Below are 57,671 nucleotides of genomic sequence, written 5' to 3' on the forward strand. Positions count from 1 at the left end.
GTAAGGTGAAACACCCTGAAACCCGAAGACAAGAAGGCACTATTTAATTCCTGTTTTCTACTCTACCGTGGAAAGCGAAGTATCTTGCCGAAGCGATTCTTTGCACTTAGCTTCGGAAGAGTGGTAGAAAGCCATGCTACAGTTATTGCGTCGTATATGGATATGGTGCAAAAGAGTATTTTTAAAAAAGCCAATCTTTTGGAAAACAGCCTAACGATTATTTGGAAGAGAGATTGCCAGATGACAATTACTTGAACTTTTGGTACATTATATAAACAGGTGTTAGGACTTAAGTTTCAAAAGCTTCTCTGCAAGTTAATCAAGCATTAAAGGACGTTCCTATTTATGTATAAAATTATATCCTGGATGTTGGTTGTGGTTTGGATGGTATTTATTTTTTACCTTTCTCATCAGCCAGCTGTTGACTCTAATCAATTAAGTACAAATGTTACAGAGGAAATTATCGAAAAGGTCGAAAAAGTGAGACAAGATAATAATTGGAATATACCTGAAATGAATCATATTGTAAGGAAGTATGCACATTTTCTCGTTTATTTCGTATTAGGAATATTAGTGATGCATGCTTATAATAGCAGTGGATTTTCCAAAAGGAAAGCTACTGTTGCAGCTTTTATTACTTGTTTGGGATATGCTATATCAGATGAATTTCACCAGCGTTTTATTGATGGAAGAGGATCGCAAGTAATGGATGTGATTATTGATAGTGGTGGAGCTATTATCGGAATCATAGTATGGTTTTTCTTATATAAAATAATAAAACGATCTGGCAGAATTCCTGATTAATAGTCATCTATTATTTTTATTGTATCCTGTAACATAATGGAAATGGCAGTAAATAGAATGATATAATAATAGAATAGTTTCATGGCAGAAGGATGGGGTGTATGGATTTACTTTATAACTTGTTTCAAATTTCTTTGAAATCAGGCGAAGAAATAATGTCGGTATATGACAAAGAATTTGAGGTAGAATTGAAACCAGATAATTCTCCAGTAACAGCAGCAGATAAACGAGCACATCAGATAATTACGAAGGGGCTTGAAGAACGAGATAAATCTATCCCCATAATCAGTGAGGAAGGGGAGATTTCCCCTTATCAGGAACGGAAAGATTGGGGACAATTTTGGCTAGTCGATCCACTAGATGGGACAAAAAATTTTGTGAAAAGAAATGGAGAATTTACAGTTAACATTGCACTAATTAATGACTGTTATCCAATATTAGGTGCTATCTATGCTCCAGCTTTTGATATATTTTATTTTGGACAAGAGGGAAAAGGAGCTTATAAATTGGAGAATGCTTCTCAATATAGTGAGTCCATAAAAAGTACAGAAGAATTAATCGAAAAAAGTATTTGTTTACCAGAAAAAAATAATCGAACAAAAATGAGAGTAGTCGCGAGTCGTTCCTATCTATCTCCTGAAACCAAGGCATTTATGAATCGTTTTGAAAAGGAAGTGGAAGTTGTATCCTCAGGCAGCTCTTTGAAATTTTGCTTAGTAGCGGAAGGACAAGCAGATTATTATCCTCGTTATGCCCCTACAATGGAATGGGATACAGGAGCTGGACAAGCGATTGTGGAAGCGGCAGGGGGTAAAGTTACAAAGCATTCCAACGGCCAAAGGTTTCGTTACAATCGTGAAAATATGAAAAATGAATGGTTTTTAGTTGAAAGACTATAAAGGAAGACAAGTATACGAAAAAGCCTATCCTCAATACTATAAAGGATAGGCTTTTAAATTTTTCTTTATATTATCCTATTTTTTTTAAAAATAGTTCTTCGCTTTTTTCGTTTGATGTTAGGCCGCTTATGATTCCCATTATGACGAAAGCAGCTAATGAACTAAAGAACATTGCTATAAAAATATTTTCGATGACGTTTAGAGATGTAAAGACAACATATAAGGTAGCGCCTGTGACTAGTGCTGCGATTGCGCCGTAGTTATTAGCACGTTTCCAGAAATAACCCAATGTAATCGGTGCGATAATTCCAGAGATAATTGCTGAAAAGCTGAATTGAATTAAGAATGCTAAAGACTCTGGTCTTTCTAATGAGAAATATAGAGACAATAGACCAACAACGATAAGAGAGCCTTTTGCAACTTTTAACGATTGACGTTCTAGTTGCTTTTCTCCTATTTTTTTGGAAGAAACAATAGGTGCTAGAACACGATAAAAGTCATTTCCGATACTTGTTGTGATCCCTAGGTATAGACTGTCTGTACTAGATAGAATCGCTGAGATAATCCCTACAATCATGATCGCTGCGATGAAGCTTGGGAACGCATCGATAATATAAGCAGGAATAGCAGCGTCAGCACTTTCTAATGTTGGGAATAATACACGTGCTGCAAGTCCGCCAAGTACCATTAATGTAGCAATGACAAAAAGTACTAATCCTGCAGATAAAGTAAATGGTGCAAGATCTTCTTCTGTTTCAATCGATAATACTTTATTTAATAAGTGCGGCATTAAGATAAAACTAAACAGTAAAAATTGTACAGCCATAATGGCTAGGACACTATTATATGGACCACTGTCAGCTACTGCAGCCGTTAAATTTGGATCAATCGCAGCTAACTTGTCTGTTAACTCACCAAATACATTGAAGCCACCGCCGATTGTCCAAAAGAAAGAGACAACAATAAAGATAGAAGTAATTGCCATAAGAATCCCTTGGATCCCATCTGTAATCATTTGGGCGAATGCGCCGCCAAGTCCAATGTAAAGAATGGTAATCGTAACACCGATGATAATACCCCAAACATATGGAATGTTAAGCACTGTTTCAAAGATAGTAGCTAGTCCAACATTTTGACCAACAATATAATAAACATTAAATAAGATCAATAAAGAAACGAGTACTTGAAGTGCTTTAGAGTTATATCTTCTTCCAAGCCATTCTGGTAACGTAGAAACGCGGCCAAATTTTTTCCCATAACGCCAAAAGGTTTTTGCAAAAAGTAACAGTCCAACCCATGAAACACCAAAGCATCCAAGCGTGTACCATAGTACAGCTGTTCCATATTCATAAGCTAAACCTGGTACCCCGATAAATAAATTCGCACTGGCATAGGAAGCGGCAAAACTTGCGCCGACAAGCCATGGGCTAACCTTTCCACGTGCTGTCGCAAATCCATTCATAGATTGACTATGAGCTCTTCCTTTCTTTCCAATCCAAGTAACTACCCCAAAATAGATGGCTAATAATATAATAACGGTCCAAAGTAATACACCAGAACTAGTAATCATGATTTATTGTTCCCCTTTCTTCTTTTTGTATATATTGACCCATAAAGTCAGTCCAACCAACCAAAATAAAGCAATCGCGAGAAAATAAGTAAGAATCATTGCGTTTCCTCCTTTGTGAAAAATGGTAATGTATGGTTCTCAATAACCTCAAATGACACTTTTACTTTCATCTTGTAAGCTAAATCTTCTTCCTTCACCAATAAATGTGTTAAGAGAGATGGCCCCTCTTCCAACTCGACGATTCCCACAACGTAAGGTGTTCGATCTTGCCAAGCTGGATGCCCTGCCCGATGAATCACACTCCAAGTTTTTAATGATCCACTACCAGATGCTTCTTTCCAAGTTAAATCATCAGAAAGGCAGTGAGGACAGTGTTCTCGGGGATAAAAGACCCACTCTTGACAACTATTACATTGTTGAATCGATAACTTTCCAGCTGCGACACTGTCCCAAAATGGTTTGCTCACAGGTGTTATCGTTGGTCCTGGTAAAGAAATGTTCTGTAAGGAACTCATCTTTCACCTCCTAACACAAGCGCCGTTGTTTCACTTAACGTAGCTCCGTTTCCGGTAACAAGTGCTTGTTTTGCATTTGGTATTTGTCGGTTTCCGCCGTCACCACGTAACTGAACAACCGCTTCAACGACATGAGACATCCCGCCAGCTAAGTCAGCTTGCCCAAAGCCTAATTGACCTCCGTGTGTGTTTAAAGGATAGTCTCCATCATGGCCAAAGCTGTGGTTTTTCACAAATTCCCCGAATTCGCCAGGCTTACAAAGACCTGTACTTTCAAGAGTTGTGGCAACAACACTTGTATAACAGTCATATAAAGACAGCAGATCGATGTCCTCGATATAAGTTTCAGCCTGTTTCAACGCATGAGGGATTGAGTAGCTAAACGGAAGTGCGTCGATGTCCGGCGCTTGGCTGACTGCACGGTGTGTGATTTTTTCACCAGCACCTTTTAGGTATACGGGTTTCTTGTTTGATTTTTTGGCTTTTTCTTCTGATGTCACGACAACGGCTGCTCCTCCAGCAACAGGCATGACGATTTCTAGCAAATGAAGCGGATCTGATATGACCGGTGATTGCAAAATATCTTTCACTTCTAATGGCTTGCCGTAAAAGATTGCATTTGGATTTAACTGAGCATTTTTTCTTGCCCAATAAGCAATTTCTGCAAATTCTTCTTGTGTCGATCCGTGTTTTTCCATATGCTGTCGTTTTAATAGAGCATAGGAGGTGTTGGCTCCCGAAGCTCCGAATGGAACATCAAACTCACGGATCGGGTTACGGTTTGGCGAACGTAACGCTTCTCCTTTTTCATTTTTGTTTGCTAGTACACAAACAACCGTTTCACACATTCCTGCTTGAATTGCTGCAGCTGCTCTCCAAATCATCCCAGGCCCAGTCGCTCCTCCAAGATCAACTGTATTGGACATGGTTGGATTTATGCCTAAGTATTCAGAAACCGTTGCTGGTACATGCTGCGGTGTTTCCCCAACTTGAGGACCGACAAGAAGGCCATCAATTTCTTCTTTAGAAATCCCAGCATCTTGAATTGCTAATCGAGTAGCTTCAGCAATTAAACCTAATGTTGTTTTTCCTTCTGAATAGCGTACAGGTTTTAATTCACCGATACCAATAATGGCACCTTGTAATCTATTACTCATTAAAAATACTCCTTTTCTGACAGGCGAGAGAATGATTGTAAGCTAGATGGATTCTTCAAGGAAGCTTTATTTTTCACTTCATCTCCTAAAGCTGCCGTTTTCGCAGCACCTTCTACTTTTTTATCATTAATCGTATGCGGAATATCTTCCACCTGATAGATTCTCTTAGGCACATGTCTTGGAGACGCTTTTGAACGAATTTGCTTTCGGATGTACGCTGCTAATTCTTCATTAAGATCATCTGTCACCAGACATAACACAATTTCTTCGTCGTTATCCTTTGGCAGACCAAATACGATGGAATCTTTAATTTTTTCTATTTGTTCGATAATTCTGTAAATTTCGGCTGTACCAATTCGAACACCACCAGGATTTAATGTTGTATCTGCACGTCCATAAATAATAAAGGCTTCATCAATTGTTTGTTCAGCAAAATCGCCGTGTGTCCAAATTCCCGGTCTTTTGGAAAAGTAGTTATTTCTATATCGTTGATCTCCACCTTCTCCAAAAAAGGTGAGAGGCATGCTTGGGAATGGCTGGGTACACACTAAGTCTCCTTTTTCCTCATAGACAGATGCACCTCGTTCGTCTAATACATCAACAGCCATTCCTAATGCCTTACAAGCAATTTCTCCACTTTTGACTGGATGTACTGGAGATCCCATGACAAAGCAACCAATAATTTCGGTTCCACCCGAAATGGAAGCTAGGTGCAGATCTTTTTTCACCGTTTGATAAATCCAATTGTACTGTTCTGGTACAAGTGGTGCACCACAAGATAAAATACTCTTTAACGATGATAGATCATGTGATTTTTGTAATTCGACACCTGCTTTCATTAATGTCTCCAAATATTTAGGACTCGTGCCAAAGTGAGTAAGTCCAATTTCGTCAGCAATATCCCAAAGATGAGTTAAAGAATCTGAGCGAACAGGAGAACCATCATACAATAGAATGGCTGCTTCACTAGCTAAGCCTGATACAAGCCAAGGATACATCATCCACGCAGTGTTGGTGTACCAAAATAGTACATCATCTTTGTGGACATCACTATGCAGTTGATGTTCTTTTACGTGCTGTAGTAGTGTTCCTCCGACAGAATGCACAATTGCTTTTGGTAATCCCGTTGTTCCAGATGTGTATAAAATATATAAAGGATGATTAAAAGATACTGGTTGAAAATCTGGTTCCAACGCTTCATTGTCACAAAGTGTTTCCCAACTACATGTTTTGACCTGTACGTCTGCTAATTCCCCTGATAATGTCACAACTGCTGATAGACTATCAATCGCCTCGGTTGTTTCTTTAATTTTGTCCGCAATATTGAATGGCTTTTCTTTATACTGATAGGACAATTGTGAAATTAATACTTTTGGTTTTACTTGCCCGATTCGATCAATGATTCCTTTTGCTCCGAAGTCAGGAGAGCATGAAGTCCATACTGCACCTAAGGAAACTGTTGCAATTAAAGCAACTAATCCATCTACACTATTGATCGTAACGCCAGCAACACGGTCTCCTTCTTTTAAGCCTAGACTTTTTAGACCTGCCTGAGCCTTTGCTACTAATATCTTTAGCTCCCTTAAGGTGATCGAACGTCTAACACCATTTTCATCAGCTTCATATGCAACGATACGGTCAAGGGACCCTCGTAATAGATTTTCTGCAAAATTCAACTTAGCTTCCGGAAACCATGTAGCATCAGGCATGGATGAGCCAGGGGTGAAGATACGTTCTCCTTTTTCCCCGATAATTCCGGCATAGTCCCATACTGCTGACCAAAATTCAGGTAGATGTGAAATCGACCATCGATGTAACCGTTCATATGGAAATAACGGCTGGTTATTGAAATCAGCAAAAGCTTTTATATGAGATTGTTGAATCTGTTTTTCGGTAGGTTCCCAAAGGTATGGAGAACGCTTGGTTATCGTTTGTGCACTCATCAAAAACTCATCCTTTCATTATGTCTTCGGAACTTCAAGTAGGATAGCTATTCCTTGGCCGCCACCGCCACATAAACTAGCAATCCCTTTGCCGCCTCCACGTCTTCTTAATTCATGGGCGAGCGTTAATACGAGACGGAAGCCAGTTCCACCTAATGGATGACCGATAGCGATCGCACCTCCATTAACGTTCACTCGACTGTAATCTATATCTAAATCTCTGCAGCTAGCTATGGCCACACTGGCAAAGGCTTCATTTATCTCAAATAAATCGATATCTTCTATTGATAAGTTGTGTTTTTTTAGTAGACGCTTGATTGCTTGGGAAGGTTTGGTTTGCAAACTAGCATCTGGTCCTGCTACCTCTGACCAATCAATAATTTCTGCTAACGGTAATTGTCCAATTTCTTTTGCTTTTTCTTCCGTAGTGACAATACCCACACTAGCTCCATCTGTCATTTGTGATGCATTCCCTGCTGTGATTGTTCCATTATTACCAAAGGCAGGGGAGAGACTAGCTAATTTTTCTTCGGTTGTACTACTTCGAATGCCCTCGTCTTGATCTAAAAAGTTTGCAATCGGTGCAATTTCTGAATCGAATCGTCCATTGGCTTGCGCTTGTGCTGCTCTCTGTTGAGAAAGTGCGGCGTATTGATCTTGATCTTGGCGACTGATATCAAATGTACGGTTTTTTTCATCAGTCAGCTCTCCCATGGATTGATCAGTAAGGGAACACCATAAACCGTCGTGTAATAAGGTATCCGTTAATGGAGAATGACCAATCCCACTATTCATCCGAACATTTGCAACATGCGGTGCATTAGTCATAGAATCAAATCCACCGACAATATATAAGTCTCCTTCTTTTAACAGAAGACGGCGAGAAGCATCTGTAATGGTTGCAATACCGCCCAAGCAAACATTATTTAATGTAATCGCAGGAATAGATGTATCGACTCCAGCTTGGAAAGCTGCTTGTCTTGCTGGGTTCTGACCTGATCCTGCTTGAATAACTTGTGCAAGAAGAACTCCATCTGCATTTTTAGCTTGCGGATTTCTTTCTAGTAATGCTGTTAGAGCTTTAGTACCAAGCTCTGTCGCAGACAACTTCGCTAATGCTCCTTTCCATTTTCCGAAAGGAGTTCTTATTCCGTCTAACAGAACTATTTTCATCATTAAGTCCCCTTTTATCATGTAAAAAATCCCTCTTCCAGTAAGAAGAGGGATTTAAATTTATTTCACTCTTCTTATCATTCAGGAAGACCTCCTGCAGGAATTAGCACCTTATTAAGCAAAACTGCTTAATGGTTGCCGGGCATCATTGGGCCAGTCCCTCCGCCTCTCTGGATAAGATAATCATTATTTCTAATATTTAATTGTCTACAATCATAGCAAGCTATTAACCTTATGTCAATAGACTTAAAGAAAAATCCGACCATATTCGACAGTTTTAGAACTGTTCGTTCGGCTAATTGGAATATCGGTATCTTTTGTTATACTTTTTATTCTCTATTATCACATTATACTCAGAATTATGACAGCGATTATATTGTGGTAACATTTAACTATTCGCATATAGATATAATTGAATTTTATCTTCTTATTCTTTGATGTTAATGGCTTGCTTTATTTGGCTTTTTCTTCCTATGATAAATATATAGTTAGAAAGGGAGGCTGATTGGATGAAAGGGGTTATAGCAAAAGAACCTGGTGGAGCAGAACAATTGGTGTATACAGATATGCCTCATCCTGAACTCCAACATGGCGATTTGTTAATCAAAGTACATGCTGCTGCGGTGAACCGCACAGACATTTTGAATCGAGAAGGTAAAGTCGGGTATGTAGAGAATCCGATTATTGGAGTTGAAATTTCTGGAGAAGTTATAGATCCAAATGGGAATGATGATTTCAAAACAGGAGATCGAGTAATGGGGCTTGTTAATGGGGGAGCATACGCGGAATATGCTGTCATGCCTGCAAACCGTGCGATGCATATACCGGATTCTCTGTCATATACAGATGCTGCTGCAATTCCGGAAGTATTTTTAACAGCATACCAAACTTTAAATTGGATTGGAAAGCTTCAAAAAAATGAAACAGTATTAATACATGCTGGCGCCAGTGGTGTTGGAACGGCAGCCATACAATTAGCCAAAAGATTGAGTGATGCCAAAGTTATAGTAACGGCAGGATCCGAACGAAAATTAGAATTTTGTCGTCAACTAGGAGCAGATATTGCGATTAATTATAAGAAAGTATCGTTTGATCAAGAAGTTTTAAAAGCAACTGATCAAAAAGGTGTGAATGTTATCTTAGACTTTGTAGGATCAGCCTATTGGGATAAGAATTATGCAAGCATTGCAATAGACGGACGTTGGGTATTAATTGGTGTTCTCGGTGGAAGTACAGTTAAAAAGGTTCGTTTAATGGATTTGATGAAGAAACGTGTCCAATTAACAGGTACATTATTGACTCCGAGAAGTGATGATTACAAATCTGAGTTAACCAAGGACCTGATAAGCCAAACGAATCAAATGTTTGAAAATGGAACAATAAAGCCAATAGTGGATACTATTTTTTCAATTGAGGAAGCCTACAAAGCCCATCAATGGATGGAACAAAATAAAAATATTGGAAAAATTGTATTAACGATCAATTAATGAGACTATCGGCAAAATTCAGACTACCGTAGAGACCGTTCTGAATTTTGTCGATTTTAAAAAAAAAGACTTGAAATATGCAAAATAAGAGATTATAATGAAATCGTTAACAAATTAATTTGTTTACCAAACAAACCAAAGATTATAACAAACATTAGTAGGGGGTAATTTTTTTGAGTAAAATGAAAACGTTGTTATTAGGATTTATGGTGGTCAGCTTGGCTATATTATTAATAGCTTGTGGAGGCGAAGATGATAACGATACTGCAAATGGATCTTCAGATTCAGGCGCAGAAAATGAAAGCAGTAACACAGAAGAGAATCAAGAAACGGTTACGTTAAAACTAGCGGAAAATCAACCTGAAGATTATCCAACAACGATTGGGGATAAAGAATTTGCAAGATTAGTAGAAGAAAAAACAGATGGACGTTACGAGATAGAAGTTTATGCAGGTGGACAGCTTGGAGATGAAGTAAGCGTTATCGAACAAGTACAATTAGGTTCTATTGATTTAGCACGTGTAAATGCAACACCTTTAACACAATTTGTTGATGAAATTGGTGTTCTTTCCATGCCGTTCCTATTTGAAAGTGAAGAAGAAAAATGGGAAGTATTAAATGGAGAAAAAGGACAAGAGCTGTTAGATACATTTGATGGAAGTAATTTAGTTGGTCTTGCTTATTACGATTCAGGTGAAAGAAGTTTTTATAACACAGAAAGACCAGTTAAATCACCTGAAGATTTAGAAGGCTTAAAAATCCGTGTTCAACAATCAGATTTAGCCATTTCAGTTGTAGAAGCGTTAGGTGCGTCAGCTACACCAATGGAATATGGAGAAGTGTATTCATCCTTACAAACGGGAGTTATTCAAGGAGCTGAAAATAATTTCCCAAGCTACTATACAAGTAACCATTATGAAGTAGCTCCATATTATACGGTTAATGGTTATTCAGGTACACCAGAAGTTGTAATCGGTTCTCAAAAGCTATGGGATTCTCTAAGTGAAGAGGACAAGCAAGCATTTAAAGAAGCAGCTCAGGAATCTGTATCCGTACAACGTGAGGCGTGGGCTGAACTGGAAGAAGAATCTCGAGAAGCAGTTGTGGAAGCAGGAAGTGAATTGACTGAAGTAGACGATATTTCTGAATGGAGAGACGCAGTACAAGAAGTTTATGATGAATACGAAGATCAGTATGGTGAATGGATTGAAAAGTTAACAGAATAGAATGAAGGGGGAGCCCCCTTCATTCCTATTTCTAGGAGGAACATATATGAAAGCAATGAGCGGAATTAAAGCAGTCATTGACAAGCTATTAGTTGTAACAGCTTTAACTATGTTAGCAGTGATGGTAGTAGTGATTGTAGTGCAAGTTTTTTCACGGCAATTATTTGACTACACACCATCTTGGTCAGAGGAGCTATCTAAATTGTTACTTGTTTGGATCAGCTTTTTAGGAATTGCATATGGGGTAAAGGAAAAGCTTCATATTGCACTTGGCCTCTTTGTTAATAAGATGCCAAAAAGTATTCAACATACATTGGATTATTTCGCAAAGGTACTCATTATCGGGTTTGGCGGCATAATGGTCTATTATGGTTACATCTTTATGGATTTAATGGGAAATTCAACGATGCCAGGTACTGGCCTGCCATCTAGTTTTCTATATGCATGTATTCCTGTTACAGGGGTGTATGTTGTTATTTATGGTGTGGAATTGTTATTCAAAAAAGGGTTACACCAAGAATTTAATGAGATAAGCGAGGAATGAAATCATGGAAATAGCAATCTTACTCGGAAGTTTCGCAATATTGTTAATTTTAAGAGTCCCTATTGCCTTAACATTAATTATTTCTTCCTTATTAACAGGAATATATATGGAATTAGATCCAGCTGCCATTATGCAACGTATGGTAGGAGGGTTGAATTCTTTTTCCTTGCTAGCTATTCCGTTTTTTATTTTAGCTGGTGAGATTATGAATGAAGGCGGAATTTCGCGTCGTTTAATTAATTTCGCAAATGTTATTATCGGCAAGATTCGTGGTGGGGTAGCTATGGTAAATGTCCTTGCTAGTACCTTTTTTGGAGGTATTTCCGGTTCTGCACTTGCTGATACATCTTCATTAGGTTCTGTACTCATTCCAATGATGAAAAAGAATGGATACGATTCTGATTATTCCGTATCTGTTACAATATCAAGTGCAGCACAAGGGGTATTAATTCCTCCAAGTCATAATATGATTATTTACTCAACAGCAGCTGGTGGTGTCTCTGTTGGTGCTCTGTTTATGGGTGGATTAGGTCCAGGATTATTGCTTGGTTTAGCTATTATGGTATTAACCTATGCTATCGCTGTTAAACGTAAATATCCAAAAGGAGAAGTAATAAAAAAAGAAGAGATTCCTAGAATCGTATGGGAAGGCTTACTAGGATTATTAACGGTTGTTATTATTATGGGTGGTATTCTTAGTGGGATCTTTACAGCAACGGAATCTGCTGCAATAGGTACACTTTATGCATTTATCATTACTTTCTTTGTGTATAGAGAAATCCCTTTTGCTAGAATGGGATTAATACTATATAGAACGTTTAAAACACTAGCAATGGTTATGTTCCTTATTGCAACCTCTTCATCGTTTGGATGGCTTTTAGCGTTATTAAAAGTTCCAGCAATGGTTGCTGACGGCCTTATAGGTATTTCGCCAAATCATTATGTGACTATCTTTTTGATAGTTGTTATTCTCTTGTTACTAGGAATGGTTATGGATATGGCGCCATTAATTTTGATCGCTACTCCTATTTTATTACCTGTTGCTATGCAAGTAGGGATTGACCCAGTACACTTCGGCGTTTTATTAATCTTATGCTTGGCAGTTGGATTAGTGACTCCGCCAGTAGGATCGGTACTATTTGTTGGTTCCGCTATAGGAAGGATACCGATAGAGAAAGCATCAAAAGGAATGGTACCATTCTATGCTGCAATGATTGTTGTATTATTACTCGTTGCTTATGTTCCAGAAATTTCGCTTTATCTTCCTTCGCTATTTGAATAATTTTATAAAGAAAACTCGTCGATTGTCGAGCCTTTGGCGAAGTTAGAGACGTAGTTGCCCCAATCTATCTTCCTAATAGTGGTATCTACGTTAAATTTAATTCATCTGTAACACGGTATAAATTCTGATAAGGTAAAGTTACTAGATTCATATAACCCCCTGCTCGATAAGAAGAGCAGGGGGTTTGTTTGTTTGCAGGATTCTAATATAATAAGCGTATGAATAATTCGTTAGAACTAGTGAAAAAAGCCTATTATTATATTTCCTGGGAAATTAAAATGATGTGAGACTCCTGTAAGTATTAAAATTACCGTGTACAGGGAGCTAACTTTTTGGTTAGCTCTTTGTTGTGTCATCTTATTGAAAAGAACCAATAGAAGTGCTAATGTATAAATTAATACAAGCAATATCTTGTTTTGGAAGCGATTACAATAAGGTGGTAGAATACGTGAAGAAGATAATTAGAAAAATAAAATGGTTTATGCAGTCTTTAAGTTTAAAAAGTCGTATTGCTGTTGTACTAGCTATTGGTACTTTGATACCGGTATTGTTTACTGTCTTATTCGCATATCATTCTATGTCCACCATATTAACTAATAAATTACACGATAGTGTTTATAGTAACCTTCATCAAATTCGGCTATCACTGGAAAATACGATAGATGATTTGAATTATGTCTCCCAGCAAATTGCTTACTCGGAAGATATATTATTTAAATTAAGTGGCTATCTTGAATTAGAACAATCTTATGATCGAACAAAGTATTATGAAGATATAAGAAAAGAACTAAACTTAATTACCTTTAGTAATCCAAGTATTGGTTTATCGCTTATTTATTTAGAAGAGAACCAAAACTATTTATTTAATAGTCATGGTGTGAAACAAGGATTTCAAATACATAACCCGCCACTGTTAGATGGAGGATTTCAATTACATAATTATGGGCCGCATATAACAAATGAAAGATTTAAAGATCATTATGTTCTTTCTACTATAAGAAAGTTGGATTTAGCAATAAACAATTCTATTTATATTTATTTAGAATCTAGTTTGAATTTAACGGAGGATATTTTACAAACGGAACAAGTCGTCAACCAAGCTGAATACTTACTGCTAGACTCATCTAATCAAATTATCTACAGCGAAAATAATGATTTTCCAGTCCACTCTCGCTTTTCCAGTAATCTACAACAAACAAACGGAACTCATAATGGATATTATTGGTTTCAAGAAAAGTCCAACAAAGACTGGAGTATCATTGCACTTATACCAATAGCAAAATACCAGGAAGAAATGAATCAATGGGTAATTATGATGGGTTACATTGCTGTTTTATTTGTATGTGTCAGCCTTATTATTGCTTTATTACTTTGGAAAAATGTATACAAACCTCTTAATCAATTTAATCGAGAAATTCAATTAATGGAACACAGTAATTTTCATTCAAGGGTTGTGGAAACAAGAATACCAGAGTTTGTGTCATTAATTCATCAGTTTCGTAATATGAGAAAACAAATTTCCTTATTGATTGAGGAAATTGAACAAAAAGAGCGTAAAAAAGCAGATTTAGAAGTAGAAAAACTAGTTCATCAAATTAATCCACATTTTTTAATGAATACATTAGATACTGCAAGATGGCTAGCTGTTGCTGGGGATCGTAAGCCATTAACAAAATTACTATCCTCTTTAAATAAAATTCTCTATTATAATATGGGGAAATTAGGAAAAATGTCTACTTTAAAAGAAGAGATTGATTCCATGGAGCAATATATAAATCTTCAACAATTACGATATGATTTTACATATAAATCCTGCGTAAATGTATCAGAACAGATCCTTCAATCAGAAGTGCCACGGTTTATCCTGCAACCAATTGTTGAAAATGCTATTTATCATGGGCTTGTGGATGATGGAACTATTCAACTTTGCATAATAACAGAAAAGCGGAACATAAAAATAGAGTTAAAAGACGATGGTAGAGGGATTCCTGAAGAAAAACTTCATAGCCTTATAAATGAGAAGCCTACGAATCAATCAGAACAAGGAATGGGAATTGGCTTACATTATGTAAAAAGAATTTTAGAAAGAATGTATAATGAGAAAGCAGACATACAATTGAAATCTAAAGAAGGGGAAGGAACTAGTGTCACACTCTATATTCCATTTTAAAAGGGGGTTTACGTCATTGATACGTGTATTAATTGTAGAAGATGATAAATTAGTTAGGAAAAGCTTTATTCAGGCCTTTGATTGGGAGAAGTTTGGCATGAGTGTGGTAGGAGACGCCAAAAATGGTGAAAAAGCTCTGCAATATTTAAATACGAAAGAAGTAGATTTAATAATTACGGATCTTGCCATGCCTATTATGTCCGGGATAGAGTTGATAAAACAAGTGAAAGAAAAATATCCTAATATCTTTATCGTTGTTCTATCTTTACACCAAGACTTTGAATATATACAGGAAGCTATGCGGTTAGGCGCCATTGATTATATTGCGAAGGTAGAACTGGATGATGAACACATGGATGCGACACTTCACCGTATCCAAAATCGTATTAAAGCAGAAAAAAAGAAGGTGCACCAGGTAGAAGCAGCGCCATCCATAAATATCAGAAAGGGTTTCTTATTTTTGGCGGAACAACAATTAGATGCGTATATGGAGCAATTATCTGATTTGATGGATCAAGAGATATATGACATTGCGGCAGATGCTGTTTTTATTCCAACCGATCATAAACAAAGAATAGAACAAGAAATAGAACAGATTCAAGCATTTGATCACTCGCTTTTTATTTTTTGGGTGGATAATTATGAAAGCAGAGAAACGTTGAAAAAGCAAGTTCTTCAGTATAAAGATCATTTTATTTTTTATGAAACAACAAGAGATCATTATATAGAAATGAAGGACTATAAGCAGTTATTGATCCCGCAACAAAGGGTAGAGTTGTCGGAGATAGAGGAACGTTTAGTATCTTTGCAATGGGTTAAGGATAATATGACGTTATATGCCTTGTTAGAGGATGTACGTCAAATAAGATTACCAAAGCATAAAATAAATGAATTAATTTTAATGACGATGTATGAATGTAGAAAAATATATGAAGATTTGCTGCCTAGTGATTTAGCATTACCAGCTTCTTTTTCTTATTGGATAGATATAGAAAATTGGTTTTTACAGGCAAAATCAGTCATTCATCAAAACGTTTTCAGCCAGTCTTTTTCTAACGAGACCAATCAGTCCATTCTTCAAGCTGTTCATATAGTGGAACAAGAATTAGCACAGCCCATTACAGCTGGTGATGTGGCAGAGAGGGTCTATATGAGTAGAAGTTACTTTTCCATTTGTTTTAAGGAAATCGTCGGCTATACTTTTCATGAGTATTTGCGGATTGCACGTATTAACAAGGCAAAGAAATATCTTAAACACACAAGAGAAAAGGTGGCTGTCATTGCAGAAAAGGTGGGCTATACGGATATAAAGTATTTTAGTAAAATGTTTAAACAAACAACAGGTTGCTTACCTACCGAATACAGAAAAAGGAACCGAAGGGTGAAAGATGTTTTGTCAAAGTGAGATAATTGTTTGAAAGACTGGTAACAGCTATCCAATTTCCCTATTGACATACAAATATCCCCTATTTTTCAAAACAACCCTCTAATTGAATGCGCTTTCAAAAGTGGTAAGATAAATGTGTATTCCATTTAAATCAGAGGGGAAGGGTGAAGTAATGAAAAAAGCAGTGTTTCGTATTTTTGTTATGATGTTGTTTATTTTACTTATTGCCTGCTCAGAAGAAGAGCCTTCGTCTAGTGAAGAGGAAAATCAGAATGAAGAAGCAAGTCCCAAAACAGATGAACCAGCCGATCCTTTTGGGAAATATGAAGATCCTGTAACGATAGCGATCGGACAAGAAGTAGACCCTAGTGATACTAGTTTACCAGAGGGCGATACACCATTGGATAATCAATATACAAGACATGTAAAAGAGAATTTAAATATTGAAGTAGAACACGCCTTTACGGCATCACCTTCTAATTATGATCAAAAGGTAAGTCTAGCCATTGCAAGTAACGATTTGCCCGACGCCATGATTGTAGGGCCTGTTGAGCTTCGTCAAATGTATGAAGCAGACCAGCTTGCGGATTTGACAAATGTGTATGAAAATTACGCATCACCAGCAATTAAGAGAATTATTGATAGTACAGATGGCATTGCGAAGGATACAGTGACTTTTGATGGAAAAATGATGGCTATTCCAAATGTCCAATTACAAGCGGATGGGGTACACCTTTTATGGATTAGGCAGGATTGGTTAGATAACCTTGGGTTAGATGTACCAAAAACTGTAGAGGAAATAGAAGAAGTAGCGAGAGCTTTTGTCGAGCAAGATCCTGATGGAAATGGTGAAGATGATACGATTGGGCTTGCCGGACCCGATACAAGTAGTAAGCTTTATGCTAACTTTTTAGAATCTACCAATAACCTTTATGGCTTTGACGGTATTTTTTCGGCTTATCAATCATATCCAGGTTATTGGATCGAGAATGATGAAGGGGAGCCTGTTTACGGATCGATATTACCAGAAACGAAAGAGGCTCTAGCTAAATTAAGAGAGATGTATGCAGATGGTTTGATTGATAGAGAGATGGGAGTTAGAGAAGATTCTGGGGAATCCGTTGTTTCTGGAAAGACAGGTATGTTCTTTGGACCATGGTGGATGCCTTATGGACCGATTACGGATGCAGTGACAGAAGATCCTGATGCGAATTGGCAAGCATATGCATCACCACTAGATGACAATGGGGAGTATTCGCCACATATGAGTTCACCCTCTAACAATTTTGTTGTCGTAAGGAAAGGTTATGAGCATCCAGAAGCAGCAATGAAAATGTTAAATAATCTATTAGACAATGAGTCTACATTTGATCCAAGTTTAGGCGGTCCCGGGTTTTATCCATTGCGACTTGTTTTTGCTCCATCTGATGAAACGGAATATAGTGTAAAGGCATTACGTGAAGTATTAGCAGGTACCAAAACACCAGAAGATTTTGAGGATAAGCCAGAGTATAAATTACTAGTATCTGATGCAGAAACGATCAAGGATGTAAAATTAGAGCCTTATGATGATTATAATATTGAGCACTGGGATATGGAAGCAGATAAAGGACATTGGACGAGAGCTTATGCATTAATGGTAGGTGGATCACCTTTAGTAGATAATGAAGTTAAAGGCCAATACAGCCTCCTTTACTCCCAAACAGAAACGATGGAAGATCGTTGGGTGAATTTAAAAAAATTAGAAGATGAAACTTTCTTAAAAATCATTATGGGAACGGAACCATTAGACACCTTTGACCGATTCGTAGAAGACTGGAAAAAGCAAGGCGGCGACCAAATAACACAAGAAGTAGCAGAAGTAGCTGAGCCATAAAGAGAGACTTCTATCAGTGGGGGTTCTTCATCCCCCGCTGATAGTTAGCGATACTTATCAGGGTGCTAGCGTCCGTTATTCCCTACTCACAATTCTTTCATTCTTCTAAGTCATGGGGGCCTTACGGACGATTGTTCACCGTGATAAATCGGAGGCCTTTGTTCGAGGGGCACAGGCACCCCACGGATTAGGTCTAATGATGGAGGAGGTATTTATATGAGGTCGAAGGGATTTGCAAAACATTATTACTTGATGTTGCTTCCAGGTTTTATTTGGTTGTTTCTATTTAGTATTGTTCCCATGTTTGGGATCATTATTGCGTTCCAGAATTTTAATCCCGGTAAAGGTGTTTTCGGTTCAGAATTTATTGGTTTGGAAACTTTCCAGTATATGTTTCAGCTCAGTGATACGATGAATGTTTTTTTTAATACCATTTATATTGCCGTGATGAAGATCATTGGGAATTTAATCGTCCCATTAGTTTTTGCTCTTATGCTCAATGAAGTGCGCTATATGGGATTAAAACGTTCTATACAGACTATCGTGTACCTACCACACTTCTTATCTTGGGTTATTTTAGGTGGTGTGTTACTCGATATTTTTGCCTTCCAAGGACCTATCAATCAGCTTTTAGAATTCTTTGGGGTAGAACCCATTTTATTCTTCGGTCGGGCGGACCTATTCCCTTTCTTAGTTGTCGGTAGTGATGTTTGGAAAGAATTCGGTTTTAATACGATCATTTATTTGGCTGCTTTAACTGGAATTAATCCTGCTTTATATGAAGCGGCTGGCATTGACGGAGCTTCAAGACTGCGTATGCTGTGGCATGTTACATTACCTGGCATTCGTACAACCGCAGTATTACTTGCAGTATTAAGCCTAGGTAATGTTTTAAACGCAGGTTTTGATCAGATCTTTAACTTGTATAACCCATTAGTTTATTCAACAGGGGATATTATTGATACATGGGTGTATCGTGCTGGTTTATTAAACTTACAGTATGAATTAGCTACTGCTGTCGGTTTATTAAAATCGGTTGCTGGTTTTATCTTGATTAGCTTGTCGTATTACTTAGCATATAAATTTACAAACTATCGCATTTTTTAAGAAAGGGGGATTAGCCTATGATGCGCAGCAAATCGTTATCTTCTAAAATAGCAGATGTTGTACTGATCATCATTCTTGTATCGATTGCCATAACATGCATTTTGCCGCTTTGGTATACTTTATCACTTTCTCTTAGCTCGAAATCTGCAGCAGCAGCAGGTGCTGTAGCACTTTGGCCTGTAGAATTTAATTTTAGTTCCTATCAACAATTATTACAGGATGGGCAATTTTTTAAATCTTTTTGGATTTCTGTTCAAAGAGTAGTATTTGGAGCCGGACTAAATTTTATCATTGTTCCATTAATGGCATATCCATTATCCAAAACGGTCAAGGATTTTAAAGGCAGAAACGTACTCATGTGGACTTTGATTTTCACGATGCTGTTTAATGGTGGATTGATTCCACTATATTTAACAGTGAAAGGATACGGGTTAATGAACAGTATATGGGCCCTTGTGCTAGTAGGTGGTGCACAAACGATTGTGTTTAATATTATTTTAACGATTAACTTTTTCCGAAATCTCCCTAAATCTTTGGAAGAAGCGGCATTAGTCGATGGAGCTGGACCATGGTACATTTTGTTCAAAGTATTTATCCCATTATCAATTCCAGTGCTGGCAACGGTATCATTGTTTAGCATTGTCTATCATTGGAATGAATTTTTATATGGTTTAATTTTTATGACTCGGGAAGAGTTCTATCCGCTGCAAACCTACATTCAACAACTAGTGGTATCTGTTGACCCTTCTACTATGACGGAAGATCAGTATAAAAGAATGAGTGAACTCTCGAACCGAACATTGGATGCTGCCAAAATATTTATTGCTATGATTCCAGTACTAGTTGTTTATCCATTTTTACAAAAATATTTTATTCACGGCATTACGTTAGGTTCAGTGAAAGAATAATAAGGAGTGTACATCATGGAATCAAGTGGTATGGAGAGAGTTTACCAATTGGCAGATTGGATCATGAAAATTGCTTATATAAATCTATTAGCTATATTTTTTAGTATGGTTGGGTTGTTTGTTTTTGGCTTTTTTCCAGCCATAGCAGCAACTTTTGCTGTGCTACGAAAATGGTTAATAGGTTATAGTGACATTCCTATCACAAAAACCTTTTGGTGTTGCTATAAAAAGGAATTCTTTAAAAGCAATCTGATAGGATTTATTTTAGTAACGGTCGGAAGTTTACTATTTATTAACTTATCGATTGCCGAAATAATGGGGCACAAGATCATTCAATATAGTTATTATCCCATTTTAGCTGTATGGATTATCTTTCTATCTGCATGTTTGTATGTTTTTCCAGTATCCTTGCATTATCATGTATCAATCAAACAAATATTTAAAAACGCTTTTTTATTACTATTTGTCCAACCAAAGAATACAATAATCATGATTGCTTCTATTATTATTTTATATTTTCTATTGATCTCGATTCCAGGGTTAATCCCATTATTTGGTGTTAGCTTATTCGCTTGGATTGTCATGTATTTTAGTTTGCATACTTTTAATAAACTAGAAGAAAACATGGATTTAGCAGGATAGGAGGATATTGGAATGATACGCTTATTTGATAGGCATCGTGTTAGAAAATACGTGGAGCTTGATGGATTGTGGGATTTTCAACCAGTAGAGAATGATGATCATGATGTGTCCGCTTTTCGCTATCAATTACCCGTTCCAAGCTGTTGGGAGTCACATCCAGATTTAACGACTTATCGAGGAAAGGGGTTGTATCGAAAAAAAATAAATATCGCTAAACAAACGAATCTTCAGTTTGAATGTAAAGGGATTAGTCATACGGCAGAGGTTTATTTTGATGGAAAAAAAGTAAAGTCGCATTATAATGCCTATACTCCTTTTTCTTTCATTATCCCGGATGTGCAAGCGGGTGAACACGAGATTCGTATTTTAGTAGATAATCGATTTACTAGTGAATCTGCATTACACATTCCAAATGATTATTATACATATGGGGGTATTATTCGCCCTATAGTGATGGAGTATTTACCAGAGGTATCGATTGCAAATATGAAATGTGTGCCTCAATATCAAGAACAAAATTGGCATCTTCATTTGGAAGTGGATTTGCAACTATTACAACCCATGACAGATATGATTTATGTAAGCGGTAAAATATCTGAAAAGACTTTTTCTATTGTGGCTAAAATCCCGAAAACAGGAGATCGATTACAACTTCAACACCAAATTAAAAATTTAGAGGTAGAAAGCTGGTCTTCAGATAACCCGAGATTATATGAAGTGGAACTTGAATTATACACCGAATATTCTAATCAACCAGTGGATGACTATATAGAACGAATTGGTTTTCGAACAGTCTCTACAGATAACGGTAAAATTCAAATAAATGGGGACGATATCGTATTAAAAGGATGCAATCGACATGAAGACCATCCAATTGTTGGGGCATCATTTCCACTTCAATTGATGATGCAAGATTTACAGTTATTAAAAGATATGGGAGCAAATGCCGTTCGAACCAGTCATTATCCTAATGACGAAAGATTTCTTGATTTATGTGATGAATTAGGCTTCTATGTCTGGGAAGAAAATCATGCAAGAGGGTTAAGCCTTGAACGGATGCAACATCCTCAATTTCAAAACCAATGCCAACAAGTAAATCAAGAAATGGTAGAAAACCATGTGAATCACCCATGTATTATCATGTGGGGTATATTAAATGAGTGTGCAAGTCATACAGAAGAAGGCAGAGCCATGTATAGAGAACAATTGAAACAAATTCGCTCAATGGATAATAGCCGTCCGTTAACCTTTGCTAGTCATCATCGTGAAAAAGAGCTTTGTTTTGATTTAGTAGATATTGTGTCTTTTAACTTGTATCCATTGTGGTATACCGATGAAGATCCAAGTGAGCTTGTTGATCAAGCACGAAAATGGGCAGATGAGCTTGGCGGAAAAGGGAAGCCAATGATCATGAGCGAATTTGGAGCAGATGGTTTTTATGGATATCGAACGATTAGTCAAGTAAAAGGAACAGAAGAACGACAAGCACAAATTATCGATGAAAATTTGAAATCATATATGGAAACAGATTATATATCTGGAATGTTTATTTGGCAATTTGCGGACTGTCGTGTGACGGAAGAAGAATGGTTTATGAAAAGAGCGCAGACCATGAACAATAAAGGGATTGTCGATATGTATCGCAGGCCAAAGCTTGCATATGACAAAGTGAAGAATAGGTGGAGGAGAGGATAACATGAAATTTACCAATGGCAATTGGCTTGTGCGGGAAGGCTATCAAATACATTTTCCAAAATTAATTCATGAAGTCGCAGAGGATAATGATTCAATCACTTTATACGCACCCTGCAAATATTTAAATCACCGTGGGGATACTTTAGACGGGCCTTTATTAACAATGAAATTATCAGCCCCCTTGGAAAACGTAGTACGGGTGCAGACATGGCATTTTAAAGGAAAAAAAGAGAGGTATCCTAATTTCGATGTAAAAGGTGAAGCTCGTGTTATCGACTTGACTGATAGTGATAAAGAACTCACTTTTTCCAGTGGAAATTTAAAGGTAACGGTTGCGAAGAAAATGTTTCGTATGGCTTTTGAAAACGAGTTAGGATTGCTAACAGATACGGATGGTAAAGGAATTGCGTGGATTGATGGTCCACGTGACCAAACATATATGCGTGGACAGTTACGTTTAGGGGTTGGGGAACATTTATATGGATTAGGTGAGCGGTTTACTCCTTTTGTGAAAAATGGTCAATCTGTAGAGATATGGAATCGTGATGGTGGGACAAGCTCAGAACAATCATACAAAAACATCCCTTTCTTTTTAAGTAGTAAAGGGTACGGGATATTTGTCAATCACCCGGAAGAGGTTAGTTTTGAAATTGGTTCAGAAACTGTATCTCGTTCACAATTCAGTGTGGAAGGGGAATATTTAGATTATTATTTTATTAATGGTCCTACACCAAAAGATGTGGTAAGCCGTTATACAGAATTAACTGGGAAGCCAGCACTTCCGCCAGCATGGTCTTTCGGTTTATGGCTATCGACTTCCTTCACTACTGATTATAATGAAGAAACGGTGAATCATTTTGTTGATGGCATGGCAGAGCGAGGGATTCCATTAAGTGTTTTTCATTTTGACTGTTTTTGGATGAAAGAGTTTGAATGGAGTAACTTCTTATGGGACCGACGCTATTTCCCAGATCCGGAAGGTATGCTCAAGCGCCTCAAAGACAAAGGTTTAAAAGTTTGTGTCTGGATTAACCCGTATATCGCACAAAAATCGATCCTTTTTGATGAAGGAATGGAAAAAGGATATTTATTGAAAAAACAAAATGGTGACGTATGGCAATGGGATCTATGGCAGGCGGGAATGGGAATTGTTGATTTCACTAATCCGGATGCTTGTTCTTGGTTCCAAGAAAAATTAAAAGGATTATTAGATATGGGAGTCGATTCTTTTAAAACAGATTTTGGCGAGCGTATTCCAACAAATGTTGTGTATCATAATGGGTCAGATCCGTATAAAATGCACAATTATTATGCTTATCAATATAATAAAGTCGTATTTGATTTATTAAAGCGAGAAAAAGGAGAAAAAGAAGCGATTGTTTTTGCAAGGTCGGCAACTGCTGGCGGGCAGCAATTCCCCGTTCACTGGGGGGGAGATTGTGATTCGACTTATGATGCAATGGCCGAAAGTCTACGAGGTGGTTTATCTTTAACATCTTCTGGATTTGGATATTGGAGTCATGATATTGGTGGTTTCGAAAACACCGCAACACCGGATGTGTTTAAACGTTGGACAGCATTTGGCTTATTATCAAGCCACAGCCGTTTTCATGGAAGTTCTTCATATCGTGTGCCATGGCACTTTGATGAAGAAGCGGTTGAGGTAGCACGGTATTTTACGCAATGGAAAAATAGGTTAATGCCATATTTATATGGTCAGGCAGTAAAAACTAGTCAGACAGGTGTGCCGATCATGCGGTCTATGGTATTAGAATTTCCAGATGACCCTTTATGTGAGACGTTGGATCGCCAATATATGTTAGGAGATTCCTTATTAGTCGCACCAATTTTTAACGATGAAGGGATAGGTTCTTTTTACTTACCAAAGGGAACATGGACACACCTTTTTACCGGTAGGACCGTTGAAGGTGGTCGTTGGATAAAGGAGAAGTATGATTATTTGAGTCTGCCATTATTTGTTCGTGCGAATACAATTCTCCCAATTGGTTCTAAGGAAACACTGCCGAGTTACGATTATGCTGATGACGTTACGTTTAACATATATGAAATCGATGAAGGGGAGTCCATAATTCGTCATTTAGTAGATTCTCATGGAAACAATATCGGTTATTTCAGAGCTGTTCGAAAAGGAAGAAAGATTTATATGGAAACTGATTTAACCAATAAGCCGTATCATATCCATATAATTGGACATAAACGTATTTCACCAGAGGTTGGTACCAGTCATTTAGAAGTTGAATTATAATAGGAAAACTAAATGTTCGTAAGAAATGAACAACTGGAATATACGATATTTCTACGAGAATCAAGCAGGTCTGAGGAAGCAGAAACACTGCCTGTGTGGATAGGAGTATATTCCAGTTGCTTGTACAGAGATAGAACGGATAATCGGTTATTACCACATATCATGTTTCTCAAAATCGTCCTTTTGGGTACGCTCTTTTTTTGGTTCGATTTCTTCTGAGAATTCTGTTTGGTATTGTTTAGATATAACCGTGACGTTATTTTCTGTTGTCCTATGCTCTTTGATGTATTGATGAATAAATGGTTCACATAGTGCTAGAAAAAATGCCGCGAAAGCAGAAACGCCGATAATTTGAAGGTTATTCCCAAACAAAAATGCAGCGATCGCCCATAGCATGAAAAATGCTAGTGGAAAATCAGCAATCGTTGCGACCGTATTACCAAAATTCCGAAAAATAAGTAAATCGCCAATTAAATACGATACCCCTGTAATGACAACGCTTGTCCAAAATAAATTAATCAGTGAAGCATTATAAAAAATTCCAAATATAGAATAGACAACTATGGCAGTAACGATAAATTTTATCCCTAATGTTTTCCAATGAATCATTTCATCATTCAACCTTCCTTAGAATTTAAGACTTTTTACGACTAGTTAAAGTTTCAGAATTATTTGTAGCTTGAAATTGTCTTTTTGTATTTGCTCGTACATTTCTTAAATTCAGTCTTTTTTTGTCCATTTCAGTTATCTCCTTTATATCAATCGTTAACTTTATCTTTAGTAAAAAATATCAAAATATTCACATCATGAAGGAAAGGTTAAACCTTTTTTGATGAGTTGATTTTTAATAAAGTATTATTGTTTTTTATGGCTTCACATGTTAAGATACTACCACACCAGTTATGAAAACGTTTTAATTTGAAGTGAACATTCTACTACCTTTAGATATAATCACAACTATTTTAAAATAAGAGAGGAGATTTTATCGCATGAATGTAGCTATTATTGGTTCTGGAGCTATTTCTTCAGCTCATATAAAAGCATATTTACAATTCCCTGACAAATGTAACATTGCAGCAATTTGTGATATTTATACAGAGAAGGCAAAACAAAAAGTGGAAGAATTAGGGTTAGATGTTGATATTGTCTCAGACTATAAGGAATTATTAACTCGTGACGATATTTCTTTAGTTTCCGTATGTACCCCTCCATATACCCATGCAGATATTGCGGTTGATTGTCTAGACGCTGGAAAACATGTGTTAGTTGAAAAACCAATGGCTTCATCTTTAACAGAATGTGATGCAATGAATGAGGCGGCCAAACGAAATAATAGAGTGCTTTCCGTTGTAGCACAAAATCGTTTTACGAATCCAATGATGAAATTAAAGCACGTTCTAGATACAAAACTAATGGGAGATATTGTTCATACTCAAGTGGACTCTTATTGGTGGCGTGGTCATAGCTATTATGATTTATGGTGGAGAGGAACATGGGAAAAAGAAGGAGGCGGCTGTACGTTAAACCATGCCGTTCATCATATTGATATTTTCCAATGGATGAATGGCATGCCAAGCGAAGTGACAGCTGTGACAAGTAATACATCTCATGATAACGCGGAGGTTGAAGATATTTCGGTTGCTATTTGTCGTTATGACAATGGGAGTTTAGCACAAATTACCAGTTCTGTAGTACATCATGGAGAAGAACAACAGCTCATTTTTCAAGGGAAAAATGCAAGGGTATCGGCTCCTTGGAAAGTGAAAGCCTCGTCAGCCCAAGAAAACGGCTTTCCAAAACCGGATCAGACATTAGAGGAAAAACTGCAAAAAGCTTATGATGAGCAAAGTGAATTGGAGTTTGAAGGGCATGCAGGGCAAATTTCAGATGTCTTAACAGCTATTAAAGATGAGAGACAGGTATTAATTGACGGGGAACAGGGAAGACAAACATTAGAGTTGATAACGGCAATTTACGAATCGGCCAATGAAAATAAAACGGTCACTTTGCCATTAAATAAAAATAGTCGTTTTTATACAAGAGAAGGTGTTTTGCGCAATGCTAAACACTTCTATGAAAAGAAAAAAGCAGTGGAAAACTTTTCAGATAATAAGATCACAGTTGGTGGAGAGGGAAAGTAAAGAGCATTAATATGAAAAGGGATACAAAACATGTGTCATGCTTGGAGGGAATATGGTGAAAGAATGTAATGTAGGTATCATTGGATTCGGCATGCAAGGGAGAAAGTATGCAGAAATGATTGGTAAAGGTGATGTAGCAGGAATGACGCTAAAAGCCATTGCTACAAGATCTGCTGTCAAACAACAAGAAGTAGAAAATCAATTTTCGGATGTTGATTTTTATCTAGATTATCATGACTTGCTAAAAAGCAGGGTAGTGGATGCTGTTATTATCTGTGTTCCTCATTATTATCATGCAGAGGTTGCAGCAGTAGCATTAGAAGAAGATGTACATGTGTTAGTGGAAAAACCATTGGGTGTTTATGCAAAGCAAGTCAAACCATTATTGGAATTGGCTAAAACGAAACCTAATGTAACCTTTGCTATCCTTTTTAACCAAAGAGCGAAACCCGTCTATCAAAAGCTAAACCAATTATTAGCAGATGGCGAGATTGGCAATATTCGAAGCTGGTCTTGGACGATGTCCACAGTGTGGAGACCACAAGCATATTATGATCAAAGCAAGTGGAGAGCGACTTGGAGTGGCGAAGGTGGAGGTGTTATCATCAATCAAGGCTCCCACCAAATAGATCTTATTCAATGGCTGTTTGGTATGCCTGATTCTGTGTATGCTCATCTAAAATATGCTTCACAGCGAGATATCGAAGTGGATGATGATGCTACAGTCATGTTTACATATGATTCAGGTATGTCTGGGGTATTTTCAACAAAGACGCATGACTATTTTGGCTATGACTACTTAGAGGTTCATGGAGATAAAGGGAAGATTTATGTTCATGATAGTGAAAAAATTGTTTTAAGAAAACTTGCAGATAAAGAGCAGGAATGGAGTAAATCGATAGCAAATGATCAAATAACAAGGATGCATAATGATCCAAATCAATTTAAAGAAAAAGTGATCGATTTTGGTGATGATAGCAGTAATCAATATGTTACAATATTTGAAAATTTCGCGGAACATATTCAAAATGGGATTTCTTTAATCGCACCAGGTGAAGAAGGACTTCATAGTGTGGAAATGATTAATGCCATCTATTTAGCTGATTGGACAAAACAAGAAGTTCGCATTCCTGTCGATCCGGACGATTATTATCAAAGAATGCAGCAATATATAGAGCAGCATGTTTGAGAGGACTGTACCTCTCTTTTTTTTTGGCTTGAATACGAAATATTTGAAAGGCAATACAGGTTATTGTCAGGTTTTGTCGATTTTTATGGTGACTTTTGTAAAGAAAACTGATAAAATATTTCAGTGCATTTTATACTGTTGTTTTTATTGGGGGAACAGTAATAGGAGGTGTTCTATTACTGTTTTTCTGTGTGATTAGCTTTTATCACGGTGAACAATCGTCCAGAAGATCTCCACTTCAAGACTTAGAATAATAAAAAAAGTATAGGTGGGGAGACGGACGTTAGCACTCTGATAAGTTTCGCTAGCCATCAGTGGGTGATAAAGAATCCCCCACTGATGGAAGTTATTTCATATATTGGAGGTACGAAAAGATGGAAGGGACAATTTATTCCTTAATCCCTGCTGTGCTAATGTTAATACTTGTTCTTTTGACGAGGAAACTATTGCTGTCACTCGGAACGGGTATTGTGGTCGGTGCTCTTTTGATACACGAATTTAGAGTGATGGCAACATTGGAGCAGATATGGATTGTTTTTCGAGATATATTTTACGGTGAAAATGGCTGGAACCTCAGCAATCTCTACCTTTTAGCTTTCTTAATTTTATTAGGTATGATGACGGTTGTAATGACCGCTTCAGGTGGAAGTAAAGCCTTTGGTGAATGGGCGATTCAAAAAGTAAAAACGCGCCGTGGTGCACAACTCATACCCTCTTTGTTAGGTGTGTTTATTTTTATTGATGATTATTTTAATAGTTTAGCGGTTGGACAGATTGCAAGACCTGTAACGGATCGATACAAAGTATCACGTGCAAAGCTTGCCTACTTTATTGATTCCACTTCTGCACCTATCACCGTCATAACACCAATTTCCAGCTGGGGAGCTTATATTATTGGAACATTGGGATCAATATTTATTACGTTAGAAGTTACGGAGTTTCAACCACTCGAAGCCTTTGTTAAAATGGTTCCATTTAATATGTATGCATTTGCAGCTATGTTACTTGTCTTTTTAGTTGTTATGTTTAATATAGATATTGGATCTATGAAAACACATGAAAAAAGAGCTGTAAAGACAGGAGAATTACTAGATCCGAATAAGCCAAAAATGGCAAGCGATGACCAAACAGCATCTCAGGTAAACAAATATGGCAAAATATATCACTTGCTTATTCCTATTCTAGTGCTTATTTTGACCACTGTTTCAGCGATGTTTATTACTGGTTATGCAGCAACAGGTCAAGAAGCAACTATCTTAACCATGTTTGAGAACACAGATGTTAACTTTTCATTATTTATTGGTGGATTATTATCCGTAATGATTGCTTTTATTATGTATGTGATGCTACCTGGTGCGAAAACTTCCTCATGGAAAGTTATCACGGACGGGACACTTTCAATGCTTCCAGCTATTTATATTTTAATATTGGCATGGATGATTGGTTCGATCATTGATGTGATCGATACAGGAGGTTATTTGGCTTCTTTAGTAGAGCAACTTGCTTTTAATGTAAATTATTTAGCACTGTTACTATTTGTTGTGGCAGGTTTTATGGCGTTAGCAACAGGGACATCCTGGGGAACGTTCGGTATTATGCTTCCAATTGCTGCACAAATTGCTGTAGTATATGATGTGGAATTAATTTTACCTGCGATGGCAGCTGTATTAGCAGGATCTGTATTTGGAGATCATTGTTCGCCAATTTCAGATACGTCGATTCTATCTTCTACTGGTGCAGGGTCTAATCATATTGATCATGTGATGACACAACTACCATATGCCTTCATTAGTGCCTTTGCTTCTATAATGGGCTATTGGGTATTCGGTTTGACAGGTCAAGTACTATTATCGTTAATCGTCACTTTGTTTATGGTAACAGTAACGGTGATCTTGATTAAAATGATCCAAAGTAAGTCCACATAATTTAAAGCATCGGGTGGTGACAGACATCGCTCATTTACGGAAATGGTTTGACTTTTTTGTAAGATTGTTGCTAAACTTTTTTAAATGGATAAATACTCTAAGCCTAGGGGATACGTATCTCTTAGGCTTTTATACATGAAGGGGGAAAGGAGCTTTGTATGTAGAATGGTTGAAAGTATTTATAGCTGCAATTTTTGAAGTGTTGTGGGTAATTGGGTTAAAGCATTCCGATCATTTCTTAGATTGGATAGGGACAGTGGTAGCTATTTTTATTAGCTTCTATTATCTGATTATGGCAGGAAGAAAACTTTCTGTTGGCACAGTGTATGCCGTTTTTGTTGGGCTTGGAACTACTGGTACGGTTTTATCTGAAATTGTATTTTTTAAAGAGCCTGTAAGTTATATCAAGTTAATACTAATTGGAATTCTGCTGATAGGTATTATTGGATTGAAATGGACTTCTGATTTAGAGTTTAAAAAAGGTCGTGAGATATAATGGCGTGGTTTGTCTTAATAGGTGCAGGGTTGTTCGAAATGTTTGGTGTGATGATGATTAATCAATGGCATGTGTCCAAAAAAATAATTCATCTATTATCGATGTTAGGTAGTTTTTTATTAAGTTTTATTTTATTAGCCATTGCTTTAGAAACTTTACCAATGGGGACGGCATACGCTATTTGGACAGGAATTGGTGCTGCAGGTGGTGCCATAGTTGGAATGCTATTCTATCAAGAATCTACAGATTGGAAAAGAATATGTTTTATTGCTTTAATTATTAGTGCTGTAGCAGGTTTAAAATTGATAGATTAAATTTTTGTATATGACATGAATATGGGTAAAAAAATCTTTTACAAAAATTTTACTATCTCTACATGGCAGATTAATATCCATTCGTTACTATTATAGATATTATAAATAATAGGAGTGGATAAAGTGAGCAGGATTATTTATGTCTTTATCATGTTATGTTTCTTTTTATTTAGTAATCCAACTATGACATTAGCATCTGAGGAAATGACCTATTACACCACGAACGAAATTAGCTTGTCAGTAGAATTTGCGGGGAGATTTGATAGTCAAACACCTATTGATGAAGGTGGAACGGAAATTGTTGCGTATGATTCAAATACATATCATGCTTTTTCTGTAAATGGTGCAGATCAAACACTAGATATTTTGGACTTGTCTGGCTTAGAAAATGGTAATGAAAAGATTCCTCTCGTTGAGAAAATACATTTGAGTGATTTCGGTGTGGATGCTGGGGATTTAACAAGTGTTGCCATTCATCCAGATGGGGGATATATTGCTGCAACTATTCCTGCGCCAATTAAAATAGAAGCCGGAAGTGTTGTATTAATGACGACTGAAGGAGAAGTAATAACATCCATTTTGGTAGGAGCATTGCCGGATATGGTGACCTTTACACCAGATGGAAATAAAATTTTAGTTGCAAATGAAGGGGAGCCAAATGAAGACTATACGGTTAATCCTGAAGGTTCTGTAAGTATTATTGATGTGTCGAATGGAGTGGGAGAAGGTACTTCTTTAACAGCAAAAAAGGTTTCTTTTGCAGAAGACATTTTAGAAGATAATATTCGCAAAGTGCATGCTGAAAGTACGCATCCAGAAGATCTGGAGCCAGAGTATATTGTGATAGATGATAATAGCCAATTCGCATATGTAGCATTACAAGAGTCGAATGCTATAGCAAAACTAGATATTGAAAAGGAAGAGTTTACGAAAGTTAAAAATTTAGGATATAAAGATTTCTCTAAGAAGCAGAACAAGTTAGATGCTTCCAATGATGACGATGAAATCAATATTCGTAATTGGCCTGTTCTTTCTCCATATCAGCCAGATGGAATGAAGTTTATTCATATCGAAGGTCAAGACTACATTTTAACTGCAAATGAAGGGGATGCACAAGATTGGGATGGTTTTTCAGAAGAAACAGGAGTCGAAGACCTGGCTTCTGAAGATAAATATGATTTAAACGCTGATTTATTCGATGGATATACACAAGAAGAGTTGGATCAACTGATTGAAAATGGTTTGTTTGATGAAGATCAGTTAGGCGCCTTAGGAACATCTACATCACATCCAGTTACGGAAGAAGGGAAGTATGAAGCGGTATACAGTTATGGAGGACGTTCCTTTTCTATTTGGAATGCAGATACATTAGAACAAGTATATGATAGTGGTTCTGAATTTGAAGAATTAATGGCTTCTTTTGAACCTACTTATTTTAACTCAGATAATGATGCAGATACGTTTGACTCCAGAAGTGATAATAAGGGTGTGGAGCCAGAAAGTGTAACAACTGGTCATGTTAATGGTACTGACTATGCATTTATAGGTTTAGAGCGACAAGGCGGCATTATGGTTTATAATCTTTCTGACCCTTTAAACCCATCTTTTGACTCTTACTTCTCTTCACGAGTTTTTACTGATTTAGATACTGATGTGACAAAGGAAAGTGGAGATGTAGCACCAGAAGGGCTAACTTTTGTGAACGCAGACCAAAGCCCAACAAGTAAACCATTACTACTAGTAGCGCATGAGGTTAGCGGAACAATTGCAACTTACGAGTTAGGAGAGTCATCGGACTTAAACAATGCAGCAGACGATCAATCAACAACAGAAAAAGAAGGAGTCAAAGATACGCCAGAAAACTCTACAGAAGAAAATGAACTTCCAAATACTGCTACAACCTTATTTAACTGGATGTTAGCAGGATTTGTTATAATAGTGATTGGCATGGTGTTGTATGTGCTATATGGAAAGAAAAGTGCTGCTTTAACAAAGAAGAAGTAAATCTTATAATAAGCAGAGGGCATTCCATAATTAATGGAATGCTCTTTATTACCCTATCAGCATTTATCAAGGTGAACAATCGTCCGTAAGCCTCCTACTGCAAGAATTAGAATAATGAAAGAAGCATCAGTGGGGATCCACTGATGGAAGTCTCTCTTTATCTCGTGTTACAGATGAAGTGAATTCGACGTAGATACCAGGATTAGGAAGATAGATAAGGGCAGCTTCGTCTCTAACTTTGCCAAAGGCTCGTCAATAGACGAGTTTTCTTTATAAGAGAAGAAAGCATAAAAATAGTACACAAAAGCTATAAACTACGACATAACTTTTGTTTAGGCTTCCTACCTTTCTTCTTTGGAAATAGTGTTGGAATACGCTCCGACAACATACTTCGCTTTCCGCGGGCACGGCCTCAGCCTCCCGTGATGCAAAGAACGCTTCTTCCGGGGTCTTCGGACTTGTGCAGTTCCACTATGGAATAAAAAATGAATGGTACATAGTATAAGAAAACTAAGGCTTTCGCCATTCAGACTTGGCGATAAGCCAAGTTTTTCTTTATTTACTATAATCCATTTTCTTACTATAAAAAATTAATATAAGAAACCTAAGAAATTTTAAGTAAGCCCTTACTTTTCTTTATTCATGTGTAAAGGCTTACAATATAGAATAGAATTATCAAATAGGAAAGGGGTATTAAGCACATGAAGAAGTTTTACTTATTATTTATTCTTACTTTTATGATGACAGTTGTCATTGCATGCAGCTCAGATTCATCTAATGGAGAGGCTTCATCAGATGATAACACTGGTAATGAAAACACAACAGAAGGTTCAAATGAAGAAGGAAACGAAGATGCAATAACTTTACGGGTAGCATGGTGGGGTGGTCAAGAAAGACATGACCGTACCTTGGAAGTGATAGAAATGTATGAAGAGCAAAATCCAAATATTACCATTAAAGCGGAGTATTCTGGTTTTGATGGGTATTTTGACAAATTAAACACACAATTAGCAGCAGGTAATGCACCAGATATCATCCAGTTTGGTGGAAATTTAAATGACTTCGTTTACCGTGATGTTATCTTGCCATTAGATGATTATGTTGGTAATGAGCTAGACATAAGCTTACATTCTCAAAGTATGCTAGATTCTGCCACATTTGATGGGAGCCTTTATGGTGTAACGTTAGGAACAACTGCTTGGGGTATTTTATTAAATAAAACGTTATTTGAAGAAGCTGGTGTTCAAATGCCTAGTAAGGAATGGACATGGGAGGATTTCAAAGACATTACACCAGAATTAACAGAAAACCTTGATGGCACATATGGTACTGCAGATTTTAATGAAGATGGATTTGGTGTCTTTCTTGCTCAACGTGACAAATTTACTTATCTTGATGGCGAAATTGGATTTGAAGCTCAGGATGTAAAAGACTGGTTCAACCTTTGGAAGGATTTAAGGGATAGTGGTGGTGCAGCGATTCCAGAAGTACAAGTATCAGCTTCTCAAACACCAGAACAGTCATTAATTGTACAACGTGATGTAGCAATAGAATCCATTGCAAGTAACCAACTGGGAGCTTACTCAGGTGCGACAGAGGATGAATTTGAAATCTATCCATATCCTTATAATTCTGAGACTGGCAAAAATGGTGTATCACTAAGACCAAGTCAATATTTTGCAGGCTATTCAGAGACCGAACATCCAGAAGAAGTTGCTAAATTCTTAGATTTCTTTGTGAATAACAAAGAAGCAACAGAGGTCTTAGGAAATGATCGTGGAGCTCCTGTGAATTCAGAAGTTGTTAAAAATCTGATTGATCAAGCTAGTGAATTAGATCAACAAGTATATGCTTATATAGACTTAGTAAATGAAACTTCTGATGCACCATATATTCCAAACTTACCTGGATATAACGAAAACACGCAACTATTTAAAGAAACAGAAGAACTGATCTACTTTGAACAAGAAACAGTGGATGAAGCTTCAGAAGCATACTATGACGAATTGCTTCAAAATATTGAAAAATACAGAGATGAAGAGTAATAGGTAGCAAGTTGTACAAAGTGACTCTACTAGTATTAGGGTCACTTTGTGCCATCATTTGATTATGCAGGAGGGGTGACAATTGAAACATTCAGCAGCCGTTGAGCCGACAATGGTACAGAAAAAGCGGTCCAAGAAAGAATTACGTAAGCAATATATTACGGCTTATTTTTTTCTATTACCTTGGTTAATAGGGTTTTTAGGATTAATATTAGGGCCTATGATTAGTTCTTTATATTTATCTTTTACGCGTTTCGATTTATTGAATACTCCAGAATGGATTGGATTAGCTAATTATCAGGAGTTGTTTCAAGATAAGCGATTTGTAGCATCAGCGAAGGTAACGTTGACCTTTGTATTCATTGCAGTGCCAACTCAATTAATTGCAGCTTTGCTTGTTGCCGTATTATTAAATAAGAAAATGCTAGGTGTAGGATTTTATCGAACGACTTATTATCTACCGTCGTTGTTAGGTGGAAGTGTAGCTATCGCTATTTTATGGAAAAATCTATTTGAAATTGACGGTTTAGTAAACCAAGTACTAGCTTATTTCAATGTTTCAGGACAAGGATGGATTTCTCATCCGGATTATGCACTTGGTACGATTATTATCTTGGCAACGTGGCAATTTGGTGCTTCCATGGTTATTTTTCTAGCCGGTTTAAAGCAAATTCCAAAAGAACTATATGAAGCTGCCTCTGTAGACGGTGGCACTAAAATTCAAACATTTTTTCGAGTAACTTTACCATTACTGTCACCGGTAATTTTCTTTAATTTGGTGATTGAATTAATTAAATCTATTCAAATCTTTACTTCTGCTTTTATTATTAGTGAAGGTACAGGTGGTCCAATTAACTCAACATTATTTTATACTCTTTACTTATATCAGAAAGGGTTTACTCATTTTGAGATGGGATATGCATCAGCAATGGCCTGGGTATTAGTGTTTGTTTTAGGAACGATGACCTTATGTATCTTTTTCTCATCGAAATATTGGGTGCATTATGAAGACGGGGGGAAATTATAATGGATGAGCGTTCAACAACTGGGAAAATATTTACTCACCTTTTCATTATTATGTTCGGTATATTAATGCTGTATCCAGTACTATGGATGATTTCAAGTTCACTTAAACCAGAACAATTAATTTTCTCTTCGCCAAGTATTTGGTCTAAAGAGTGGACGTTGGAGAATTATATTAATGGTTGGAATACTGTACGGGATGTAAGTTTTGGGCTATTTTTCCAAAATTCATTTTTGATTAGTATCATTAGTGTAGTGGCTAACATTGTCACATGTTCTATGGCAGCTTATGCCTTTGCACGATTGCAATTTCCTTTGAAAAAGCTTTGGTTTTCTTGTATGCTGATGACTATCATGCTACCGGCACATGCGACATTAATTCCACAATATACAATCTTTCACAATTTAGATTGGGTGAATACGATTCTGCCGCTAACCGTTCCTAAAGTGTTAGCAACAGATGCTTTCTTTATTTTTCTAATGGTACAGTTTTTCCGAGGGATACCTCGTGAGTTAGATGAAAGCGCCATTATGGATGGGTGTGGGATTATACGAGTATATACACATATTATCATGCCCTTAGCAGTACCTGTATTAATTACGACATCCATCTTTACATTTATTTGGACATGGGATGATTTCTTTAGTCAAATTCTTTATTTGAACACAGTTGATCAATTTACCGTACCACTTGGTTTGCGTTTATTCTTGGATTCTCAAGGGGAATCGTCTTGGGGTTCCGTATTTGCCATGTCTGTACTATCATTAATTCCAATAACGACTGTATTCTTTATTTTTCAAAGATATATTGTGGAAGGGATTGCAACCACAGGTATTAAAGGATAAAGGGTTGCCCTTTAAGACTTTACAAGGAAGCATTACGTTTTCTATAAGGACGTTAAGTTAGAACGGTTAGTAACTAGAATAGCTACGACTGTTGCTTGTCTTGAGATCCAGAGGTATGGTAGATGAAATAAATATTACTTGCCAGGAAACGAGGGCTTCATAATGATAAGAAAATTAAAAACTATCATGGTAGTTAGCTTCGTATTTGTTAATGCTCTTTTTCTTGCGGGTGTAAGTTATGCATCGTACCAATATTTTTTCGATTTTACCTCTGAAAAAATTAGTGAAACGGAGCTTTCCTTATTAAATGAAAGTGCCAATAAACTTTCCAGCTTTATCACAAATATAAGTGAGGCAGGTACTTTTATTGCCATAGATCGTTCGGTGATGGATATATTTGATGGATCCAAATCAGACCCTTATGATGCATTGGTGGAGCGAAATGAATTAAAGAACCTTATCAATCATGTTGCCACTTTAAAGCAAGAAATTTATTCCATCGAGCTTTATACCAATCGATTTGAGGAATACCCTTATTTGTATGATGAACCCATTATGCCAGAATCTAGGCTATTAGAGAAGGATTGGTTTTCTCCATTTATTGAATCTGTAGATAATGGATGGGTGCCGAGACATACTAGCACATTAACTAATCAAGAAATGATAAGTTATGTTCATCGAATTATCAATCAGCGTAGTGATACAGTAGGATATTTAAAAGTAAATGTATTAGCGGATACTTTCATAGACCATTTGGTTGGAACGGATTTATATGAAGAAATTAATGAACCCTTTGTATTGTTAAATACAGGTGGAAGGATTATTGCGGAAACGCATTCTAGAGAGGAATTCCCAATTCTTAATGAAATCACCACTCAAGCTGATAATGCATTGTATGAACGATTAAAACCAGAATATGATCAGCTGTCGAATCATCACGAATTGATTCGTTCTGGAAATGAGTATTATTTATTACTCATTTCTAACCCTAACTATGAACAATGGCGCTTAGTACAAGTCATACCAGTTGATGATCTATATGCAGATATGCAGGGGCTAGGGATTTTTGTTTTAATTATCGGATTTGTGGCTCTTATATTATCCATCCCTATTGTGTATGGAATTGGTAAATGGATTACGACCCCTATTAGTCAAATGGTTCAAGGGATGAGAAAAGTAGAAAAAGGACAATTTGACGTAGAAATGAATAGACATTATATAGAGGAATATGACATATTGGCTAAAAATTTTAATCAAATGACTACTGAATTGTCTGATTTAATTAAGAGAGTAGATAGAGAAAATAAAAACCGAAGAGAAGCAGAAGTGAGGGCATTACAAAGTCAAATCATGCCGCATTTCCTTTATAATACATTAGATATGATTAAATGGAAATCTCTTGATCATGATGCAGCAAATGTTGATGAAATGGTTAATAAGCTGAGCAAAATGTTACGGATTGGATTAAGTGGAGGATTGAAATTCATCCAGTTACGCGACGAATTGGAGCATGCTAAGTGTTTTATCGATATACAAAAACAACGTTTGAATCAAAAAATTAATTATCGGGTCCGAGTTCCTGCTTCTATGAAAGAATTATATGTCCCGAAAATTATACTACAGCCATTTATAGAAAATAGTATGAAGCATGGCTATCATTTGCCTGAGACTAAACAGATGAATATTCAGGTGAATGCCATATTACTAGAAGAAGATCATGCCTTACAAATAACGATTATAGATGATGGAATTGGTCTACCGGAAGATTGGAGTTATGATCAAGCTACTGGAATCGGAATAAAAAATGTAAGAGAACGGATTTGGATGTATTGTGGGCAGGATTTCGATGTAGTCATCCAAAACCATTATAAACAAGGAGTTTGTGTACAAATTACACTTCCAGTAATCAAGGAAGAACCAAGGATGGGCAATTCCGAGACAGATAGATCGGAGACGGGGGATATATCATGAAATCGATCTTAATTATCGACGATGATCAATCTGTTCGAGATGGACTAACCAAGCATGTCCGTTGGGAACAGTTAGGCCTTCAAGTTTATGACACAGCAAGTGATGGGCAGCAAGCTTTAGAAAAAATAAAAGATCAGCAACCCGATCTTATTATTACGGATATTTATATGCCAGAAATGGATGGATTAACATTAATCCAGAAAGTTACGGAAGAATACCCAGATATTCGAATTATTATCCATAGTGGTTATAACCACTTCGATAACGCAAGAAAGGCGATTCGATTTGGGGTAAAGCACTTTTTTCTAAAACCATCACCGGTTTCAGAAATTGAAACGGTACTGCAAGAAGTGTTGCAAGAAATAGAGGCGGAAGAGAAACAAAAGACGATCCTCAAAACTTATCAAGAGCAAAAACCATCTTATTTAGCTTATAGAAAAGATGCTTTGATACGAAACATGTTAATGAATCGTTTAAGTTCGAATGATCTTCCATCCGAAAAGCTAGAAATGCTAGATTTGGAACAAGATTCTCCATTAACGGTTACCACGATCACGATTAATCGTCCACCGTATTTAACAAAAGCTCATGAGCGAGATTGGCAGTTAATGAAATTTAGTGTCGGTAATATTTTATTGGAAACAATAGAGGCATTTGCAGCTGAGCATCACTTTACAACACATTTGCTGGATTATTCTGATAGTAGTTATATTCTTATATGTTTTCAACCAAATAATCGTATTTATTTAGAACAGTTAAATGATCAATTAGCGCAACAAATGATGGATAATGTTTTATATTATTTAAAAGTATCCCTAATGATGGGGGTTAGTAATGCAAAGGACGGCATCCACCAAATGATGGATGCTTATGAGGAAAGCATGCGATCTTTAGAAGTTGCAGAATATGAAGAATGGAATAAAATTTATCGGTATGAAGAGGTAAAAGAGCAAAATGCAAATGATGCCTATATTTATCCCTTTGAAACCATTAAAGAAATCCATCGAGCGATAGCAGATAAAGAATATGAAGCGCTGCTATCGATTTGGCGTGAATTTGTAAACGGTTTAGAGGAGAAACAATCTCCTTTTTATATGGTTCAGACCATTTCTATTAATATCTTGAGTACCTTAATGATGGAAGATCATTCCTTTGACCACGTTGATAATCAACCAGTTAAAAAATCTTCTAAAATAATGGAAGTTTACGAGCAACCAACCACGAAAGAATTATTAGACTGGGTGACAGACCAAATTCAAGAGTGGATAGAACAAGTTCAGCAGTCTTTGTCTGGCCAGAAAACTAGTAAACTAGTGGAACGTGTAAAAGAATATGTTCGCGATTATTATGATGAGGAAATTACCCTTGCCGAAATTGCAGACTCATTGTATGTGAATCGTAATTATTTATCCCAACTTTTTAAGAAGGTAACCGGTGAGTCATTTGTTACCTATTTAAATCATTACAGAATCAAAAAAGCAAAAGAGTTGTTACGAGAAAAAAATTATATGGTCTATGAAGTAAGCGATATGGTAGGTTACCAGAATTCCACTTATTTTAGTCAAGTATTTAAAGCTATAACGGGTGTAAGCCCGTCTGAGTATTTTTAAAAAGGAGCGAGACTGCGATGAAAACAAATCAAGAAGTCCAAATTCGTGATCCATTTGTTTATGTCGACCAAGAGGAAGGAAAATATTATCTATTCGGAAGTACAGATAAGAATATATGGGGAAAAGGAACAGGCTTTGATGTCTATATAGGAGATGACTTAGAAAATTGGGACGGTCCATATCCGGTTTTCAGACCAGACAATCATTTTTATTCTGACGAAAACTTTTGGGCACCTGAAGTGCATCAATATAAAGGGATGTATTACATGTTTGCCACATTCTTACGTAAAGACAATGGCAAACGCGGAACAGCCATCTTAAAATCAGATAGCTTAACAGGTCCATTCCAACCTCATAGTGAAGGGCCTGTGACCCCTAAGGATTGGTACTCATTAGATGGGACTTTACATATTGATGATGAAGGGAAGCCATGGATGGTTTTCTGTCACGAATGGGTACAAGTAGGAGATGGTGAAATTTGCGCCCAACAACTAAGTGAAGATTTAAAAAAGACAATTGGTGAACCTATCACCTTATTCTCTGCATCCGAAGCCCCATGGCCAACGTCATTTAAACACAAAAAACGAAACACACAAGAAAATTATGTCACAGATGGTCCATATGTATATCGAGCAGAAAATGGCGAGCTTCTCATGCTGTGGGCAAGCTTTGTTGACAATGTTTATGCCCAAGGAATATCACGTTCCACCACAGGTGAAGTGACAGGTCCTTGGACACATGATAAAGAGCCTTTGTTTTCTAGTGATGGCGGACATGGAATGTTATTCAAAAATTTAGAAAACAACTTAATGCTAACCCTTCATTCTCCAAACAAGACTCCAAATGAACGTCCAATCTTTATTGAAATGGAAGAAACGGGTGGCGTTATAAAGAGGAGAGACAGTCATGAATCGAAAACCAATAGTTGATAAACATTCACCAGTGATTACGGAATTAGAGCCAAGAGCACCGCTATCAATAGGGAATGGTGATTTTGGCTTTTCTGTTGATTTTACTGGATTACAAACCTTTCCAGATGCCTATGTTGCACCACTCAGCACCCAGTCGAATTGGGGGTGGCATGCATCTGGAGGGATTGATCGGTATACCCTTGAGGATGTATCGATGCAGATATTTAATGGAGTACCATATCCATTATTTCCAGAAGACAGGGAAGAAACCTATCACTGGCTTAGACAAAATCCACACCGCTTGCAATTAGGTCAATTAGGATTCCAATTTTATGATAAAAATAACCAAGCCATTTCTTTTGAAAAAATACGACCGATTCGGCAGCAATTACTGCTTTGGTCGGGCGTTATAGAGAGCGAATTCGATGTCGATGGCGCACCTGTTATCGTTAGCACTGTCTGTGCATCAGATGCAGACGTACTTGCCGTATCAGTAAAATCTCCGTTGATAGAAGAGGGACGAATGGAAATTGAATTAGCCTTTCCAAGCCCCCATGTGGCTGATCGAAAATGGGAACAAGCGACGAAATTATCGTGGGAAGATGAAGGGCACTTAACAGAGATAAAGGATCAATCAGATGATTCGATTTTAATCGAACGAACATTGGATGATACCACTTATCAAGTAGGATTGGTTTGGAGTAATGGGACAGTGGAGAAGAAAGATACACATGTCGTAAAGGTGAAACCGGAAAAGGATGATGCAGGTTCCTTTGCCTTAACAGCTGCCTTTGCGCCAAAAGTAGAAAAAGTACAATCTACACAGTCTGTTTTTGATTCAAGTGAAGCTTATTGGCGAGATTTCTGGCAAAGAGGTGCCTTTGTATCGTTTGAAGGTAGCAGTGACCCATGTGCTGAAGAATTAGAACGACGCGTGATCTTATCACAGTATCTTACAGCAGTACACAGTGCCGGTTCGATACCGCCACAGGAAACAGGATTTATGTATAATAGTTGGTTTGGGAAATTTCATTTAGAGATGCATTGGTGGCATGCAGCTCATTTCCCATTATGGGGCCGTGCGCATTTACTAGAAAGAAGTATGGATTGGTATGTTTCCATACTACCTAAGGCCATCAAGCTTGCTGAATCTCAAGGATACCAAGGAGCACGCTGGCCCAAGATGGTTGCCAGAGAGGGGAACCAAACGCCATCACCAATTGCACCAGGTTTAATATGGCAACAGCCGCATCCAATTGCATTAGCAGAGTTGTGCTATCAGGCTAGTCCAAATGAACAAACGTTAAAAAAGTATAAGGATATCGTATTTGAATCAGCGGAATTTATGGTGTCCTATGCACATTTTGATGAAAATGAAAAAGCATATGTATTAGGCCCGCCACTTATTCCAGCACAAGAATGTCATTTGATGGAAGATAGTGTGAATCCTCCTTACGAGGTCGAGTATTGGCATTATGGCTTACAGGTTGCTATAGATTGGATGGAGCGTTTAGGAGAAGATGTTCCTAAATCATGGGTAGAAGTTCGTGACCAAATGGTCGAGCCACCTCATGAAAATGGTATATACCTTTCTCATGCTGACTGTTCGGATACTTTCACAGAAAAAAATCATGATCATCCATCTATGGTTGCAGCACTCGGTATTTTACCTGGACATTTAATTGATTCAGAAATGATGCTTCAAACATTGAAAAAGGTCAAGGATAAGTGGAAATGGGATACAGCATGGGGATGGGATTTTCCTATGTGTGCGATGACTGCGGCAAGATTAGGCGAATCTGATCTCGCAATCGATTTTCTATTAATGGATCAAGTGAAAAATACCTATTTAGTGAACGGTCATAATTATCAGCATGATGCCCTAACTGCTTATTTGCCAGGTAACGGCGGATTGCTTACAACGGTTGCCATGATGGCTAGTAAATGGGGATTCCCTGATAATGGGAAATGGAAGGTAGAAGCTGAAGGGTTTTAAAAATGATGAAAGGAGGTCTCTTGAGAGAGCCTCCTTCTTTCATCTATTATACATATAGCAATACACTAAAATAGTGTGCTCCGGTTCCTGCAAGTACAAACAGATGCCAGATGGCATGGTGGTATTTAAAACCGCGCCAAACATAAAACACAGCCCCTACGGTATATAGAAGTCCTCCAATAACTAAAAGTAATACTCCAGTTGGATGTAAATTGGCAACTAAGGGCTTCCATGTGAAGACGATGAGCCATCCCATCAAAACATATAGTAATGTTGAAAACACAACAAACTTTTTGACGAAAAAAGCTTTGAAAATAGTCCCAACAACAGCTAATCCCCAAACAACACCAAAAAGTGTCCAGCCTTCCCAGCCCCGAATAATTATAAATAGGAAGGGGGTATACGTACCCGCAATAAAAAAGTATATGGAAGAGTGATCCAGTATCTCAAATAAATTTTTTGCTTTTCCTTTTGGTAAACTGTGCAGTACGGTTGAACATGTATATAAAAGTAACATGGTAACTCCAAAAAGCGTGTAGCTAACAATATGCCATATAGATCCTTCCATAGAAGATTGGACAATAAGTACAACTAAACCGACAATACTTAATGCAAGCCCAATTCCATGAGTCACAGAGTTTGCAATTTCTTCTCTTAGTGAAAATTCATGTGTTGTCCCCAAAATTTTCGCTTCCTTTCTTTTATCACGGTGAACAATCGTCCGTAAGATTCCCCTTCAAGATTTAGAATAATGAAAGAAGAATGGAGTTAACGGACGCTAGCACCCTGATAAGTTTCGCTAACCAAAACCCCCACTGATGAAAAGTCTCACTTTATGACATCATGTACCTTTATTATGAATCTGCTGTATGATGATTGCAAGAAATTGGTCGATATATGGTATTGGTAAAATTTATTATTTCCTATTTAAGTGTGTTTTAGCGTATGCTTTTCGGTATTCGGTCGGTGTCATTTTTTCATATTTTTTAAACAATCTCATGAAATATTTCTCATCTTCTATTCCCACCCTATTAGATATGACTTTAATCGGTGATCTTGTACCAACTAACAAATCTTTTGCTTTGGTAATGCGCAGTTTATGTAAATAGGACTGCAATGTTTTACCGGTTTTCTTTTTAAAGAAACGAGATAAATAGTCTTTATTATAACTAAATTTTTCAGCAACGTCTGATAAGGAAATTCCTTCAAAAGCGTTAATCCTTGACCATTCGAGGATTTGATTTAAATTCATGTCCCTATCTTGAGATAGGTCACTCGAAGCATGATGAGGGGATAATGTCTGTTCTGATAATTCAATAAGCATTGACGTCAATAAATAATTCATACTCATCCTTGTATAATAATTGGAATTGTCCACATCTATTAATTGATTAGCCAAAATATTCAGTCGTTGAATGGCGATAGGAGAAGCGTACTTAGGAAAATAGATATCATTCATAATATGGCTGGTTTCAGGATTTGTACGAATGTTAATGATTGTGTCTTCATCTAGCTCATCGCTAACTTTTAACGAAGGACATAAAAAATGAAACCAATAAAAAGAAACATGTTTGTTGCAAATCCGACAACCACTGTGAGATATATGTGGAATAAGAATCAAAACCTCTCCTGGCTTTACATTATATTGTATCCCATCTTGTTGTATATATAAGACCTCGTTCACCCCGATGATCATTTCATAACTATCAATCGTTCTTTTTTCGTGTTTCCATGGCTCATCCGTGACAAATAGTCCACCTGACACATAATGGAGTGGTTTGCTGACATTTATTTTTAAATATTCCATTCTATTATCCTTTCATGTTACATCTAGGATTCATTATATAATAATTTTTTGATTGGTCAAAAAAGTCCACTATTTATCCATACAAGACTACTTACATGAAATGTATAAGTTGTTACAATTTACAAAATAGTTATCTAAAGGAGTGACGATAAGTGACACAAGTAAAGGATCATTTTATGAAAATGAGACCAATTAACTTAAAAAATGTGAAGTTAGATGATGCCTTTTGGAATCCATGGCAAAAACTTGTGAAAGAGGCCATTATTCCATATCAATGGGATGCACTTAATGATCGTATTCCTGGAGCTGAACCGAGCCGTACGATTCAAAATTTTGAGATTGCAGCAGGCAAATCTAGTGGAACACATTATGGAATGGTTTTTCAAGATAGTGATTTATATAAGTGGATGGAAACGGTTGCTTATTCGCTAGCCAATCAACGAGATGAAAAGTGGGAAAAAATATTTGATGATGTGGTCGCTTTAATTGAAGAAGCACAAGAAAATGATGGTTATTTAAATACCTATTTTTCTGTGAATCATCCTGATCAAAAATGGACGAATTTAAAAAATGATCATGAGTTATATTGTGCAGGACATTTAATTGAAGCAGCCGTAGCTTATTATGAAGCAACAGGGAAAAAGCGTATTATAGATGTGGTTAGCCGTTTAGTGGATCATATTCAAACTGTTTTAGGAGACAAGCAAGGGAAAAAACGAGGATATCCAGGTCATCCAGAGATTGAATTAGCCTTAATGAAGTTGTATAAGGTTACTGGTGAATCTAAATATATGAATTTATGTCAATTCTTTATTGAAGAAAGAGGGAAGCGTAACCCGGTTCATTACTATGATCTAGAGTTAGAAGATCGTGGTGGCCCAAAGCGATCGGATGACCGAGAGTATGATTATTATCAAGCCCATTTACCTGTGCGAGAACAAAAAACAGTAGAAGGTCATGCCGTACGAGCGACATATCTTTATAGTGGAATGATAGATTTAGCGAGTGAATTACAAGATGATGAGCTATTAGAAGTGTGTAAGACGTTATGGGAAAATACAGTGAATAAGCGAATGTATGTAACTGGCGGTATAGGGTCTTCTGCACATGAAGAACGATTTACTGTTGATTATGATTTGCCAAATGACAGGGCTTATACAGAAACATGTGCTGCTATTGCCTTAATTATGTGGGCACATCGTATGGTACAGGTAGAAGGAGACAGCCAGTATACGGATGTGTTAGAACGAGCATTATATAATGGAGCACTTAGTGGGATTTCATTAGATGGAAAAGGCTACTTTTATGTAAATCCATTAGAAGTTTGGCCTCATACCGCTAATTATCGTCATGATATGAAAACAGTAAAACCTACTAGACAACAATGGTTTGGTTGTGCATGCTGTCCGCCAAATATCGCAAGGTTACTAGCTTCTCTTGGCCAATATATTTACTCAGCGAATGAGTCAGAAATTTATGTCCATCTCTTTATTGGTGGAGAGACCTCTTTTTCTATCGACTCAGAGGAAGTGCAATTAACGCAAACATCAAATTACCCATGGGATGGAGAGGTTCAATTCACTGTTTCCTTGAAAAATGCAACAACTTTTATGTTTGCAACAAGAATTCCAGGATGGTGTAAACAAGCTGCTATTACAGTGAATGGAGAGAAAGTTTCTTATCAAGTAGAAAAAGGATATGCAAAAATAAACAGAAAATGGAAAGATGGAGATCAGATTCAGTTACGTCTAGATATGCCTGTAGAAGTAGTTCGTGCGCATCCGGAAGTGAGAGAAAATGCAGGGAAAGTAGCTCTGCAAAGAGGCCCGCTTGTTTATTGTATAGAAGAAGTAGATAATGGTCGTAACTTACACGCCATTCAGTTACCTGCATCACAGACATTCGATGTTCTATTTGATGAAACACTATTAAATGGAGTATCCGCGATTCATGGCAAAGCAGTCAAGACTGATTTATCTAAAATAGAAAATAGTTTATATGCAACAGATTCTTATCCTGAAAAAGACATAAAAATAAAAGCGATACCTTATTATGCATGGTGTAATCGTGGTGAAAATGAAATGATGGTATGGATTCGTGAGAAATAATGTTTTAATTTTAAAACGCTTTCTTAATTAATTGACAGAGGATCTTTAAAAGACATATAATGCCTATAGGATTAACTTACTGGGCTAGTATATGTCTTTTTTTGCTAAGTTTGTTTAAAGGATGAACTTAGTTAAGGGTTTTATCACGGTGAACAATCGTCTGTAAGACCCCCACTTCAAGACTTAGAATTATGAAAAAAGTAGAAGTCGGGGATAACGGACGCTAGCACCCTGATAAGTTTCGCTAACCATCAGTGGGGATGAACAACCCCCCACTGATGGAAGTCTCACTTTATAAATCGCTATTAGTTGTTGTTAAAAAGGAGTGTCATGATGACAAAGATTCAAAATCCGATATTATCGGGGTATCATCCAGACCCATCGATTTTACGAGTGAAAAATGATTATTATATTGCAGTGTCAACTTTTGAATGGTTTCCAGGTGTACAAATCTATCATTCTAAAGATCTAGTAAACTGGGAGTTACTAACTTATCCTCTAACTAGATCTTCACAATTAAATATGATAGGGAATCCAAATTCTGGCGGAGTATGGGCACCATGTTTATCTTATTCAAACGGAAAGTTTTATCTGATCTATACAGATGTTAAAAGTAGAAAAGGAGCCTTTAAAGATACACACAACTACCTTGTAACTGCTGATGATATAGAAGGACCTTGGAGTGAACCAATTTATTTAAATAGCAGCGGTTTTGATCCTTCTCTTTTTCATGATGATGATGGAGAAAAATGGCTAGTCAATATGATTTGGGATCATCGAAAGGGTAATCATTCCTTCGCTGGTATTGCATTACAAGAATATTCAGAGGAAGAAAAAAAGCTGGTAGGTCCCATTCGAAATATTTTTAAAGGAACCGAGCTAGGATTAACCGAGGCACCGCATCTTTATAAGAGAAATGGCTACTATTATCTATTAACTGCTGAAGGAGGTACAGAGTATAACCATGCTGCAACGATGGCTCGATCTACCTCTTTGTTTGGTCCCTACGAAGTAGATCCAACGAATCCCATACTAACATCAGATCAATCTAAAAAGTCTGATCAATTGCAAAAAGCTGGTCATGGAAGTCTAGTGGAAACCCAAAATGGAGAGTGGTATATGGCTCATTTGTGTGGGAGACCGGTGGTTGATGATAAGTGTATTCTAGGGCGAGAAACGGCAATACAAAAGTGTTATTGGACAGAGGATGATTGGATCCGTATTGAAGGTGGACCAAACCCTCAGTTTGAAGTAGAAGCACCAGATTTACCAGTATTTCATATTCAAGACAACAAGGAAAAAGATGATTTCAATGGAAATCAATTAGCCAGGTATTGGAATGCCCTACGTCGAACATTAGACGGAAATTGGTATTCGTTAACAGATTGGCCAGGGTATCTTCGTTTATATGGGGAAGAATCAATGGCTTCTGGACATCAGCAAAGTATGATCATGAGAAGGTTAGAAGATTTTCATGTGGAATTAGAGACAGCTATCCAATTTGAACCGGAACACTTTCAACAAATGGCTGGTCTTATGATCTACTATGATACAGAGGATCATGTTTACTTAAGGGTGACTCATCATGAAGAAATAGGAAAATGTATTGGAATCATCGAAACGAAGTATGGAGAATACGATGAGTTGTTAGAAAAAGATATTGCGTTACCTGATGAGTATGTAGTTTTTTTGAAAGCGGTTATAGACCGTCATATCTTACAATTTTATTATGGAACCAATGCAGGAGATTGGCATCGTATTGGCGAAGAAATAGATATTGGGCATCTGTCAGATGATGATGCTGATTTAATTCGTTTTACTGGTACATTTGTCGGGATGAGTGCACAAGATTTAAGTGGGCAGCGAAAGCATGCTGATTTTGATTACTTTCGATATAAAAAGATAAAGGATAACAAATAAAGGAAGGAGCATAAACATGAAGAAAGCGCTGATTTTTCAAGGTGGTTGGCAAGGGCATGAACCAGAGGAAGTTGCCAACATTCTTGCTGGTATATTGGAAGAAGAAAACTTCCAAGTAAAAATTACCGATACTTTAAATACGCTTGCAGAGGATGATCTTACAGAGTATGACTTAATTGTACCTAATTGGACACAAGGAAAAATTGAGCAAGAACAATTACAGCCATTGTTAGAAGCTGTGGAAAAAGGAACAGGACTAGCAGGTTTACATGGAGGTATGGGTGATTCCTTTCGTTGGGAGGTAGAGTATCAATTTATGGTAGGAGGTCAATGGGTTGCACACCCAGGAAATGATGGAGTCCCCTATCATGTTCATATTGTAGACCCAGATCATCCGTTAACAGAGGGAATGGAAGATTTTAAAGTGGTTTCTGAGCAATATTATATGCATGTTGATCCTGCCGTAAATGTACATGTGACGACACGATTCCCTGTTGCAGAAGGGCCATATGAAACGAATGGAGAAGTGGACATGCCAGTCGTTTGGACCAAGAAATGGGGAAAGGGGAAAGTCTATTATTGCGGTTTAGGACATGTAGCAGAAATTGTCCGGATGCCAGAAGTAACCAAGCTGATGAGAAATGGAATGACTTGGGCAAGTAGATAAAGTATGTACTAACAAAATGAGGTGACGTAATGGAGCAATTAAATGTTGGCATTGTCGGTTGTGGAAATATAAGCCGAATTTATTTAAAAAATGCTTCTCGCTTTGATAATTTTGAAATAAAGGCCGTAGCTGACTTAGTACTGCATCGTGCCAAGAAAACGGCATTAGAGTTTAATATACCAAAAGCCTATACAACTGAAGAACTTATCGCAGATCCAGAAATTGATGTGGTGATTAATTTAACCATTCCAGCGGTTCATGCTGATGTAGCTATTCAAGCATTGCAGGCTGGAAAACATGTATATGGAGAAAAACCACTAGCTGTTTCTAGAGAAGATGGCAAGAAAATGATCAATTTAGCAAAAGAAAAAGGATTATATATTGGAAATTCACCTGATACTTTCTTAGGAGCGGGGATTCAAACATGTAAAAAGCTAATCGATGATGGCCAAATCGGCAAGCCTATCTCTGCAACTGCTTTTATGATGAACCCAGGACATGAAAGCTGGCATCCAGATCCTCACTTTTATTATCACAAGGGGGGAGGACCTATGTTTGATATGGGACCTTATTACCTCACAGCACTGATTGCTTTAATGGGGCCCGTTCAACGAGTTACGGGATCCGCACAGAAAACTTACGAGGAGCGCACAATTACCAGTGCTGAAAAGTATGGAGAAAAGATTAAAGTAGAAGTGCCGACTCAAATTAACGGAGTACTTGATTTCGAAAATGGTGCAGTGGCGTCGATCATTACAAGTTTTGATACATGGCATCATCGACTTCCTCATATCGAAATCTATGGAACGGAAGGGAGTATTGCAGTACCTGATCCTAATACTTTTGGAGGACCAGTTTATCTTAGAAAAAGTGAGGATAAAGAATGGAAAGAGATAGATTTTACTCATGGTTTTTCTACAAATAGCAGAGGGCTTGGTGTTGCCGAAATGATTGATGCTATTCTTTCTAATAGACCATCACGAGCAAATGGGGAAATAGCTTACCATGTATTAGATATTATGCATGGTATCCATGATGCTTCTGAACAAGGACAGCATTGCTATGTGAATAGTTCATGTATTCAACCAGAAACACTACCTGTTGGCATTGATGAAGATAGCTTTTCTAATAAATTAAAAATATGAGGTGATCCAATGAAATTAGGAGTTTTCGCTGTTTTATTTGGTGACAAATCTTTGGATGAAGCACTAGACAAGATTCAAGCAGCTGGGTTAGAAACGGTTGAAGTGGGTACAGGTGGTTATCCAGGTGATAGTCATTGTAACCCGCAAGAATTATTAAACGATGAAGCTAAACTTCAAGCTTTTAAGGAAGCATTTTCTAAACGAAACCTTGAAATTTGTGCCTTAAGTTGTCATGGAAATCCGTTGCACCCAAATGAAAATATTTCTAATTCACATCACACACAATTTGAACAAACGGTATTGTTAGCTGAAAAGCTAGGAGTGGAAACAGTGGTGACTTTTTCTGGATGCCCTGGAGAATCAGATTATTCCCAACATCCTGTTTGGGTGACGGCAGCATGGCCGGATGATCACCCAGAAGTACTCAAATGGCAATGGGAACAAAAAGTCATTCCTTATTGGCGAGAGCAAAACCAGTTTTTGAAAGATCACCATGTTCGTGTTGCGATTGAGCCACACCCAGGGTTTGTTGTTTATAACAACGAAACCGCTTTAAAATTAAGAGAAGCGTGCGGAAAGCAAATTGGAGTCAACTTTGACCCAAGTCACTTGTTCTGGCAGCAAATGGATCCTGTTGTAAGTATTAAGGAGCTTGGTGAGCATGATGCGTTGTTCCATTTCCATGCAAAAGATACCGCGATGGATCAACAAAATACAGCAGCCAACGGTGTATTAGATACGAAACCTTATAGTGATGAATTAAATCGTTCTTGGATTTTCCGAACCATCGGATATGGGAATGGGGAAGAAGAGTGGAAAAGAATTATATCTGCCCTTCAACTCGTTGGTTATCAAGGCTCTGTAAGTATCGAGCATGAGGACAGTCTTATGTCCGTTGATGAAGGCTTCCACAAAGCTGTTGAATTATTGAAGAGTGCTATGATAAAAGAGAAAGTTGGTGAAATGTGGTGGGCGTAAAAAAGATAAGAGTTGGCATGGTTGGTTATCAATTTATGGGAAAAGCGCATAGCCATGCCTATCGGGATCTTCCCTTTTATTTTGATAATCCTTTGAAGCCTGAACTAAAAGTAATTGCGGGTCGAAATGAAGAAGCGGTCAAAGAAGCACAGGGAAAAATGGGTTGGGATTCGTATGAAACAGATTGGCGTAAAGTCATCGAGCGTGATGATATTGATGTGATCGATATTGTAACACCAAACCATACTCATGCTGAGATTGCGATTGCTGCGGCAGAAGCAGGAAAGCATATTATTACAGAAAAACCATTAGCCTTAACCGTAGACGAAGCGAAGAAAATGCTTAATGCGGTTGAAAAAAATGGTGTGAAACATATGATCTGTCATAATTATCGTTTTGCCCCAGCGGTACAATATGCCAAAAAATTAATCGAAGCTGGCAAGATTGGCCGAGTCTATCATTATCGTGCAAATTATCTTCAAGATTTTATTATGGATCCTAACTTCCCGCTAGTTTGGCGTTTGAAAAAAGAGGTGTCAGGAACCGGTGCATTAGGTGACATTGGCGCACATAGCATTGACTTAGCACGCTTTTTGATCGGTGAATTTAAAGAAGTATCAGGAACGATGGAAACTTTTATTAAAGACCGCCCGATTGGAGAAATGACCGGTGGATTAAACGCCAAAGGAGATAACGAGAAAATGGGAGAAGTGACGGTTGATGATGCTGTTGCTTTCCTCGCTCGCTTTGAGAATGGTGCACTTGGTACTTTTGAAGCGACACGTTTTGCTGGAGGTAACCGTAATAAAAATAAATTTGAAATTAATGGTGAGAAAGGCTCTATTCGTTGGGATATGGAAAACATGAATAATTTAGAAGTCTATTTTGCAGATGATGAAGAAGGTCTTCAAGGCTTTAGACTTATTAATTGTACAGAAGAAGTACATCCATATGTTGGAGCATACTGGCCACCTGGTCATATTATTGGGTATGAACATACGTTTATTCATTTAATTGATGAATTTTTCCGAGGAATAGCAAATGATAAGCAACCTGCCCCGAACTTTGAAGACGGAGTAAAAAATCAAATAATATTAGAAGCAGTAGAGAAATCATCTAAAGAAAAACGGTGGATAGATATTCAATAAGATCATGTATAACACCATTCTAATAGAGTCGAGATATCCCCAGTTTTTTATTACACAGTAGAACAAAACTGCGAGATAACCTGATAAGGGATCTCTTACCAATTTAATGACTAATGAGTGCTATATCCCCGCTGTGGAAAAACACTCGCTTTCCGGGGGCAGCACCTCAGCCTCCTCGCTCACCAAAACCGTTCGCTGTGGGGTCTTCGGAAGCTGCTCTTCCCCCAGGAGTCTCGCATTTTTCCACAGCTTTGATTGTAGTTCGTTTTATTTCTCTCAAGCGGAAGAAATATACGTAGACTCCTGCGGGAAAAGCAACAGCTGAAGATCCCGCAGGCAGCGGTTTTTGCTGCCGAGGAAGCTGAAGCGTTGCCCGCGGAAAGCGAAGTATATTTCTGAAGCGGTATCATAGCACTCAAGGGACACTTCGAAATTTTCCAAAGTCATGTCGCAGTTTATGGATATTGTGATAATAGGTTTTAAAAAATGAGATAAATAATTAGTATATGGGGGAGAGTAAATGAGTGTGAATACGATGAAAGCTGCGGTGTTAGATAAGCCGTTGGATATGAATGTGAAAGATGTTCCGGAGCCAGAAATAAAGGAAGACGAGGTACTTATTAAAGTTTATTGTATCGGTATATGTGGATCTGATGTTCATTATTATGAACACGGCAAAATTGGTCGATATGAAGTAAAAGAGCCCCTTATTTTAGGTCATGAGATGGCGGGAGAAGTAGTGACAGTCGGCAAAAAGGTAAACAACCTACATAAAGGTGATAGGGTAGCAGTTGAGCCTGGAGTGACATGTGGAAGGTGTGAATATTGTAAGGAAGGACGTTACAATTTATGTCCAGATGTCGTCTTTATGGCAACACCGCCAGTAGATGGGGCTTGGGCAGAATATGTTGCGGTAAGAAGTGATTTTGTTTTCCCTCTACCGGATGAGATGAGCTATGAAACTGGAGCGCTGTTAGAGCCATTTTCAGTTGGAATGCATGCCATGAATAGAGGGAAAATAAAACCAAGTGATAGACTTTTAATAACTGGTCTTGGTCCTATTGGTCTGTTGGCTATTCAATCAGCACAATTGTACGGAGTAAAAGAGATTTATGCCACAGATGTAGTCCCTTATCGCTTAGAGCTAGCCAAAAAGCTAGGGGTAACCGAAGCTATTAATCCAGCAGAAGAATCTTTATCTGAAAGGCTAAATACATTAACAAATGATAAAGGAATTACGGCCTCGATTGAAACGTCCGGAAATAGTCAAGCTGTCAACGATGTATTGACTGTAACGAAAAGGGGAGGAAGAATTGTGTTAGTCGGTCTTCCAGCAGTTCCAGAGGTTGGTATTGATGTTACTCATGTCGTTGATTCAGAATATGATGTGTATGGTTTATTCCGTTATGTCAATACGTATGATCCCGCTATTCAAGGTTTAAAAGATCAACAAATTGACATTGAACAAGTCATAACAGATAGATTTTCATTAGATCAAATTGGAAGAGCAGTAGAAAAAGCAAGTAATGAAAAAGATACAAGTATCAAAATTATGATCTATCCAAATGGTGAATAAAGATAAAAAAACACTTGGCATTAATGCCAAGTGTTTTTTTGTATAGAAAAGTATAAATTGTCAGCAAGGAAGCAACCTCGGCGCAGTGGACAATTTTTTGTGTATAGATAAATGCAACTATGCTCTCGCACTGCGCCTAAAGACTTGGAGATAAAGCCAAGTTTTTCTTTATGGAATATGTTCTATTAATTCCGTATGGACGACATATCTATCAGGTGCATCTCCAATATAATCAAATGGATAACAAGTTGTTAAGGTTAAAGACTCGTAATCTTTTGGCACAGCAACTGTTCGGTCATCAGCAGGGACTATATCAAAACCTGTTGCTTCATAAACGAAGTCACCGTAAGGAGTTTCAAATGTCATTTGATCCCCTATTTCTAAATGTTCAAGTTTACGAAAAACTGTGTCACGATGTCCACTAAGTAATACATGTCCACCTTGACCAGGTAACATACTTCCTGCAAAATGTCCGATGCCATGCTCTAATTCATTTTCATGAGTACCTTGAACAACTGGATAGGCTAAATCTAATGATGAAATAGTTAGCTGCCCGATATTTTCGCCAGGAGAAGGTAATGTTGGCCAAATCTCTTCATTATCAAAAACCTTCTTTTCTAACGACGGTTTATAAGGATTAACTACTGTGTTGGTCAGTTGGACTGTTTGTTTTGTTAGATCCCAGAAAAAAATAAGCATTATGGAAACGCCGAGAATAACAATACCACTTGGAACGCCAAAAATAATCCAAAGTAGAGTTTTTTGCTTTTTACTCAGCTTCTTCCGTTTATTACTTCTTTTCATGTTTAGTTTGCATTAACAACTTTTCTGGATAGTTTAACAGCTGGGATAAATCCGATCACACCTAATAGTGCAACAATTCCACCTATTAAGATGCTAGTTGGTAAGTTGGAAGCAGTGTTTGGTAGTTCTGCTTCTGGCATTGGTACGAACTCACCAGTTTCGTCTAATTCTACTTTTGCATCTACTGCTGTTTTAATAGCATCGACTTTAGTGGAAATAGCTCCTGGATTCAAATCTTCAATAGTAGGATTTACAGTTGCTAATTGGTTTCCCTCTAAATCTTGAATGTTAAGAGCTACACCATTATCAAAATTGTAGTCGGAAAGAGAGATAGAATTTCCATCATGATCTACAATTTGCACATCTAGATGTGCTTTTTGAGTTGAATCATTAAAAAGGGAAAGCAGCTCTGTTTTTTCAGCATTAGAAAAATCAGTTGGATGTGATTTTCCTTCTGTGACTTCCGCTGCACGTTCAGTATTTGTTACAATGGAGTTGTACTCTTCCTCCGTTAAATCAATTGATTGTAAGTATGCATACAAATAATCAACCTCGTCTACTCCAAGTTGAGCAATAGAATCTGCTAATTTTTGAGCTGAAGAATTTTCTGCTGATACTGAAAATGGTAATAAACCAACAAGTAATACAGTAATCGCTAACACAATGCTAAATTTCTTCAAGTTGTTTTCATCCTTTCATGTGAATTTTTAGATAATTTAATAATAACACAAACCCATACTAAAACAAAGATTTATGCAGGAAAATTACAACAATTTAACAATTATATTCAATTGTTAATATCCGGTTGTTTATTAAGGTATTTAGCCCAGCAAGCTAATCCTGCACCATGTCGAAACTGTCCATATTCTACCAACCTTTGAAACTCTTTTAGATCTAGGAACATAACTTCTATCTTCTCTAACTCGTCCAATTGAGGAGGTAATTGATACTTAGCATTTTCCGCTAAGAATAAATGAATGGTCTCTGTTGTTGATCCTGGGGATGGATAAAAGTAATCTAGTTCTTCCCATTTATTAGATTGATAGCCTGTTTCCTCTAATAGTTCTCGTTTCGCTGCATCAATCGGCAGCTCATTTCCATCGATCATACCTGCTGGAAGTTCTAACTCCCATGCTTTTAAAGCATGTCTGTATTGCCTTAAAACAATGATTTCCCCATTTGAGGTAATGGGGAGAATACAAACTCCATCCCGAAAGTGAATATAAGAAAAATTTTTAGTCTTTTGATTTGATAAAATGACTTCTTCTAAAGTTATTTTAAAACGATCCACCTGAGTGGTTTGTGTAGAAGTTATTCTCCATGGGTTTTGTACCAATGTGCCCTCTCCTTTGTTCCAGTATCATTTCCTTTGAACAGCAGGATAAACTAAAACCATCTGATAGATTAAAGCATACAGCCAGATTAAACTAATAGTATATGCAAAAATATTATGAATAGGAGCCCAAAAAATTAATTGATAGATGAAAAGTGGTAATAATAGTGCAAAACCTGTCATTTTCCATAATTGCTGATAGACAAGTTTTCTTTTCATTGCCCACTTAATCACCCATGCTCCAAATGCTAACAGAGAAACACCTGAAATCACTAAAAACATGATGAGGAATGGATAAAATATGATAACTTGCATCACGTATTGACTGTAGCTTAAGCTTGCTTCGACTGGATCAAAATTTAACATGGCGTTTATCACATTAGGTGAGAATGTTAAGAAAAATAATATAAACAAATAAACAAGCGTATCACGCATATTTACACGATTTAATTGAAATAGTGCTTTTTTGTTAGGCAATTTCATACAATAGGTGATTACAGATAAAATGGACATCTAATTCCACCGACTTTTCTTCTAATCTTCTCTTATTTCACGATAATTACTATTGTAGTATAGGATAGGGTTTCCTTCATCCAATTTGATATCATCTACTTCTGCAATTAGTAATAAATGATCTCCTGCTTCTACTGAGTTAACAACAGTACATGCAAGTGTAGTAAGGGCATTATTAATAACGGGAATATCATCTAATTTAGTAAAGTCATTAAAATCTTTCTCAATCTGTTTAGCGAAGATCATAGAAACTTCTTTTTGCTCTTCTCTTAAAATGCTTACACCAAACCGTTTGATTTTATCTGCATTTTGATAAAAATTAGTTTTTTGATCAAGTGATATTGTAATTAACTGTGGTTCTAATGAAACAGACATAAAGGCATTCACAGTCATTCCATGAATATCCCCATTAAATTCTGATGTTACGACAGTAATTCCTGTAGCAAATTTACTCATTGCTTGACGAAATTCTTGTTTACTCATTAAAACTTCCTCCTAAACTTGTCTTGCCTAAATAATAAAATTTGAATCACGTATATTCTAACACAAT

47 protein-coding genes and 1 riboswitch are annotated in these 57,671 nt (G+C 37.1%); of the genes, 34 read left to right on the forward strand and 13 right to left on the reverse strand.

What is annotated here, in order from left to right:
* The first annotated feature begins 345 nt into the window (after window positions 1–345).
* Both GHD00_RS13050 and cysQ read left to right on the forward strand, forming a co-directional pair.
* Entirely contained in the window at window positions 346–804 is a 459-nt protein-coding gene (locus tag GHD00_RS13050; RefSeq protein WP_163538620.1) for a VanZ family protein, read from the forward strand.
* Between the two features lie 101 nt (window positions 805–905).
* The gene (gene cysQ, locus GHD00_RS13055; RefSeq protein ID WP_163538621.1) at window positions 906–1,703 is read left to right on the forward strand and encodes a 3'(2'),5'-bisphosphate nucleotidase CysQ; all 798 of its coding nucleotides are present in this window, start codon (window positions 906–908) and stop codon (window positions 1,701–1,703) included.
* A gap of 70 nt (window positions 1,704–1,773) precedes the next feature.
* Here the strand turns inward: cysQ and GHD00_RS13060 are convergent, their stop codons facing one another.
* The 5 genes from GHD00_RS13060 to GHD00_RS13080 all read right to left on the reverse strand — a co-directional run bounded on the left by GHD00_RS13060 (window position 1,774) and on the right by GHD00_RS13080 (window position 8,082).
* Window positions 1,774–3,273 (reverse strand): sodium:solute symporter family protein, encoded by a 1,500-nt coding sequence (locus GHD00_RS13060; RefSeq protein ID WP_163538622.1) that lies wholly within the window; start codon window positions 3,271–3,273, stop codon window positions 1,774–1,776.
* A 95-nt stretch (window positions 3,274–3,368) separates the two neighbouring features.
* A complete protein-coding gene (locus tag GHD00_RS13065) occupies window positions 3,369–3,788 on the reverse strand; it encodes a Zn-ribbon domain-containing OB-fold protein (protein WP_163538623.1) in 420 nt (139 codons plus the stop codon).
* Complete coding sequence (locus GHD00_RS13070; RefSeq protein WP_163538624.1) at window positions 3,785–4,945, reverse strand: thiolase family protein; 1,161 nt, start codon at window positions 4,943–4,945, stop codon at window positions 3,785–3,787. The genes GHD00_RS13065 and GHD00_RS13070 overlap by 4 nt, the downstream gene beginning before the upstream one ends.
* A complete protein-coding gene (locus tag GHD00_RS13075) occupies window positions 4,945–6,888 on the reverse strand; it encodes an acetoacetate--CoA ligase (protein ID WP_163538625.1) in 1,944 nt (647 codons plus the stop codon). The genes GHD00_RS13070 and GHD00_RS13075 overlap by 1 nt, the downstream gene beginning before the upstream one ends.
* 18 nt (window positions 6,889–6,906) lie before the next feature.
* Window positions 6,907–8,082, reverse strand: coding sequence for an acetyl-CoA C-acyltransferase (locus GHD00_RS13080; protein ID WP_240468701.1), 1,176 nt, complete (start codon window positions 8,080–8,082; stop codon window positions 6,907–6,909).
* 50 nt (window positions 8,083–8,132) lie between these two features.
* Window positions 8,133–8,242: riboswitch (SAM riboswitch) on the reverse strand.
* A gap of 328 nt (window positions 8,243–8,570) precedes the next feature.
* On the opposite strand from GHD00_RS13080, the gene GHD00_RS13085 reads away from it, so the two are divergent.
* From GHD00_RS13085 to yicI, 12 genes are all read left to right on the forward strand, one after another.
* On the forward strand, window positions 8,571–9,548 hold the full coding sequence (locus tag GHD00_RS13085; RefSeq protein WP_163538627.1) for an NAD(P)H-quinone oxidoreductase: 978 nt from the start codon (window positions 8,571–8,573) through the stop codon (window positions 9,546–9,548).
* A 182-nt stretch (window positions 9,549–9,730) separates the two neighbouring features.
* On the forward strand, window positions 9,731–10,774 hold the full coding sequence (locus GHD00_RS13090; protein ID WP_163538675.1) for a TRAP transporter substrate-binding protein: 1,044 nt from the start codon (window positions 9,731–9,733) through the stop codon (window positions 10,772–10,774).
* 46 nt (window positions 10,775–10,820) lie between these two features.
* Entirely contained in the window at window positions 10,821–11,318 is a 498-nt protein-coding gene (locus tag GHD00_RS13095) for a TRAP transporter small permease (RefSeq protein WP_163538628.1), read from the forward strand.
* A 4-nt stretch (window positions 11,319–11,322) separates the two neighbouring features.
* A complete protein-coding gene (locus tag GHD00_RS13100) occupies window positions 11,323–12,600 on the forward strand; it encodes a TRAP transporter large permease (protein WP_163538629.1) in 1,278 nt (425 codons plus the stop codon).
* A 448-nt stretch (window positions 12,601–13,048) separates the two neighbouring features.
* The gene (locus GHD00_RS13105) at window positions 13,049–14,770 is read left to right on the forward strand and encodes a sensor histidine kinase (RefSeq protein WP_163538630.1); all 1,722 of its coding nucleotides are present in this window, start codon (window positions 13,049–13,051) and stop codon (window positions 14,768–14,770) included.
* Between the two features lie 16 nt (window positions 14,771–14,786).
* Entirely contained in the window at window positions 14,787–16,175 is a 1,389-nt protein-coding gene (locus GHD00_RS13110) for a response regulator transcription factor (protein WP_163538631.1), read from the forward strand.
* A gap of 154 nt (window positions 16,176–16,329) precedes the next feature.
* Window positions 16,330–18,033: an extracellular solute-binding protein gene (locus GHD00_RS13115; RefSeq protein WP_163538632.1), complete on the forward strand. Its 1,704-nt coding sequence runs from the start codon at window positions 16,330–16,332 to the stop codon at window positions 18,031–18,033.
* A gap of 216 nt (window positions 18,034–18,249) precedes the next feature.
* A complete protein-coding gene (locus GHD00_RS13120; protein ID WP_163538633.1) occupies window positions 18,250–19,140 on the forward strand; it encodes an ABC transporter permease in 891 nt (296 codons plus the stop codon).
* Window positions 19,141–19,157: 17 nt separating this feature from the next.
* The gene (locus tag GHD00_RS13125) at window positions 19,158–20,048 is read left to right on the forward strand and encodes a carbohydrate ABC transporter permease (RefSeq protein ID WP_163538634.1); all 891 of its coding nucleotides are present in this window, start codon (window positions 19,158–19,160) and stop codon (window positions 20,046–20,048) included.
* Between the two features lie 15 nt (window positions 20,049–20,063).
* The gene (locus GHD00_RS13130) at window positions 20,064–20,690 is read left to right on the forward strand and encodes a YesL family protein (protein WP_163538635.1); all 627 of its coding nucleotides are present in this window, start codon (window positions 20,064–20,066) and stop codon (window positions 20,688–20,690) included.
* 12 nt (window positions 20,691–20,702) lie between these two features.
* A complete protein-coding gene (locus GHD00_RS13135) occupies window positions 20,703–22,385 on the forward strand; it encodes a glycoside hydrolase family 2 protein (protein WP_163538636.1) in 1,683 nt (560 codons plus the stop codon).
* 1 nt (window position 22,386) lies between these two features.
* Complete coding sequence (gene yicI, locus GHD00_RS13140; RefSeq protein WP_163538637.1) at window positions 22,387–24,651, forward strand: alpha-xylosidase; 2,265 nt, start codon at window positions 22,387–22,389, stop codon at window positions 24,649–24,651.
* Between the two features lie 150 nt (window positions 24,652–24,801).
* Here the strand turns inward: yicI and GHD00_RS13145 are convergent, their stop codons facing one another.
* Window positions 24,802–25,260 carry a YndM family protein gene (locus tag GHD00_RS13145; protein ID WP_163538638.1) on the reverse strand — a complete coding sequence of 153 codons (459 nt, stop codon included), beginning with the start codon at window positions 25,258–25,260 and terminating at the stop codon, window positions 24,802–24,804.
* A gap of 380 nt (window positions 25,261–25,640) precedes the next feature.
* Here GHD00_RS13145 and GHD00_RS13150 point away from each other — a divergent pair, with 380 nt between their 5' ends.
* The 13 genes from GHD00_RS13150 (at window position 25,641) to GHD00_RS13210 (ending at window position 43,122) form a co-directional block, all read left to right on the forward strand.
* The gene (locus GHD00_RS13150) at window positions 25,641–26,792 is read left to right on the forward strand and encodes a Gfo/Idh/MocA family protein (protein WP_163538639.1); all 1,152 of its coding nucleotides are present in this window, start codon (window positions 25,641–25,643) and stop codon (window positions 26,790–26,792) included.
* A 55-nt stretch (window positions 26,793–26,847) separates the two neighbouring features.
* Entirely contained in the window at window positions 26,848–27,981 is a 1,134-nt protein-coding gene (locus GHD00_RS13155) for a Gfo/Idh/MocA family protein (RefSeq protein ID WP_163538640.1), read from the forward strand.
* A gap of 374 nt (window positions 27,982–28,355) precedes the next feature.
* Window positions 28,356–29,906, forward strand: a complete 1,551-nt coding sequence (locus GHD00_RS13160; protein WP_163538641.1) for a Na+/H+ antiporter NhaC family protein — start codon at window positions 28,356–28,358, stop codon at window positions 29,904–29,906.
* A gap of 154 nt (window positions 29,907–30,060) precedes the next feature.
* Window positions 30,061–30,402 (forward strand): DMT family transporter, encoded by a 342-nt coding sequence (locus GHD00_RS13165; protein WP_163538642.1) that lies wholly within the window; start codon window positions 30,061–30,063, stop codon window positions 30,400–30,402.
* The gene (locus GHD00_RS13170) at window positions 30,402–30,716 is read left to right on the forward strand and encodes a DMT family transporter (protein ID WP_163538643.1); all 315 of its coding nucleotides are present in this window, start codon (window positions 30,402–30,404) and stop codon (window positions 30,714–30,716) included. The genes GHD00_RS13165 and GHD00_RS13170 overlap by 1 nt, the downstream gene beginning before the upstream one ends.
* A gap of 123 nt (window positions 30,717–30,839) precedes the next feature.
* The gene (locus GHD00_RS13175; RefSeq protein WP_163538644.1) at window positions 30,840–32,720 is read left to right on the forward strand and encodes a choice-of-anchor I family protein; all 1,881 of its coding nucleotides are present in this window, start codon (window positions 30,840–30,842) and stop codon (window positions 32,718–32,720) included.
* 701 nt (window positions 32,721–33,421) lie between these two features.
* Complete coding sequence (locus GHD00_RS13180) at window positions 33,422–34,765, forward strand: ABC transporter substrate-binding protein (RefSeq protein WP_163538645.1); 1,344 nt, start codon at window positions 33,422–33,424, stop codon at window positions 34,763–34,765.
* A 112-nt stretch (window positions 34,766–34,877) separates the two neighbouring features.
* A complete protein-coding gene (locus GHD00_RS13185) occupies window positions 34,878–35,792 on the forward strand; it encodes a carbohydrate ABC transporter permease (RefSeq protein ID WP_163538676.1) in 915 nt (304 codons plus the stop codon).
* The gene (locus tag GHD00_RS13190) at window positions 35,792–36,634 is read left to right on the forward strand and encodes a carbohydrate ABC transporter permease (protein WP_163538646.1); all 843 of its coding nucleotides are present in this window, start codon (window positions 35,792–35,794) and stop codon (window positions 36,632–36,634) included. Before GHD00_RS13185 ends, GHD00_RS13190 begins: the two co-directional genes overlap by 1 nt.
* A 162-nt stretch (window positions 36,635–36,796) precedes the next feature.
* Window positions 36,797–38,605: a sensor histidine kinase gene (locus tag GHD00_RS13195; RefSeq protein WP_163538647.1), complete on the forward strand. Its 1,809-nt coding sequence runs from the start codon at window positions 36,797–36,799 to the stop codon at window positions 38,603–38,605.
* Window positions 38,602–40,215 (forward strand): response regulator transcription factor, encoded by a 1,614-nt coding sequence (locus GHD00_RS13200; RefSeq protein WP_163538648.1) that lies wholly within the window; start codon window positions 38,602–38,604, stop codon window positions 40,213–40,215. Before GHD00_RS13195 ends, GHD00_RS13200 begins: the two co-directional genes overlap by 4 nt.
* A 17-nt stretch (window positions 40,216–40,232) precedes the next feature.
* Entirely contained in the window at window positions 40,233–41,144 is a 912-nt protein-coding gene (locus tag GHD00_RS13205; RefSeq protein WP_163538649.1) for a glycoside hydrolase family 43 protein, read from the forward strand.
* The gene (locus GHD00_RS13210) at window positions 41,122–43,122 is read left to right on the forward strand and encodes a glycoside hydrolase family 65 (protein WP_163538650.1); all 2,001 of its coding nucleotides are present in this window, start codon (window positions 41,122–41,124) and stop codon (window positions 43,120–43,122) included. Before GHD00_RS13205 ends, GHD00_RS13210 begins: the two co-directional genes overlap by 23 nt.
* A gap of 46 nt (window positions 43,123–43,168) precedes the next feature.
* On the opposite strand, the gene trhA is transcribed toward GHD00_RS13210, so the two are convergent.
* Window positions 43,169–43,804: a PAQR family membrane homeostasis protein TrhA gene (trhA, locus tag GHD00_RS13215; RefSeq protein ID WP_163538651.1), complete on the reverse strand. Its 636-nt coding sequence runs from the start codon at window positions 43,802–43,804 to the stop codon at window positions 43,169–43,171.
* Window positions 43,805–44,038: 234 nt separating this feature from the next.
* Window positions 44,039–44,929, reverse strand: coding sequence for a helix-turn-helix domain-containing protein (locus GHD00_RS13220; protein ID WP_163538652.1), 891 nt, complete (start codon window positions 44,927–44,929; stop codon window positions 44,039–44,041).
* 176 nt (window positions 44,930–45,105) lie between these two features.
* Between GHD00_RS13220 and GHD00_RS13225 the strand changes: the two genes are divergently transcribed.
* From GHD00_RS13225 to GHD00_RS13255, 7 genes are all read left to right on the forward strand, one after another.
* The gene (locus GHD00_RS13225) at window positions 45,106–47,037 is read left to right on the forward strand and encodes a glycoside hydrolase family 127 protein (RefSeq protein ID WP_240468702.1); all 1,932 of its coding nucleotides are present in this window, start codon (window positions 45,106–45,108) and stop codon (window positions 47,035–47,037) included.
* Window positions 47,038–47,370: 333 nt separating this feature from the next.
* Window positions 47,371–48,957 carry a glycoside hydrolase family 43 protein gene (locus GHD00_RS13230; protein WP_163538654.1) on the forward strand — a complete coding sequence of 529 codons (1,587 nt, stop codon included), beginning with the start codon at window positions 47,371–47,373 and terminating at the stop codon, window positions 48,955–48,957.
* Between the two features lie 16 nt (window positions 48,958–48,973).
* A complete protein-coding gene (locus tag GHD00_RS13235; protein ID WP_163538655.1) occupies window positions 48,974–49,624 on the forward strand; it encodes a ThuA domain-containing protein in 651 nt (216 codons plus the stop codon).
* A gap of 29 nt (window positions 49,625–49,653) precedes the next feature.
* A complete protein-coding gene (locus tag GHD00_RS13240; RefSeq protein WP_163538656.1) occupies window positions 49,654–50,769 on the forward strand; it encodes a Gfo/Idh/MocA family protein in 1,116 nt (371 codons plus the stop codon).
* 9 nt (window positions 50,770–50,778) lie between these two features.
* Complete coding sequence (locus tag GHD00_RS13245) at window positions 50,779–51,747, forward strand: sugar phosphate isomerase/epimerase family protein (RefSeq protein ID WP_163538657.1); 969 nt, start codon at window positions 50,779–50,781, stop codon at window positions 51,745–51,747.
* Window positions 51,738–52,895, forward strand: coding sequence for a Gfo/Idh/MocA family protein (locus GHD00_RS13250; RefSeq protein WP_163538677.1), 1,158 nt, complete (start codon window positions 51,738–51,740; stop codon window positions 52,893–52,895). The genes GHD00_RS13245 and GHD00_RS13250 overlap by 10 nt, the downstream gene beginning before the upstream one ends.
* A 520-nt stretch (window positions 52,896–53,415) precedes the next feature.
* Window positions 53,416–54,471 carry an NAD(P)-dependent alcohol dehydrogenase gene (locus GHD00_RS13255; protein ID WP_163538658.1) on the forward strand — a complete coding sequence of 352 codons (1,056 nt, stop codon included), beginning with the start codon at window positions 53,416–53,418 and terminating at the stop codon, window positions 54,469–54,471.
* A 168-nt stretch (window positions 54,472–54,639) separates the two neighbouring features.
* Here GHD00_RS13255 and GHD00_RS13260 read toward each other — a convergent pair whose 3' ends face one another.
* From GHD00_RS13260 to GHD00_RS13280, 5 genes are all read right to left on the reverse strand, one after another.
* Window positions 54,640–55,275, reverse strand: coding sequence for a class D sortase (locus tag GHD00_RS13260; protein WP_163538659.1), 636 nt, complete (start codon window positions 55,273–55,275; stop codon window positions 54,640–54,642).
* A gap of 2 nt (window positions 55,276–55,277) precedes the next feature.
* Window positions 55,278–55,955, reverse strand: a complete 678-nt coding sequence (locus tag GHD00_RS13265; RefSeq protein WP_163538660.1) for a cell wall anchor protein — start codon at window positions 55,953–55,955, stop codon at window positions 55,278–55,280.
* A gap of 107 nt (window positions 55,956–56,062) precedes the next feature.
* Window positions 56,063–56,611 carry an NUDIX hydrolase gene (locus tag GHD00_RS13270; RefSeq protein WP_163538661.1) on the reverse strand — a complete coding sequence of 183 codons (549 nt, stop codon included), beginning with the start codon at window positions 56,609–56,611 and terminating at the stop codon, window positions 56,063–56,065.
* Window positions 56,612–56,635: 24 nt separating this feature from the next.
* Window positions 56,636–57,121 carry a hypothetical protein gene (locus tag GHD00_RS13275; protein WP_163538662.1) on the reverse strand — a complete coding sequence of 162 codons (486 nt, stop codon included), beginning with the start codon at window positions 57,119–57,121 and terminating at the stop codon, window positions 56,636–56,638.
* 21 nt (window positions 57,122–57,142) lie between these two features.
* Entirely contained in the window at window positions 57,143–57,604 is a 462-nt protein-coding gene (locus tag GHD00_RS13280) for a flavin reductase family protein (RefSeq protein WP_163538663.1), read from the reverse strand.
* Between the last annotated feature and the right edge of the window lie 67 nt (window positions 57,605–57,671).

Source organism: Gracilibacillus sp. YIM 98692 (assembly GCF_010993965.1).
Taxonomy (GTDB): Bacteria; Bacillota; Bacilli; order Bacillales; family Amphibacillaceae; genus Gracilibacillus.

Coding starts and splice junctions, on each gene's coding strand:
- GHD00_RS13115 (WP_163538632.1), top strand. CDS start 16,330: ATGAAAAAAGCAGTGTTTCGTATTTTTGTTATGATGTTGTTTATTTTA.
- GHD00_RS13050 (WP_163538620.1), top strand. CDS start 346: ATGTATAAAATTATATCCTGGATGTTGGTTGTGGTTTGGATGGTATTT.
- GHD00_RS13210 (WP_163538650.1), top strand. CDS start 41,122: ATGAATCGAAAACCAATAGTTGATAAACATTCACCAGTGATTACGGAA.
- GHD00_RS13125 (WP_163538634.1), top strand. CDS start 19,158: ATGATGCGCAGCAAATCGTTATCTTCTAAAATAGCAGATGTTGTACTG.
- GHD00_RS13245 (WP_163538657.1), top strand. CDS start 50,779: ATGAAATTAGGAGTTTTCGCTGTTTTATTTGGTGACAAATCTTTGGAT.
- yicI (WP_163538637.1), top strand. CDS start 22,387: ATGAAATTTACCAATGGCAATTGGCTTGTGCGGGAAGGCTATCAAATA.
- GHD00_RS13150 (WP_163538639.1), top strand. CDS start 25,641: ATGAATGTAGCTATTATTGGTTCTGGAGCTATTTCTTCAGCTCATATA.
- GHD00_RS13075 (WP_163538625.1), bottom strand. CDS start 6,888: ATGAGTGCACAAACGATAACCAAGCGTTCTCCATACCTTTGGGAACCT.
- GHD00_RS13260 (WP_163538659.1), bottom strand. CDS start 55,275: ATGAAAAGAAGTAATAAACGGAAGAAGCTGAGTAAAAAGCAAAAAACT.
- GHD00_RS13095 (WP_163538628.1), top strand. CDS start 10,821: ATGAAAGCAATGAGCGGAATTAAAGCAGTCATTGACAAGCTATTAGTT.
- GHD00_RS13190 (WP_163538646.1), top strand. CDS start 35,792: ATGGATGAGCGTTCAACAACTGGGAAAATATTTACTCACCTTTTCATT.
- GHD00_RS13090 (WP_163538675.1), top strand. CDS start 9,731: ATGAAAACGTTGTTATTAGGATTTATGGTGGTCAGCTTGGCTATATTA.
- GHD00_RS13070 (WP_163538624.1), bottom strand. CDS start 4,945: ATGAGTAATAGATTACAAGGTGCCATTATTGGTATCGGTGAATTAAAA.
- GHD00_RS13065 (WP_163538623.1), bottom strand. CDS start 3,788: ATGAGTTCCTTACAGAACATTTCTTTACCAGGACCAACGATAACACCT.
- GHD00_RS13205 (WP_163538649.1), top strand. CDS start 40,233: ATGAAAACAAATCAAGAAGTCCAAATTCGTGATCCATTTGTTTATGTC.
- GHD00_RS13160 (WP_163538641.1), top strand. CDS start 28,356: ATGGAAGGGACAATTTATTCCTTAATCCCTGCTGTGCTAATGTTAATA.
- GHD00_RS13180 (WP_163538645.1), top strand. CDS start 33,422: ATGAAGAAGTTTTACTTATTATTTATTCTTACTTTTATGATGACAGTT.
- GHD00_RS13195 (WP_163538647.1), top strand. CDS start 36,797: ATGATAAGAAAATTAAAAACTATCATGGTAGTTAGCTTCGTATTTGTT.
- cysQ (WP_163538621.1), top strand. CDS start 906: ATGGATTTACTTTATAACTTGTTTCAAATTTCTTTGAAATCAGGCGAA.
- GHD00_RS13100 (WP_163538629.1), top strand. CDS start 11,323: ATGGAAATAGCAATCTTACTCGGAAGTTTCGCAATATTGTTAATTTTA.
- GHD00_RS13185 (WP_163538676.1), top strand. CDS start 34,878: ATGGTACAGAAAAAGCGGTCCAAGAAAGAATTACGTAAGCAATATATT.
- GHD00_RS13280 (WP_163538663.1), bottom strand. CDS start 57,604: ATGAGTAAACAAGAATTTCGTCAAGCAATGAGTAAATTTGCTACAGGA.
- GHD00_RS13240 (WP_163538656.1), top strand. CDS start 49,654: ATGGAGCAATTAAATGTTGGCATTGTCGGTTGTGGAAATATAAGCCGA.
- GHD00_RS13235 (WP_163538655.1), top strand. CDS start 48,974: ATGAAGAAAGCGCTGATTTTTCAAGGTGGTTGGCAAGGGCATGAACCA.
- GHD00_RS13225 (WP_240468702.1), top strand. CDS start 45,106: ATGAAAATGAGACCAATTAACTTAAAAAATGTGAAGTTAGATGATGCC.
- GHD00_RS13170 (WP_163538643.1), top strand. CDS start 30,402: ATGGCGTGGTTTGTCTTAATAGGTGCAGGGTTGTTCGAAATGTTTGGT.
- GHD00_RS13255 (WP_163538658.1), top strand. CDS start 53,416: ATGAGTGTGAATACGATGAAAGCTGCGGTGTTAGATAAGCCGTTGGAT.
- GHD00_RS13220 (WP_163538652.1), bottom strand. CDS start 44,929: ATGGAATATTTAAAAATAAATGTCAGCAAACCACTCCATTATGTGTCA.
- GHD00_RS13085 (WP_163538627.1), top strand. CDS start 8,571: ATGAAAGGGGTTATAGCAAAAGAACCTGGTGGAGCAGAACAATTGGTG.
- GHD00_RS13275 (WP_163538662.1), bottom strand. CDS start 57,121: ATGTCCATTTTATCTGTAATCACCTATTGTATGAAATTGCCTAACAAA.
- GHD00_RS13120 (WP_163538633.1), top strand. CDS start 18,250: ATGAGGTCGAAGGGATTTGCAAAACATTATTACTTGATGTTGCTTCCA.
- GHD00_RS13135 (WP_163538636.1), top strand. CDS start 20,703: ATGATACGCTTATTTGATAGGCATCGTGTTAGAAAATACGTGGAGCTT.
- GHD00_RS13080 (WP_240468701.1), bottom strand. CDS start 8,082: ATGATAAAAGGGGACTTAATGATGAAAATAGTTCTGTTAGACGGAATA.
- GHD00_RS13060 (WP_163538622.1), bottom strand. CDS start 3,273: ATGATTACTAGTTCTGGTGTATTACTTTGGACCGTTATTATATTATTA.
- GHD00_RS13130 (WP_163538635.1), top strand. CDS start 20,064: ATGGAATCAAGTGGTATGGAGAGAGTTTACCAATTGGCAGATTGGATC.
- GHD00_RS13200 (WP_163538648.1), top strand. CDS start 38,602: ATGAAATCGATCTTAATTATCGACGATGATCAATCTGTTCGAGATGGA.
- GHD00_RS13145 (WP_163538638.1), bottom strand. CDS start 25,260: ATGATTCATTGGAAAACATTAGGGATAAAATTTATCGTTACTGCCATA.
- GHD00_RS13230 (WP_163538654.1), top strand. CDS start 47,371: ATGACAAAGATTCAAAATCCGATATTATCGGGGTATCATCCAGACCCA.